Here is a 48748-nt window from a genome sequence, read left to right as displayed (position 1 = left end):
ATGGCCCTGCGAATAGGTCTGGACGATCACCTCCCCGCCCAGCTCTCCCCGCCCGGTCCGTCCGGCCACCTGCGTCAGCAACTGAAAGGTCCGCTCGCTGGCCCTGAAATCCGGGAGGTTGAGCGACGTGTCGGCCGAGATGACGCCCACGAGCGTCACGTTCGGGAAGTCGAACCCCTTGGCCACCATCTGCGTGCCGAGCAGGATGTCCGCCTCGCGGTTCAGCACGCGGTGGAAGATGTCCTGGTGGGAACCTTTCCGCGACGTGGTGTCCATGTCCATGCGGACGATGCGGGCGTCCGGAAACCGCTCCTTCAGTTCCTCCTCGACGCGCTGGGTGCCGACGCCCCGGTATCCGATCGACCTGGAACGGCACTTGGGGCAGACCTCCGGCGCCTGGTCCCTGTGGTCGCAGTAGTGGCACCGCATGAACAGGCTGTCGGCGTGGTAGGTCATCGTCACGCTGCAGTTGGGACAGGACACGGACAGTCCGCAGTCGTAGCACTGGACGAAGGGCGAGAATCCGCGGCGGTTCAGGAACAGTATGATCTGCTCCTTCCGTGCGAGCCGGTCCTTGATCCGGTCGGCCAGGGGAGCGGAGAAAATCGAAAAGCGCCCCAGCCTGCGTTCCTCCCGCATGTCCACGATCCGCACGCCCGGCAGGGGCCGCCGGTCCACCCGCTCGGTCAGGCGGCAGCATTCGAATTTGCCGGTCTGCGTATTGGCGTAGGTCTCCAGGGAAGGCGTCGCGCTGCCCATGACCGTCACGGCGTTCACCGTGCGCGCTCGGACGACCGCCACGTCCCGCGCATGATAAAGCGGGGGATCGTCGAACTGCTTGTAGGACGGTTCGTGTTCCTCATCGATGACGATCAGGCCGAGATTGGACAGCGGCGCGAACACGGCGGACCGGGCGCCGACGACGATGCGGTAGTCCCCGGCGCGGGTCCGCCGCCAGGAGTCGTACCGCTCTCCCGGGGACAGGCCGCTGTGCAAAACGGTCACAAGATCGCCGAAATGGGCGCGGAACTGCCGCACTGCCTGCGGGGTCAGGGCGAGTTCCGGCACGAGCACGATGGCCGACCGGCCCGCTTCCAGGGTCTTTTCTATGGATTTTACATAGACGTGCGTCTTCCCGCTGCCGGTGACGCCGTAGAGCAGCAGGGACTTGAACGCGCCCCGGCCGATGGCGCCGTGGATCGCCCGCAGCGCCTCGGCCTGCTCCGCCGTGGGATCGACCTTTACCGGTTCGGGCAGTACGGCGTCCCGGTAGGGGTCGCGTATCGTCTCCACCTCCCGGAGCGACACCAGGCCCTTTTTCTCCAGTCTCCGCACCACGGCCCGTTCGATCCGGCCCAGGTGACGGAGCTGCTCCGTGGTCAGCCGGCCACCGTGCCGCGCCAGGAGGTTGATGCAACTGGCCTGCCGGGTCGCGCGGGGGATCAGCCTGGTCACGATCCGGTCCGCCTCCTCCTTCGGCGGGATCAGTTCGACCCAGGTCTCGTACCGGATGCCCGGACCGGTGCCGGTATCTCCGATCGAAATCGTTACCAGGCCCTTCGCTTCGAGGCCGCGAAGGGCCGCGAAGGGCTGCCGGATGCGGGTCCTGCGCCGGAGGCTCGACAGGGTGACGGCGCCCTGTTCCGGAACCCGGGCAAGCAATTCGGCCTGCCGGGGCGCGGCGCGGCGGAGCCGGTCCATGCACTCGGGGGGACACGGTTCGTCCCGTCTGACGACCTGTTCGCTTTCCGACAACAGGCCCGCGGGCAGGGCGGCCTTGATCGCTTCGCCCCACGGGCAGAGATAGTACCGGCCGATCCACCGCGTGAGCTCGAGCAGCGAGGCGTCCAGGACCGGCTCGTTGTCGAGGACGTCCAACAGCGGCCTGTACCGCTGCACGGGACAGGTGTCCGAAAGCGCCGAGATGACGCCGGTCATCCTGCGGTTCGTGAAGGCGACGGACACCCTGCGTCCCGGCAGGGCCGTGTCGAGGAGATTGTCCGGAATGCTGTAGGAGAATACCTGGTCGACCGGTAGAGGGAGGGCTATTTCGGCAAACCGGACGGAAGCCGCCATAGGCTGTAACCGCCGTTTCAATAAACCCGATAGAGCTGATACCTGCCATAGCCGTCGAAGTCGACGAAGACGAAACTACGGCTTATGTTGTTGTAGTGCCATACCTGGTACGGATGGGAGTAGGACCGGTCCCAGGTGTGCCGCTCCACCTCGTCCGGCGGACCGTAGACGATATAGACCCGGCCCTGGTCGCTGCGCCAGCCTTTCCGGAGTCCGTCGTCGAAGTTTTCGTTCGCGTACGCGATCCGCCTGTAATAGGTGATCATGTGTTCGTTCCGGTCCGTTCCCGGCGTGGGGTCCCGGCGTTTCCAGAACGTCTCCAGGGCGACTTTCTGTTCTCCCGCGGGCGCGTCCCTGTACTTCTTCAGCGTATCCAACTCGTCGTTCTTGGCGATATACCTCAACTGCTCGGTGATCTCCCTGAAGTTCCTGGCCGTCGACAGGGGCAGCAGGAACTGCCAGGTGATGTGGAATTCCGATTTGGCCTTCGCCCGGTTTCGAACGGCGCGGTCATCGACTTCGATTTCGAGGGTGTACACCCCCTGGGGCAGGTCGCTGGTATCGAACCGGCCGCTGTACGCGCCGATATGGCCCTGCCGTTCCAGGGGTTCCTCCCGGTCCAGCATCACCTTGCCCGACGGCGACTTGATCTTGTATACCGCCGACAGCGGCTGTTGCGCCTCTCCGTCCGCGTCCGAGTACACCTCGTAGTAGATGTACATGTCGGTATGGTCTTCGCCGAAGGCCCGGGTCAGGTTGGGAACGATCCGGATGCCCCTGCGTTCCAGGCCGACGTTGGAGGACCCTTCCAGGACCAGTCCGGCGAACTGGATGTCGCTTACGCTCAGCCTGTCCCTGAAGTAATCGGGCACCTCGAAAGGTCTGGCCATGTCATGCTGGCTGCCGGTATCCTGGTCGTAGAGCTTGATCTCGAGATCATACTTGCCCGGGGGAAGGTAGGTGGTGTACAGTTTTGCGCGGGAATGGTCCATCACCCGCATCTCGACTTCCGAATCCACCAGGACCGAATCCCGGATGGTCTCGGCGGTAACCTGGTAATCGTCATCGTCGATCACGATCAGCGAGAGTTCGAAACGGGCGGCGTAGCGGTCCCCGGACCGGACGAAACTGAACAGTTCGTTCGAAAGGCGGTAGTAGCAGTCGACACGCGTGCTGTCCACCGTATCGCCGCGCGAGGTGACGATGTCCACCACGGCGAGGCTCGGGTTGATCCTGCCCGACTGATCCGGAACGCGGTCCGCCGGAGCCGCTGCCGGAGCGGCGAGCACGGTTACGGCCGGCACCGCGAGCAGCATCGCGAGCCCTGAAAACACCTTGATCCACCTTCCAGCGCCGAACATCGAACCTCCACTGCGCGTAAAATAGGCACGCGGCCTTGCCCGCGCGGACCTCGATCGAAAACGCCCGCCAAAGCGCCTTCCCTGGTGCCTTGATAGAGTTGTGTCGGGGTTTACCATGCAATATATTTGCATTTCGTCGACCCGCAAAAGTATTATTTGCATCCGCGCGCGTCGCGCATTCGCGTCAACGTTCCTTATAGTATTGAATACAAATGCATCGATTCAGTTCCCCGTATCGACTTGCCCTTCGGCGAAACGGGCGTGACGGTTCATCGGGAAACGAGGTCCGCGGCATGAAGAAAGGATGGCAGTGTGCCTAAAACGAAGGTCGGTTTCATCGGTGGGGGCGGTATCGCCCGCGAACACATGAAATACCTGTCCGGAATGGACGACGTGGAATTGGCGGCGGTCGCGGACATCAGCGCCGGCGCCCTGGATACCTGCCGGGAAATGTACGACATACCCCACTGCTTCGAGGACTACCGGGAACTGCTGGCAATGGACTCGATCGACGCGGTTACCGTGGGCACGCCGAACAGCACCCATTGCGAACCGACCATCGACGCGCTCCGGGCCGGCAAGGACGTCCTGGTGGAGAAACCCATGGCCATCACGGCGGAAGAGGCCGCGGAAATGGTTAAGGAGAGCCGGGACACGGGCCGCCTCCTGGTGATCGGTTTTCAGCACCGGTTCGCGCCCGAGGCCCGGATGCTCAAGCGCTTCATAGACCGGGGAGAATTCGGTAAGATCCTGTACGGACGTTGTCTGGCCCTCCGCCGCCGCGGGATACCGAACTGGGGCGTCTTCGGCCGCAAAGACCTTCAGGGCGGGGGCGCGTTGATCGATATCGGCGTGCACATGATCGAAGCGGCCCACTATCTCATGGGCTCTCCCCAGCCCGTAAGCGCCTTCGGAAGCGCCTACACTTACCTGGGAGACCGGCCCAGCGACACGGTTTCCATGTGGCCCGACTGGGATCACGAGACGTACTCGGTCGAGGACCTGGCGGTGGGGATGATCCGGTTCGACAACGGCGCCACGCTCTCCGTGGAGGCTTCCTTCGCGGCGCATATCGGAAAGGGAGAATGGACGTTCTCGCTGATGGGCGAAAAAGCCGGTGGGCAGTTCCTTCCTCCCCGGGTCTTCAAGGACCAGTCCGGCACCATGATCAACATCAAGCCGGACTACCTACCCGATATGGATGGTTTCCGCTTCAAGATGGAACATTTCATCGACTGCGTGCGGACCCGGAAACCGTCCGAGGCGCCGGGTGAGCACGGCCTCCTCGTGCAACAGATATTGAACGGCATCTACCGGTCCGCCGAAACGGGCCGTGAAGTGCCCATTGAACCCTTGATCTGAGCCGCTGGAACCTGGCGTGCCGGCGCGCCGCTTTAGCCTCGCCACGATATGCCGGGAGGATATGCGTTGTTCACCGACGATCAGTGGTCCTGCTGGGACGAAAACGGCTACGTGATCATACCCGATGCCGTACCCGCCGCTCACCTGGAAGCCACGATTTCCGCCATCGCCGCGTTCCTGGACCTGGACCCCCGCGATCCGGAGACCTGGTACGCCGATCCGCCCCGCCGTCTCGGTTTCGTCGAAATGTACCATCACCAGGCGATGTGGGACAACCGGCAGCATGAGCGGGTATACGAGGCGTTCAAGACCCTGTGGAACGAGGAGAAGCTGTGGGTGAGCATCGACCGGGCCAACATGACGCCGCCGGAACGGGAAGACCGGCCGCACGGGTTCAAAGAGTCACTGATTCACTGGGACATGGACACGTCGGCCCATTCCGAGACTTTCAAGGTCCAGGGCGTGCTGTACCTGACAGATACGGACGCGGACCAGGGCGGCTTCCAGTGCGTGCCGGGGTTCCACAAACGGTTCTTCGAATGGGTGAAGACCCAGCCTTCCGACCGCGATCCCATGCGGCCGGACATGACTGGGCTGGAACCGGTCGCCATCCCCGGCAAGGCCGGCGACCTGCTCATCTGGCACAGCCTGCTGCCCCACGGGAACAGCCGCAACACTTCCGACAGGCCCCGCTGGTGCCAGTACATTTCAATGAGCCCGAGCGTGAAGGATGATGAAAGCCACCGGCAACACCGCATCTCGCTCTGGAGGAACCGCATGAACCCGGACGCCTTCCCGGGCGATCCGCGCGGCTTCGAGCGCCGAAGCGGTCCCGCGCGCCTCACCACGCTGGGACGCCGGCTGCTGGGCCTGGACCGCTGGGGGTAAAGCCCTGGTTCGGGGACCGGAACGAGTACGCCAGGAGGCCGGGCAGGACCTAGTCCTTGTTCCCGCCGCAGGACTCCCGGACGATGAGGCGGGAGTGGAGCGTGACCTGCTCGGCCGAATCTGCTCCGCCGATCTTGCGCAGCAGCAGATTCATCGCCGTCCCCGCTATTTCCTGATAGGGGACGGCCATCGTGGTCAGCGCAGGCGAAAGGTAGGCCGATACATCAATATCTCCAAAACCCACCACGGCCACGTCTTCCGGTATACGAAGCCCCCCGTCCCGCAGGCCGCGGCAAATGCCGATCGCCGTGTAATCATCCCTGCAGAGCAAGGCGGAGAACCGATCCCGCAGGTTCAGTCCCTGGATATATCCGCCTTCGCCGCGGCTGCCCAGGGGCGGGATGATCTCATGGGGCAGGTCGTTGTCCCCCATCGCCCTGCAGTACCCTCTTCCCTTGGACGAAACCGGGCTTTCGAGGTCCAGGTTCCGGCCGATGTACCCGATCCGCCGGTGGCCCAGTTCGATCAGGTGGTTCGTCGCGTGATAGAAGTCGGCCTCGAGATCCAGCACGACACCGCTGATATGCTCCGTGGGATAGTGGTACGTCACCACGGGTATGTGGTTCCGCACCATGTCCCGTATCCGGTCCGATTCCCCCCGGTCGCCCCGCGTGTTGATCAGGAGCCCGTCCACGCCCCTTGAGATCAACTGCCGGATCTGCATGCCCTGGTCGTCCTGCGAAGACCGGGAAGTCCGGTTCACGGCCATGCCCATCAGCAGTTGATAGTGTTCTCGCTCGGCCGCCCTGAGAATCTGTTCCGTCTGGTTTCCGTACGTTTCAAGGGAGATCTGGTAGGTGAGCAAGCCCAGCGTGCCCGTCTTGCCCGTTACGAATCCCTGCGCCATCAGATTGGGCGTATACTGCATCTCGTCCGCGGTCTGCTTCACGAGCATCCGGGTCTTCTCGCTGACGAGATAGGCCGCGCTGCGGGACAAGGCCCGCGAGACCGTGGAGTGGGAGATCCCCAGTCTCTGCGCAATGTCCTTGATGGTGACCTGCTTGACTCTCATGGACCGATCCGATCTAACCGAGGGCCGATCTGTCATTGACTGCAATTCCACTGCGGAACGGACCGGCCGGAACGGGCCGTGACCGCGCAGGAATCCAGAACGGCCGAGTTAGGACGTGAACGCACGGGTTGGGATGATGAAACGCGTTTTCGAATCAGTACGCCAGCAGAGAAAGACACCACCCATAAAGATAAAATGGGGCGGTTCCGTGTCAAGGACGTTGAAATCGCGGGCGCAAGGACCGGCGGCGCAAGGACCGGCGGCGCAAGGATGGGCGGCAACCGGTAGGACGGCGGCGGCGAAACGACGGACCTTGCGCGGGTCACCACGGCATCGCGGTGGGGTCCACGGCGCCGGATCCGCAGGATTCCCTTACGATCAGATTGGACGCAAGCACGATCTGACACGCTACCTCGCGGCCCTCGAGGATCTTCACCATCAGTTCCATCGCCGCGCGCGCGATTCCCCTGGTGGGCGTCGACAGCGTCGTAAGCGCGGGGGTCACGAATGCCGATACGTCCGAATCTCCGTTGCCCACGATGGCCACGTCGTCGGGCACGCGGATCCCCGATTCACCCAGGCCGCGGTATACGCCGATGGCCGTGTAGTCGCTGCAGCACAGGAGGGCGGTGAACCGGTCCTTCACCTCCCTGGACAGCCGGTAGCCGGATTCCGTCTGCTGGCGGCCGACGGGCAGGCAAACGGGGTGGAGACCGTGTTCGGTCATGGCCTTGAAATACCCCCTGCCCCTGGCGGCGTCATGACCGGTGCCTTCCCAGTTTTCGCCAAGGTACCCGATGCGCCGGTGACCCAGCGCAATCAGATGCTCCGTTGCCCGGTGGAACCCCGCCGTGTAGTCCAGCACCACGCCGGGGAAACCCCGGGCGGGATAGTGAAAAGTCACTACGGGCACCCGGTCGTCGACCGCGGCCAGGATACGCTCCGACTCTCCCTCGTCGCCCATGGTCTGGACCAGGAGTCCGTCAATGCCGCTTGATATGAACTGCTCCATCTGCGCGGCCTGGCCGGTCTCCGGAGACGAGGAGCCCCATTCGGCGGACATGCCCACCAGGAGCCGGTAGTTCCGTTCGTCCGCGGCCCTCAGGAAACTTTCGATCTGCGTGCCGGCCTGCTCCTGGTAGCTTTCGCCGGCCAGCAGGCCCAGCGTGCCCGTCCTGCCCGTGGCAAATCCCTTGGCCAGCAGGTTGGGCCGGTAGGAAAACTCCTCGGCAACCTGTTCCACCCGCCGGCGGGTTTCCACGCTCACCATGTGCGACTTGTTCCGGGACAGGGCGCGAGAGACCGTGGTGTGGGAGACGCCCAGCGTCTTCGCGATGTCCTTGATCGTCACCCGCTTCTTTCTCATCGGCCCTTCCGCGCCGGTTTCCCGGACGTGTTACGGGCAGCCGGTTATCCGTCTGAAGTCCGGAAACGGCGCCCGTTTTGCAGATTTGAGCGGCGCATTACACACGTTTGCAAAACCGAATTTGGTCAGGCCCGGTGCGCGTGTCAATCAGTTTTTTCTGAGGTGGGGTCTTATCCCGAGCCGCAGGATTCCCGGACGGTAAGATAGGGTTCGAAGACGCTCCGCCGCGGGGCGGGGAGGCCGTGGATCTGGTGAAGGATGACCTGTATCGCCAGGGCGGCCATGTCCTCGAAGGGAATGGAAAGCGTAGTCAGGGATGGCCTGACGTAAGCCGAGACCTCGCTGTTTCCGAAACCGGTTACCGCCATGTCGTCGGGAACCCGCACGCCGGATTCGATCAGTCCCCTGCTGACGCCGAGGGCCGTGTAGTCAGAGCAACATACAATGGCCGTGTACCGGCCGCGCAGCGCCCTGCCCAGGTTGTATCCGGATCGGGCGCTTCCGGTTTCGACAGGAACGATGCGGGGTGTCAGTCCGTGCCTGCCCATCGCGCCGCGGTAGCCCTTTACATGGGACCGCGGACCGCCCGAGCCGATCGGGTCTTCACCGAGGAAGCAGATCCGTTCATGGCCGAGCCCGATGAGATGTTCGGTCACAGCCTGCATGCCCGGAGCCGGGTTCAGTAGCACGCTCGAGACATCGTCCACGGCGTATCCAAAGGCCGCTACGGGCAGTTTGCCTCCCGCTGCATGGACGATCCGGGCCGACTCGCTTACGTCACCGAGCGCCTGGACCAGGATGCCGTCTACGTCGCGGGCCTTCAGATGCATGAACTGCTCGGCCTGTGCGGACCGTTCGACACTTTCGATTTTCCCGGAAGATGCCCTCCGGCTCGAGACCGCCGCGACCAGCACCTGGTAACCTTCTCGAGCGGCGGCCCGCACCAGGTGATTGATCTGCCTACCGGTGAATTCCTGGCCGATCCGGTTGGTCACCAACCCCAGGACGCCTTCCGTTCCCTGCACGAAAGCCTGGGCCAGGAGATTGGGCGAATAGTTCATCTCCGCCGCGGCCCGCCTCACGAGCAGACGCGTCTGTTCCTTTACGAGGTGGGACGTGCGGGGAGACAGCGCCCTCGAGACCGTGGAGTACGAAATACCCAGCCGCCTGGCGATGTCCTTGATCGTGACCGGCCTGTTCCTCAAGGGGCTGGCTCCCGTGGCTGCGCGCGGCACACAACGGCGGGCTGAATCAATGTCCTGTCCATCCAGCGCACACGTGTGCTTATTTGGCTGTGACGACACACTGGTTTATGGGTACGGCATCTCGATTGCATTTTGGGTGATCCGGGTCTGCGGTGTGGGTATCCTGCAGTGGGTGTCCTTCAAAGGTAGATTCACGCCAGGACGCTTGTCAAGCGGCAAGGTGGACGCGCGCCCGGCCGCCCCTTGGCCCGCCGCGAATAAAACTGTGGCGTACCTTTCCCATCGGATGGTATCTTCTTTTCCGTGAAACCCGGTTCATCCAGTCCTTTCCAACTCGAAACCGAACTCAGACGCGATCTGGGCGTGGTATCCGCCACGACCATCATCGTCGGCGGTATTATCGGTTCCGGCATCTTCGGCGCGCCGGCGGGCATTGCCCAGCAACTCGGCAACCCCGGCCTGTTCCTCCTGGTATGGATTTTGGGCGGGGCGCTGGGTTTCGCCGGAGCCCTGTGCTTCGCCGAACTCGGTACCATGATGCCCCGGAGCGGCGGGCAGTTCGTCTACCTCAACGAGGCCTTCCCGCCCATCATCGCCTTCCTTTACGGATGGGTGGAGTTCGTGCTGCTCCAGAGTGCCGGCATGGCCGCCATCGGCGCCATATGCACCAGCTATATGGGGTATTTCATCCCGGCGATTTCGTCCCAGATCACCGTGCTGGAACTCGGTCCCCTGAACATCTCTTCCCAGCAGGTCGCCGTCTGGGCGCTGATCCTGTTCCTCTGCTATGTCAATTACGTCGGCGTCCGTTTCGGCGGACTCGTGATGAACCTGACGACCTTCGCCAAGGTAACGGCCCTGGTCGGCCTGGCGATGCTGGCCGCCTGGATCGGCGGAAACAGCGAGCACTTCGTTCCGCTGGTGCCGCCGGACATCGACTTCAGCATCCTGGCCGTGCTCGGACCGGCGATGATCGGCGGGCTCTTCGCCTACCAGGGCTGGGTCAACACCAACATGGTCGTGGGGGAAGTGAAGGACCCCCAGCGTATCCTGCCCCGGGTGATCTTCTTCGGCCTGGGCCTTTGCACGCTCGTTTACCTCGCGGTCAACTGGTCCTATCTGTACGTCCTGAGCATTGACGAAATCGCGGCCTCCGAGCGTGTGGCGGCCGACGCGGCGAGCCGGCTGATCGGCCCCGTGGGCGCGTCGCTGATCTCGGCGGCCGTCATGATCTCGACCTTCGGCACCATGAACGGCACCATGATCATCACCCCCCGGATTCCCTATGCCATGGCGAGAGCGGGCCTGTTCTTCAAGTGGTTCACCCACGTCCACCCCCGGTTCCGGACGCCGTCCCGCGCCGTCGTGGCCATGTCGATCATGGGATTCGTGTGGACCTTCCTGGGCGGCTTCCAGGCCATCATCAACGCCTTCGTCTACATCGTCTACCTGTACTACGGGCTCAACGTCCTCGCCCTCATCGTGCTCCGGCGCAAGCATCCGGACGCGCACCGTCCGTACAAAGTCCCCGGCTATCCCTACGTGCCGGTGCTGTTCCTGGTGGTGGTGGCGTGGGTCGTGGTGACGGTCGTCACCCAGAACTTCCTGCAGGCGCTGCCCGGACTGGGATGCCTGGGCCTGGGGGCCGTGGTTTACCTGGTCTGGTTCCGGAAAGCCTGACGGATTCTTTTACCCCGTCGGGCGCTTCCCCTCCCTGAATCCCGCCGCGAACAGAATCAAGACCAGAATGACAAGGGCGGCGGGCAGGATCCAGAATACCTGCCAGTCCGACAGGCTGAGGCTCCCCGTCGAACCGAGAAAGGCATTGTAGACCCGGCCGGCGATCTGGGCGCCGATCAGCATGCCCAGTCCGCTGGAAACGAGGACGAACAGCCCCTGGGCCTGCCCCCGGTTCGCGGGTGTCGCCTGCTGGTCCATGTAGACGTGGGCAGTCACGAAGAAGAAGTCGTAGCAGATGCCGTGGAGGATGATCCCCGTGACGATCAGGGTCCACAGGGCGTCTGGCGCGCCGAGGGAGAACAGCCCGTACCGGACGATCCAGGCGGCCATGGCGATCAGCAGCATCCGCTTCACGCCGAGGCGCCGGAAGAAGAAGGGCATGCACAGCATCAGGAACACCTCGGAAAACTGGCCCAGGGTCTGTGTGCCCGCGATGTTCGTGAATCCCGTCGCGCCGAGGTAGATCTGCGTGAAGTTGTAGTAGAAGGCCAGCGGGATGCAGAGGAGAAGGGCGCTCAGGATGAACAGGTAGAACGACCGGCTTCCCAGTTCCTGCAGGGCGTCCAGCCCGATCACGGACCGCAGCGACGCCTTCCTCCCCGCGGCGGCCGGCGGCGTCCGGCCGAGTGTGAAGCTGTACAGTCCCATGACCAGGCCGGCGACCCCCGTCGTGTAGAGCGGCCAGGCCGTCTCCTCAGGTATGACCCCGCCCGTGAACAGCCCCAGGACGAAGCTGATGAAGAGTCCCGCCGCGATCCAGCCTACCGTGCCGAACACGCGGATCAGCGGATACTGCGCTTCCCGGTCCTCGACCCGGTGAAAGGTGATGGCGTTCACCAGGCCCAGGGTCGGCATGTAGCAGATGTTGTAGGCCAGCAGGAGGAGGATGAAGAGGAACGGCGAATCCACGGCCCGGGGAACGAGCAGCATGACACCGCCCGCGAGAATGTGCAGCCAGCCGAGGATCCGTTCCGGCGCGAAATAGCGGTCCGCCACCAGGCCCAGGAAGAAGGGGGAGATGATCGCGGCCACCGGGTTCACCGTGTAGGGCCAGTGGGTCAGGTCTCCCATCCCGTGGGCGCTCATGTAGACGGCGATCGTCGTGAACCAGGCCCCCCAGATGAAGAACTGGAGGAACATCATGAGACAGAGGGATGGGGACATGGAATCCTGGTTCTATGGGCCGGCGGCGGACACCAAGACTACCTGACCTTGTAGCCGTAGCCTACGGCGATCCACGCCTTGACCGGATGCTGCCTCAGGGTGGCGGGATGATATCTGGAAGCGTAGATCTTTTGGAGCAGCAGATCGTCGATCTCGGCGTACCCGGTCGATTCGATCATGGTGGCGTCCACGACCTCCCCTTGTTCATCGATCAGCAGCTCGAACCGGACGATGCTGTCCTTAACGTGGCGCAGATTACGCGGGATTTCCCTCCGGGAGATGCTCATGTTGAGGCGGCGAGGTATAGGCGGCGTGTCGTATTTCCAGGTTCCGTCGCCCCCTTCGCCGAGTCCGCCCGTACCGCCGCTCCCGCTTCCCCCTTCGACGCCTCCCGCGACGCCCGATCCTGCCATCCCCGTCTCGTCGCCGGGGTCGCTTTCGGTATCCATGGCGACAGCCACGGCCCTTTCCATCTCCTCCTGTGAAGCGATTTCGTGCTCCTCGGCGATCAGGCTGTCGTCGATCGGTTCGGGTATCCCCACGACCACGGGAACGGGCACGCCCTGGCTCATGATGTCATCACCGGGATCCTCCGGCGGCTCGAGCCGTCCGGGCCGGCCGCCGCCCTGCTCCGACGTGAGCAGCCTGGCCGGATCGATGAGGTCGATCAGGTGATCTGGATAGGGCAGGATCTCAAGCTCCACCATGGGCTCGAAGTCGATCTGACTGTATACATAGATGCCACCTGCGGCGAAGAAATGCAGGAAGGCGGCAAACCAGACCCCGGCGCCGAGAAACCGGCGCGAAAACCGCTTCAGCGGGTGGGGAACCAGATCTTCGAACTCGTACCGTTCGAGGTACTGTCCGATCCGGTGTGCGTACTGTACGGGCCATGCGGACCGCGCGAACCATGCAAACCATGCGGTCTGTTCGGACCGTGCAAATCGCCTGTTCATGGGAGGTCATCTCGGGGGCCGGCCGCGAAGGCCCGACAGGAGAAAACTGACGGCTCGGGTTATGCTCATAAGTTCCACCGCGCCTGTCGCACTGTCAAGGTTTTTGCCCGTGTCGAAAGGGCGCCGTAACCCCGCTGGCCGCAACCATAAAACGCTTGACAGGGACCCACCCCGGTTTCATCATGCCTTACGTTTTCAGGTTCGTCCCGCATTGCCGGGGGAACCGGTATCCGCTGCTGTTTCCACGTAATCACGACGGTGTTCATCCCACGGTCATCCGGACCGGGCGTCACGGGTGGCCGTGATGCCGTTTACCGGACGGGGATCATGCTCATGAGAAATCCGGCGACTAATACAAAACACCTCCTGACCGGCCTGCTGCTTCGCGGTCTCCTCGGTGTACCGGCCGGCCTGCTGCTCTGCGGTCTCTTCGGCGGAACGGGCGGACTGGCCGGATTGGCCAAACCGGGAGGACTGGCCGGATTGGCTGGACTGGCCGGTCCTGCCCTCCCGGGCGGCCAGGTCCACGCCCAGGAAGAAGAAATTACTCTGGAGATGACCACGGAAGCGGGGACCATCGAAATCGTCCTCGACCCGGTCCGCGCACCGGTTACCGTGGCGAATTTCATGCGGTACGTGGATGCCGGACAGTACAACGGCGGGGTGTTCCACCGGACGGTGACCATGGACAACCAGCCGAACAACGACGTGAAGATCGAGGTGATACAGGGCGCCGTAAACCCCGATTACCGGGACGACAGCTATCCGCCCAACAGCGGAATCGATCCGATTCCCCTCGAACGGACTTCCGCGACCGGACTGAAGCACGTCGACGGGGCCATCTCCATGGCGCGCATGGGTCCGGACACGGCAACCTCCGGGTTCTTCTTCTGCATCGGCGACCAGCCCGAACTGGATTTCGGCGGCAAGCGCAACCCGGACGGACAGGGATTCGCCGCATTCGGCCGGGTGACCCGGGGCATGGACGTGATCCGAAAGATCCAGGTGTCCCCCCGCGAAAACCAGCGTCTCACGCCGCCGGTCGTGATCACCAAAGTGGAAAGAAAGACCAGGTAGGCAGCACGGTCAGGATAACCACGGACAGGACAACCACGGACAGGACAACCACGGACAGGAGCGTTTCATGGCCGACCGCGTTGAGCGACCGGAATCCTTCTTCGGCTTCCGGCTCGGCGACGACCGCAAGATGGCCCGCTGGGACCGCATCGCGGAGTATTTCTACCTGCTGAACCAGCAGAGCGAGGACATCCGCGTGGTCAACCTGGGTCCCACGACGGAGGGCAACCCCTTCCTGCTGGCCATCATCACCTCCGCGGAGAACCAGGCCAGGCTGGAGGAGCTCCGGGAAGTCAACGGGCGAATCGCCGATCCGAGGGGCCTTTCCGATGCCGAAATCGACGGCCTGGTGCAGGACGGCAAGGTCATCGTCTGCCAGTCCATGAGCCTCCACGCCAATGAGATTGCCGCGACGCAGATGGCGCCCCAACTCGCCTACGACCTGGTGACGGGCGAAGACGAGGCCACGAAGCACATCCTGGAAAACGTCATCTTCCTGATGGTGCCCTGCTTCAATCCGGACGGCCAGCTCATGGTGACCGACTGGTACAACGAGCACCTGGGCACGGAATACGAGGGATGCGACCTGCCCTGGCTGTATCACCGGTACTGCGGACACGACAACAACCGGGACGCCTTCATGCTGAACCTGGTGGAATCGAAGTACATGGCCCGGATCATGTTCCAGGACTGGCATCCCCACGTCTTCCAGGACCATCACGAGATGGGCGGCTATCAGCCCCGCCTTTTCGTCTGCCCCTACTGCGAACCCATTCATCCCCACGCCGACCCGCTCGTATGGCGCGAGATCAACTGGTACGGGGCCCACATGGTCTACAAGCTGGAGGAAGCGGGCCACAAGGGTGTCATCAGCGGCGCCATGTTCCCGGCCTGGTACCACATGGGGTTTCACTGGCTCGGCAACTACCACAACATCGCGAGCCTGCTTTCCGAAACGGCCCAGGCCAAACTGGCCAGTCCCCTCTACGTGCATCCCCATCAGCTCAGGGGCGAGGACGGGAACACCCTGCACACGCTGCCCCATTACAAGCCGCAGACCAATTTCCCGAATCCGTGGCCGGGGGGATGGTGGCGGCTGCGCGACATGGTGGACCAGCAACTCGTCGCAGCCAGGGGAATCATGGACATCGCGGCCCGGTGCCGGGAAACGGTGCTGCGGAACGCCGCGCAGAAGGCCCTGCATCAGACCCGGAGGGGCCGGGAGGACGATTCGGCGGGTTTCTTCATCCGCCCGGACCAGCACGATCCGGCGGTCGTGACCCACCTGGTGAACGCCCTGCTTCGCCAGGGCATCGACGTGCGGCGCACGCGGACCCGGGCGACGGTGGGAAGCCGGGTCTATCCCGCGGGTACCTGGTTCATATCCAACGCCCAGCCCAAGCGCGGCGTGATCAAGACGCTGCTGGAGCAGACCTTCTGGCCGGACGACGCCTGGGCGCGCAAGGCCGACGGCTCGCCCACCAGGATCTTCGACACAACGACGGACACGCTGGCGGAGATGATGGGCGTCCGCGCGGAACCGGCGGAAGTGCCCCACGCCGCCCTGGACGAGGATGCCCTGAACCTGGACGCCGTGACCGAACCGGCGCCGGCGAACGGTGCGGTGACCGGCGACGGCGCGCACGGCATGGCCATCGACCCTCGTTTTAACGCCGCCTTCGCCGCGGTCAACGCGGCCCTCGATGCGGGTGCGGAAGTCTGCCGTGCCACCGGTTCCCTTTCCGTGGGTGGCCAAGGCATGCCGGCCATGCCGCCCATGTCGGCCATGCCGGCTATGCCGCCCGGCGCCTTTATCGTCAGCGGGATCGACCAGGCGAGGTCCGAGGAAATCGTCCGGGCTGCCGGCGCCGCCGGCTACCGCCTCGAAGCACCGGTGGAAGGCGATCCCGTTGGGCCGCCGCGTATCGCCATGTACCAGCGGTACTGGGGCGGCAACATGCCCGAAGGCTGGACCCGCATGACGCTGGAACAGTCGGGTTTTTCCTATTGCTCCGTACGGGACGCCGATATCCAAGGCGATCTAAGCGACCTCTGCGACGCGTTCATCCTGCCCGACGACACGATGGACATGATGGCCGGCACGGAACAGGAGATCGAAAGACGCCTGAAGACCGTGCCCCAGCCCGAAAAGTACCGCAGCGCCCTGGGTGAATCGGAAATCGAGGCCATCGGCACCTTCGTGGAGAAAGGCGGTACGCTCGTGGCCGTCGGCCGCGCGTGCCGGCTTCCCATCGAGAAGTTCGGCCTCCATATCACCGACGTAACGGCCGGACTGCCGGAAAGCGCGTTCTTCTGCCCCGGTTCCATGCTGCGGATCCGGGTCGACAACACCCACCGGCTGGGATACGGAATGCCGGAGCGGGCCCTGGCCATGCACCGCGGCAGTCCCGTGTATTCGATCAACCCTTCCCATTTCAACGACCTGTACGAGGTGGTCGCCGCCTATCCCGAAAAAGACGTGCTCGAGAGCGGGTGGCTGATCGGAGAGGAACACATCGCCGGCAAGCCCGCCATGATCAGCGTACGCCACGGCGAAGGCCGCATCGTACTCTACGGATTCCAGGTTAATTTCCGCAACCAGACCCACGGCACCTTCAAGCTGCTCTTCAACGCGATGTACGGGAGCTGACACGCAATCGAGCGGAGAGGACACGCCCACCCCATGCCCATCGTCGATTTTCACAACCACGTCTATCCGCCCCGGTACGTCGAGGAGATCCGGAAGGGTCCCAGCGCGTACACGGTGACCGACGACGAAGACGGCAACCCGGTCCTGCACTCTCCCGGCGACTACAACATCCTGGTGCCCGGCCACCGGCTCATGGACGTGCGCGTGGAGGTCATGGACGAGGCCGGCGTCGACACCCACGTCATCACATTCACGGCGCCCGGCACGCTCATCGAGACGCCGGACCGGTCCGCCGAACTCAGCAGCAAGGTCAACGATCTTTTCGCCGAGATACAACAGGCGCATCCGGACCGTCTGCCGGCCCTGGCTACCCTTCCGCTGAACAAGCCGGAGGCCTGCGCCGCCGAGCTGGAACGGGCCGTCGGTTCGCTGGGTCTCAAAGGGGCGTGCGTGTACAGCAACGCCAACGGCGTGGCGCTCAGCGATCCTTGCTTCTGGTCCATGTACGAGATCGCGGACGATCGTGAAATGGCCGTCTTCATCCATCCCACCTTCCCCCTGGGCGTGGAGGCCATGAAGGACTACATGCTCATGCCCGCGGTGGGCTTTCTCATGGATACGACCCTGGCCACGGCCAGCCTGCTCTTCAGCGGCGTGGTGGAGCGCTTTCCGAACATTCGCTGGGTGCTGGGCCACCTGGGCGGCGCCGTGCCCTACCTCGCCGAGCGCTTCGACCGGTGCTACGAGGCCTTTCCGCAGTGCCGCGCCAACCTGGAGCACCATCCCACGGTCTACCTGAAGAACCAGTTCTACTACGACACGGTCAATTTCGACGTGGACGCGCTGCATTTCGCCCTGGGCTTCGCCGGGGTCGACCGTATCCTGGCCGGGAGCGACTATCCCCACCAGATCGGCAGCATGCCGAAGATGATCGAGAGCATCAACGCGATGGACCTTACCGAAGAAGACCGCGCCGCTATTCTGGGAGGGAATGCCGTTCGCCTGCTGGGGTTGTGACCGAATCGGCGGTGACCGGGCCGAACGATCCTCCTCGGCTGGCCGAACGAACCACCGCCGACCGGACCGAGGGCGGCGGCAACTCGATCAGTCGGAAACGGAAGTCATGGACCTGAAACTCCGTGGGAAAAGAGCGATCGTCACCGGCGGCAGCCGGGGCATCGGGCGTTGCTGCGCACTGGCCCTGGCCCGGGAGGGCGCCCGCGTGTGCGTCACGGCCCGGAACCGGGACCCGCTGGACGAGGTGGTCCGGGAAATCGAAGCGGCGGGCGGCGAGGGACACGCGGTCACGGGCGACCTGACCTCGCTGGACGACTGCCGCAAGGTGATCCGGGAGGCCGCAGACACCTTCGGCGGTATCGACATCCTCGTCAACTGCGCCGGAGCGGCCCGGGGAGGCGACATCCTGGAGCTACCCACGGAACAGATCGACGAGGGGCTGGCGCTCAAGGCCCACGGATACCTGCGGATGTCCCAATTGGTGATCCCGTACATGCAGAAGAACCGGTGGGGACGCATCGTCCACATCGCCGGCAGCGCGGGAACGAGCCCCGGTCGCGGCAACATCCCGCTGAGTGTCGCCAACATCGCCGTACTCAATTGCACGCGAGCCCTGACGGACGCGGTATCGGGAGACGGCATCCTGGTCAACGCCATTTGTCCCGGCATGACGAACACCAAGCGGGCCCGGGATCTGCAGCAGGCGGAGGCCGACCGGCAGGGCCGCGACGTCGAGGACCTGCTTCGCGAAGCCGGTGAGCGGCTTCCCGCCGGCCGCATTGCGGAACCGGAAGAGGTCGCAACCGTGGCGACTTTTCTCGCGTCCGAACCCTGTTCGTATGTCTTCGGCACCGCGGTCTACATGGATGGCGGGGAGCGCCGGGGCACGCCCTGATGCCGGCACACGCCTCAATGCCGTTCGGGCGGGCGCCCCGTAGCCGGGGCACGCCCTGATGCCGTTTGGGCCAGACCCTCTGCATCCGTCGTTCGCCACTGTAACGCTGTCGTTCGTCTATGATACGCTGTCACCCGCCTTTGTGACTCTATCGTCGGCATCTGTCGTTTCCAACCAAAAAGGAGCACCATCATGGCTGAGAACACGTCCAAGTCCTTCGCGGCGCATGCGGACGGCGCGGACTGGGAAAAGGGGCTGCGGCCCTATTTCGTGTACCGCGACCTGGGCATGAAGTCCGCCACCGAAGGCCGGGTGATGGCCCACGTCATCCGGGCCGCCCAGTCCTGCGACGGCCCCATGGGCTATCATTCCCACGAACTCGAGTTCCAGATGAACTACCTGCTCAAGGGCTGGGCGCGCATCGATCTGGCGGACGTGGGCGAGATCGAGGTGACCGCGGGCGACGCGTGGTACCAGGCGCCCGGCGTCGCCCATGAACTCATGGAGTACTCCGACGATTTCGAAGTCATCGAGATCACCATACCGGGTGACTTCCCGACCATCGACGAAACGCGTTAGGGCCGGCCATGAACGTGGGATTCATCGGGCTGGGCAACATGGGCAATCCCATGGCCGCCAGCCTCCTGCGCGCCGGACACGCCCTGCGCGTCCACGACTTGGACGAGGAAAAGGCCGCTAACCTGCTGGAGGCCGGGGCCGAATGGGCTTCGTCCCCCCGCGAGACGGCCTCGGGCGCCGACGCGGTCCTTACCTCGCTCCCCGGTCCCGCCGTGGTGGAAACGGTCGTCCTGGGCGAGAACGGCGTGTTCGAAGGGCTCGCTCGCGGTACGGTCTTCATCGACACGAGCACCGGCGAACCGGAACTCGTCCGGCGCATCGCCCGGGAAGGCGCGGCACGGGGCATCGACGTGCTCGACGCGCCGATCAGCGGCGGCGTTTTCGGCGCCAGGGACGCCACCCTGACCGTGTTCGTCGGCGGTCCTCAGGAGGTGTTCGACCGGTACGAACCCCTCTTGCGCGGCGTGGGCGAAACGGTCGTCCGTATGGGGGAAACCGGCAGCGGCGTCGCGACCAAGCTGGTGAACAATCTCATGATGTTCATCAATTTCATCGGCGCCTGCGAAGGGATGGCCATCGGCGCACGGGCGGGGATCGATCCGCGTGAGTTGATCGATGCCATCCGGCCGAGCATGGGCCAGAGCCGGATGATGGAGCGGTGCCTGACCCGCTTCCTGGACGACCAGTCACTGTATTCCGCCGTCGACCTGGGGGTGAAGGACATGCACCTGGGCGTGGAGCTCGGCAGGTCGCTCGACGTCCCGTTGGAAATCGCCCCGATGGTCGAGGACCTCCTGAGGCGTTACCAGGACCGGGGGAACGCACAGGCCGACCTCCTCGAATACATCGGAGATTACCTGAAGCGGGCGGGCGTCGACCCGGCCGGATAACCGTGAGGTAAACCATGCGCTGGAAAATACCTGTTGTCCTGACCTTGTTCCTGGTACCGGGCGCCATCATGATGGGTGCCACCGTTCCAGAGGCGGTCGTTCCGGGAGCCGCCGCGAGTACGATCGACGCCGCGGCCGGTATTCCGCATTCGACGGGCCCGAGCACAGACGCAACGTCCGCGGCCGTCAGCCCGCAGTCCGCGACCGGGTCGCTCGATATCCGGGGCGCCTGGAAACCGGAATCGTACCGGCTCAAATCCGGACCGGTCCACGAGGTGACCGGCCTGATCAGCTTCACCGAAAAGGACTGGTCGGTTCTCTTCTTCATCGTGACCGACGAGGGCCCCCGGAGAGGTTCCGGCGAGGGCGGCACCTACACACTGGACGGGGACAAGCTGACCTTCCGCCACCTGTACAACCTCTCCGGCGGCCACGCCGTCGACGGTTTCGAGGCCAGCGAGCTTTCGATGAGGGTGAGGCCGGCAGACGCCGAAGACGCGCCCGCCGAGCCCTGCACCATCACGATAGAAGAAGATCTCCTGACTATCTTCTTCCCCAGCGGAAACCAGATGACCTTCCGCCGCAGTTCCCGTTAAAGTGCGGGCCTTCTCACGACATACCGGCCCATCCCTTTCAGCCATCCGTGCACACTTTCAGATTCATGCGCTTTCAGGAACCGGAATCAGTTGACTTGAACGGGTGATCCGGCTTATCTTTGGACGCTGTCAAATAGCCGGATCGAGACCCGGAAACCAGTACATGCCATCCGAAGACCTGACCCGAGACATGAAGAAAACGGTTGGCGTCGAGGCCGCCCTTATGGTCGGCCAGGGCGACGTGGTCGGACTGGGCACCGGATCGACGGCGGAGTTCATGATCGAGGAACTGGGGCGCCGCGTGCGGGAGGAGCAACTGGACATCATCGGCATCCCCACGTCCTTCGACGCGTCGGTGCTGGCCCGCGGGAACGGCATCCCGGCGGGCACGCTGGACGACGTGGACCGAGTCGACATCGCCGTGGACGGCGCGGACGAGGTAGATCCCGCGATGAACCTGATCAAGGGCCGGGGCGCCGCCCACCTGCGCGAGAAGATCGTGGACGGCATGGCCGAACGGTTCATCGTCATCGTGGACGAATCGAAACTGGTCCAGCGGCTGGGCACGAAAAGCCCCGTGCCGCTGGAAGTCCTGCCCATGGCCGTCCGTCCCGTCATGCGGGCGGTGGAAGCCCTGGGCGGAGAACCCGTGCTGCGGATGGCGGTACACAAGGACGGACCGGTCATCACGGACCAGGGGAACATGGTGGTGGACGCCCGTTTCGACGGGATCGACGACCCCGGTGAGATGGAGCGCACGCTCAACAACATACCCGGCATCCTGGAAAACGGCCTCTTCGTCGGACTGGCGACCGAGGTCCTCGTCGGGAGGATAACCGGTGAGGGCCGGATCGAGGTGGAAAGAAGAACCTGATACCGCGCGAACCCATCTGAGTGAATAAATGAACGATATCGGATACTTCAGCCTCCTGCTCGCTTTCATGGCAGCGGCCTACGGCGGCGTGACCAGCGTGGTCGGCGCCCGGGCGCGGAACCCGCAGATGATCGCCAGCGGGGCCCACGGCGTCCTCGCCACCTTCGGCCTGCTGACCCTGTCGTCCATCGTGCTGATATACCACCTGTACACGGGCAACTTCCAGGTGGAGTACGTCGCCTCCTACACCAGCAGCACCCTGCCCGAGTTCTACCGCGTCACCGCTATGTGGGCCGGGCAGAAGGGCTCCCTGCTCCTGTGGGTATGGACCCTGGCCCTGTTCGCGCTGGTGGTGCACCTGACGAACCGGGACCGGAACCAGACGCTGATCCCCTACGTCCATGCGGTGATGATGTCGGTGGTCCTGTTCTTCATCGCCCTGCTCATCTTCATGGCCGATCCCTTCGAGCTGCTTCCCTTCGTGCCCGCCGAGGGCCGCGGCCTGAACCCGGTGCTGCAGATGCCGCTCATGATCATCCACCCGCCCATCCTCTACCAGGGCTACGTGGGGACCGTGGTCCCCTTCGCCTTCGCCATAGCCGCGTTGATCACGGGGGAACTGGGCGACACGTGGATCCGGACGATCCGCAGATGGACCCTCTACGCCTGGTTCTTCCTCGGTTTCGGCCTGATGCTGGGCGGCCGGTGGGCCTACGTCGAGCTGGGGTGGGGCGGTTACTGGGCCTGGGACCCGGTGGAGAACGCGGCGCTCATGCCCTGGCTGACCATCACGGCCTTTCTCCATTCCGTGATGATCCAGGAGAAGAAGGGCATGCTGAAGATCTGGAACTTCATCCTGATCATCCTGACCTTTGGCCTGGTCTACTTCGGCACCTTTCTTACGCGGAGCGGGGTCGTCTCATCGGTCCATTCCTTCACCACTTCGGGCATCGGCCCCATGTTCCTGGGTTTCGTCATCGTCTCGATGGTGTTGTCCTTCGGACTCCTGATCAGCCGCCGCAACGCCCTGAAGGCCCGCAGCGAACTCGACTCCTTCGTTTCGCGGGAAAGCAGCTTCCTGCTGAACAACCTGGCCCTCGTCGGCGTGTGCTTCGCCATCCTGTGGGGCACCATATTCCCCGTGCTTTCCGAGGCGGTCAGCGGGGAGAAGATCACGGTAAGCGCGCCGTACTTCAACCAGATCAACGTGCCCCTGGGCATTTTCCTGCTCTTCCTCACGGGCGCGGGTCCGCTCTTCGCCTGGCGAAAGACGTCCGTGCAGAGCCTGAAGCGGCATTTCTCCATACCCATAGCCTGCTTCCTCGCCGCGGCCGCCATCCTGCTCGCCTTCGGCATCCGGCACGTCTACGCCGTGCTTTCCTTCAGCATGTGCGCCTTCGTGGTCGGCGCCATCGGCCTGGAATTCTACCGCGGTGCCCGCGCGCGCCGGTCGACGAACGAAGAATCCTGGCCCGCGGCGTTCTACCGCCTGGTCATGAGCTATAAACGCCGGTACGGCGGTTACGTCGTCCACATCGCCATCGTGCTCCTCTTCGTGGGCTTCACGGGAAAGGCGTTCGACCGGGAGGAGAATTTCGCCGTCCGGGAGGGCGAGTCCTTCCAGATCAAGAACTACACGCTGGACTTCGATTCCCTCACCGAGACCAACATGGGCGAGTACGTGTCCTACGCCGGCATGCTACGCCTTTCCGTGGACGGCGAGCCCGTCGTGATGATGGCTCCGGAGAAGCGTCTCTACCCCATACAGGACCAGGTGACTTCGGAAGTTTCCATCTGGTCGACGGTGAATGAGGACCTGTACGTGGTCCTGGCGGAACTGAACGAAACGCTTGACGTAGCTACATTTAAGGTCTACATTAATCCATTGGTAAACTGGGTATGGATCGGTACGGCGCTGCTCATGCTGGGGACGATCATCCTGTTCCTGCCGGATCGATTCGGAAGAAAACCAGGCACACGCGAGCGGCCCGCATAGCCGCGTCGCAGATTGAAGCACGACTATCCGGATGATGCACCGGTAGCTACTTATTGTAAGACCAGATTGGGTAATTCGATAAGCAGGATGGGGGCGCTCGGGAGGAAGAACGGGCGCATCGGAACACGGATTTCACAAGCAAAACGCATGACCGACACCGTTCCTGGCGAACAGGTGGAATCAGAATCAGTTCAACTTCGGATTTTACTTTGCTGAATTATGCACGCACTTTCCCGGCGCCGGAAGGCGAAGGAACTTTCTTAAGCGGAAATCATTGCAAACGCTTGACGATAGATCGTCGGGAATACGCGCATAATCGCCCCTTCGGCGGAACGGTTCCAAAGATACGGGTGCCATCCCTTCCTCACCCGTAAGCAAAACGCCCCTGCCGGCGAAAGCCGATCCGGTCACCACCCGGTCCGGCGGCCAGCTTATCGACATTAATCCCGGGCTCGACGCCACGGCTCGACGCCACCGCGCTCGACGCTACTGCGCTCGATGCCGCTAAAGGGATAAGCTGCTCTATCGCAGGGGGTGTTGTATGGAATTCCCATTGGAAAACCTGAACGGGTTATTGCTGCCCCTGGCCGCGCTGACCGTGTTTTCCGGTCTCGTCGGGCTGGTCATCGGCATGCTCTGGCGGCGCAGCAAAGCCGGCGAAATGGAGGAGAAGGCCCAGAAGCGCGCCCAGCGCCTTTTCAAGGAAATGGAAGTGCAGCGCCGTGCGGAGATGCTGGAGGAGAAACGAAAATGGCACGACGCGCGGGAAGCCCAGGAGGAGGAAATCAACAGAAGGCAGTCCGCCCTCGTGAGCCAGGAGCAGGATATGATGGACCGGGAGAAGGAGTGCGAGCAGCGGTATGACAACCTGAAGGACCGCGAAGATCAGACCGGCCTGAGGGAAGACGAACTGGAGAAGACGGAAGAGAGGCTGAACGCGCAGGAAGTCCGCCTGAAGGAATCGGCTTCGGAATACCGCAACCGGCTGGAGTCCCTGGCCCGGCTGACCTCAGAGGAAGCCAAGCAGCAGCTCCACGGCGAACTCATCCGCGACGTGAAGCAGGAAGCCGAGCACCAGGTGCGGGACATTCTCAAAACCGCCCAGACCAATGCAAACCGGGAAGCGAGAAAGATCGTTACGCTGGCGATCAGCCGGTGCGCGGTGGATCAGTCCACGCAGACCAGCGTCGCGGTGGTCCCCCTGCCCAACGATCAGATAAAAGCCCGTATCATCGGAAAGGACGGCCGAAATATCCGAACTTTCGAGGCGGCCAGCGAAGTCAAGGTGATGGTGGACGACACACCCGAAGCCGTGGTCATCTCCTGTTTCGATCCCATTCGCCGGGAAATCGCCCGGACGGCCATGGCGGATCTCGTATCCAACGGGAAGATCACCCAGAGCCGCATCGAGGAGATTATCGGGCGGGCGCGGGAACAGATCGACAACCGCCTGCTTTCGGAAGGCCAGCAGGCCGTCAACGAGCTCAAACTGAAATCGATGCACCCCGAGATGATGAAACTGGTCGGCCGGCTGCGGTTCCGTTCCAGTTACGGGCAGAACGCCCTGGATCACTCGAAGGAGGTGGCGTTCCTCACCGGCATGATGGCCACCGAGATCGGCCTGGACGAACTGCTCGCCCGGCGCTGCGGGCTCCTGCACGACGTCGGCAAGGCCCTGGACCACGAGATGGAGGGATCCCACCCGGAAATCGGCCTGGCCTTCGCGGAAAAGTACGGCGAACCCGAGGAAGTCAAGAACGCCATCATCGCCCATCACAACGACGAGAACGAGGAAATCACCTCGCCGATCACCTTTCTGGTCGCCGCGGCGGACGCCATTTCCGGCGCCCGGCCCGGCGCCCGCCGGAACGATCCCGAAGACTATGTCCGCAGGGTGGTGGAACTGGAAGAACTCGCCCGGTCCTTCGACGGGGTGGCCGACGCCTACGCCATCAACGCCGGCCGCGAGATCCGGGTCATGGTCCGTCCGGACCAGGTGGACGACGACCGGACGCACACGCTGGCTTCCGAGATCTCCCAGAAGATCCGCAACGACCTGACCTATCCCGGGCACATCAAGGTGACCGTCATCCGGGAGAAGATCGCCCACAGGATGACGAACAAGCGGGACGACCAGCAGCACGGCGGACGTCGAAGGTCGTACGGACGAAACCGGAACCGGCGTAATGCTCCGGCGTCCAGCGGACAGGCGGCGGGATAACCACGCCGCGCAGCGGATTCCCGTGTCTCTTACCGAAGAAATCAAGGCGCATGCCGCGTCACTCGGATTCGATCTTGCCGGCATAACGACGGCCGATCCACCCCGCCACGGGGATTACTACGCCGAATGGGTCGCGCAGGGCATGGCCGGCGAGATGGCCTACCTGGACCGCCAGGTCGAGAAACGCCAGGATCCGCGTAATATCCTGCCGAACGCCCGGTCCCTCGTCGTGGTCGCCATGAACTACCGTTGTCCGGACCCGGATCCCGTCTCCGGCATGCAGGCCGCCCCGCCCCGCGGCAAAATCGCCCGGTACGCCCGGGGCGACGATTACCATGACGTGATGAAAGAGAAGCTGCTGGCGCTGCTTCGATTCGTACAGGAGAGGGCCGGCCGTCCCGTGGAAGGGAAGGTATACGTGGACACGGGGCCCGTGCTGGAACGCGAGTTCGCCGTCCGCGCCGGCCTGGGGTGGTTCGGGAAGCACACCAACCTCATCCACAAGCGCGTCGGTTCGTGGCTGTTGATCGGGGAGATCCTCCTCGACATCGAACTGGACCCGGACGGGCCCACGGCCGATCACTGCGGCACGTGCACCCTGTGCCTCGAAGCCTGTCCCACGGACGCCATCGTCGAACCCTACGTGGTCGATTCGCGCCGCTGCATTTCCTACCACACCATTGAATTGAAGGGTGCCATTCCCCTGGAGTACCGCGCGGCGATGGGAGACCGCGTGTTCGGGTGCGACGACTGCCAGGATGTCTGTCCCTGGAACCGCAGCGCACCCGAAACCGGCCTTCCGGCCTTTGCTGCGCGTCCCTGGAACGAAATGCCGGACCTCATCGAAATGCTGGGGTTGACGCCGGAGGCGTTCAGGAACCGGTTCAAGGGCAGTCCCGTAAAACGGACGAAGCGGCGCGGCCTGCTGCGGAACGCCGCCGTAGCCCTGGGCAACACGAAGGACCCCGGGGCGGTTCCCGCCCTCGCCGATTCGCTGGGCGACGACGAACCGCTGGTCCGGGGCCATGCGGCCTGGGCGCTGGGAAACGTCGGCGGCGCCGGGGCGCTGGCGGAACTGGAGAAAGCGCGGAAGACCGAAGAAGATCCGTGGGTGGTCGAGGAAATAGACCGGGCGCTTGCCGAATGCGCGAAGTCATCACGCGTCAAGAACGCGTCCTGACGAAACACTCTTTTTTCAAAAGCCCTTGCCTACCCGGAGGTTGGCCATATATTTCAGATGGCTTTGGAGGCAATTGCCGGGGTGGTGGATCGAGGTCCGGCAGCGATATCGGTATCTGAATCGATGAAACGGATATGATTAGACACCTCCCGCTCATAGGCCTTGTACTGGCCGTCGGTTGCGCGGCCCCCCGGACCCTTGAACCGGGCGCGCGCACCACGCCCCCGACCGGGACGGCGGATACCGCCGGGAATACCGTCGCAGTGGAGGAACCGTCCGACCCGGATCTTACCCTCGATCATGTCGCCCCGGCCGATTCCCTGGCAATGCGGGACCCGGCCAGCCTGCTCGCCGACGCCAGGCTGCGCTATGACGCGGCCCTCTCGGCGCTGGAACGATCCGATACCACGGCCGCGCGCGCCGCGGTCGACGAAGTGCTTGGGCTGCTCGTCCTGCTGAGCGACGACCAGAAGCACGCGGCCACCCCCGCGCAGGCCGACCTCCTCAGGAAGCTCGGGCCGCTGGTGGATCGTATCCAGGCCAGGGGCCGCGCCGCCGCCGAAGTCCGGGGTTCGATCCCCAGGGTACTCAACCGCCGCGTCACGCAACAGATCAATCTGTTTCTCAAAGGCAGAAGCCTGGACATACTCAAGGCCTCGTACCAGCGGTCCGGGCGCTACACCCCGATGATCCGCGAAGAACTGGCCGCCCGGGGCCTGCCAGCTGAGCTTCAGTGGCTGCCCATCGTCGAAAGCGGTTTCAAACCCAGGGCGTTCTCGTGGGCGTCCGCGGCGGGCATGTGGCAGTTCATCTACGACACGGGAAAGCGGTACGGACTCCAGCGGTCCGGCTGGGTAGACGACCGCTTCGATCCCATCAAGGCCACCCCGGCCGCCCTCGCCTACCTGGGGGACCTGTACACCATGTTCGACGACTGGTTTCTCGCCATGGCGGCGTACAACTGCGGAGAGTACCGGGTGCTCCGCGAGATCAACCGGACGGGGAACCGGGATTACTGGAAAATGCGGCTGCCCAGGGAAACCCGGAACTATGTACCTAAGTTCCTCGCGGTGCTGCATATCATCGAGAACCCCGAGAAATACGGCGTCGAGTGGCCGGAGACCCACGATCCCCACCTCTTCGAAGAGGTGCGCATCGACAAGTCGGTCGCGCTGCAGCACGTCGCCGACCTGCTCGCCATGCCGCAGGACGATCTCAAGGCGCTGAACACCGACATCCGGTACGGCGTGACGCCGCCCACCGGATTCTCGTTGCGCGTACCCCTGGGCGCGGGTACGACCCTGCTCGGCAGTCTCGACGAGCTTCCGGAGTCGAATTTCAAGCCCCCTCCCGAGGTACGCAGGTACCGCGTGCGGCGGGGTGATACCCTGGGCCACATCGCCCGCAGATTCCGGACTTCGGTCAGCAGGCTCCGGAGCATGAACCGGATCCGGGGCAGCCTGATCCGCGTCGGCCAGCTCCTCCGCGTACCCGGAAGGAACTACAGTGGACAGTTATGGGCCGGTCAGACGGCTTCTTACGGTACGCCGAAGGATGCCGCTACACACACCGTGCGGCGCGGCGATTCACTGACCCGCATCGCCCGGTACTACGGGACATCCGTCGTGGCGCTGAAACTGGCCAACGGGTTGCGGGGAGACATCATCCACCCCGGCCAGGTGCTTCGCCTGTCGGGAAACGGAAGCGGAAGGGCAACAAGCGGTGCGGTGACCTACAACATCCGGTCCGGGGATACGCTGGCGCGGATCGCCAGGGTCTTCAGGGTGACCGTCGCGGCCCTAATGCGGGCGAACCCCGACGTGCAGGCCAGGCGGCTGCAAATCGGTCAGCGGATCATCATTCCCGGCTGACGGCGCGTGTCGGCGGCCGAACGAATCCGGGACCCGGATCACGCGGAATCGAAAGAGGAGCATGCGCACATGGGATACGTCAAGGCGGCGGAGCTGGATGAGCTGAGTCCGGGCCAGATGAAGATGGTCTCGATCAGCGGGAAGGAGATCGTCCTCTGCAACGTGGACGGGAAGTACTATGCCGCCGACAATTTCTGCCCCCACATGGGCGCGCCCCTGAGCGAAGGGGAACTGGACGGCACCGACCTCTGGTGTCCGTTCCACGGCGCGTCTTTCGATGTGACCACGGGCGACGTCCTGTCACCTCCGGCCTACGAAAACCTCACCTGCTTCCCGGTCCGGGTGACCGAAGAAGCCGTGGAAATAGAAATCTAGCCGCTAGCCGCTGCCGTCAGCCGCTGACTTCAACCACTGAAATGTTCGTACCCCTTCGGGCGCAGGGGCCGGGATCCGGTGTGATCCGTAATGGTGTATCTCCGGGCGGCGGTCACGCATTCGCCAATGGGGGTCAGCGGCGTTCCGGTACGCTCCGCGAGTTCGGCCGCCAGGCGCTCCACCCCCTCCGGCGCTACGGCGCACAGCAGCTCGAATTCCTCACCGCTTTCCAGGGCGGTCCCGACGGGATCGAGCCGAAGCTCCTCCATGGCCCGCCTGGTTTCCTCCGCGATGGGCAGGGCGTTCCCATCCAGGTTCAACCCTACCCCGCTGTCGCGACCCACGTGCAGGACGTCTGAACTGAGCCCGTCGCTCACGTCGATCATGGCACGGACCCACCCACTGTTCGCCAACAGAACGCCTTCGCGGACCCGTGGAACGGGGGTGCGGTGGCGGCGCAGCACGCCTTCGAACCGGTCCGTTGGTTGATTCGACGCCGGCTGTACCGTCCGCCCTTGCGCCGCCGTCTCCTCCATTGCCGGATTTTCCGCGGCCGGTTGCTCTCGTGCCGCACGAAGCAGGCGGAGGCCGGTCTCGCTCGCGCCCAGGAGTCCGGTCACGCACAGGATGTCACCCGCCCGGGCGCCGCTGCGCCGCGTGATGTGTTCCTCCGCGGCTTCACCGCTCACCGTGATGGAGATGACGGTCGGCCCGTCCGTCGAACTCAGATCGCCTCCGACGATGGACACGGGATGGCCAACGTGCCCGGCCAGGTCGCGAAACCCCAGGTACAGCGCTTCCACGTCTTCCATGGCGCGATGGGCCGGAAGGCAGAGCGTCGTCAGCGCGTGCCTGGGCACGCCGCCCATGGCCGCGATATCGCTGAAATTGGCGGCCATGCACTTCCATCCGATCTGCCGCCAGGACGAGAAGGCCACGTCGAAATCCACGCCTTCAACGAAGGTGTCGGTCGTCAGCAGGGTCGTCATGCCGGGCGCGGGCGCCACGGCCGCGGCGTCATCGCCGACCCCCAAAAGGACACTCGGGTCCGTATCGGGCAGCGCGTGCCCGATACGCCGGATCACCTCGAATTCGCCTGGAAGACCCGTGCCTTCCTTACGATGGTCCACGGTTCATCCCCTTGCCGAACCGCCCTTCGACACGCTCCCTCGAGCGCGTGAAGATCTCGATGCCGGCCGTAACGCCCCCACCGAAGAGCAGCCCCTCCAGCGCGCCCAGGGCGACCTGGGTGGTGCGGCCGAACTCTCCTTCCCCGAAGATCGTCGCGATGGTTTCAAGCCGAATCTGCGACGCATCGAAGGACTGCCGCAGGGTCTCCAGGCTGGCCGTGAACATATTGCCGCCCATCACGGTCAGGACGATACTGGCGATCATGCCGCCCAGCGCGCCGAAGACGATGTAGAGCAGGCTTCGCCACTGCCCGGGCCGCCTGGCCAGGTAATACGTGACGACCGGTCCGAGGGCCACGCCCGCGCCGATGAAAGCGCCCTCGAGACCGCCGGTAAGACCCGCGGGCTGCCGGCCGAACAGGGTCTGAAGGGTATCGGCACTGTACAGGTTGAACGCGGTGCCCACCATGCCGCCGCCCAGCGCGCCGCCCAGTACGCCGAGCCACCGGCTGTATCTCCCGGATACGCGCCGCAGCGCGACCATGCCGAAGGACACGCCCGCGCCGCCGAACGCGCCGCCGAACACCCCCAGGCCCGCCAGGACGAATATGGGCGTAAGCGCCTCCGGCGAAAGCCCGGAACTGGCGGCGGCCAGGGCGGTTCCGAGAAGCAGCCCGCCGAACAGGCCGGACACGGCGCCGCCGAAGGTACCGCCGATGCCTTGCTGCATGATGTCGATCCCGCCCTGTTGCAGGCGCATCAATACGAAACCGACCATCACCATGACCCGGTACAGCCGGGAGAGCTTGACCGACCGGTTCTGTTCCCGCAGAAAAGCCAGGCTTACCGCCCGCTGGAGGCGGCTGACGGACTCGTTGCCCGTGGGTCGGGTCAGTATCGATTCCACGGCCGAACCGAACCAGTCCGCCAGCTCGATACTTGCCGCCCGGCGCACACTCAACATGGGATCCCGCAACGCGAGGTTCCGGAGCCGGTTGTTCAGCGCCGCGCAACGCACGGGCCGGGATGACTCCACCGCCCGCTTGCGGACTTCCCGGCGATCGTTGTACATGGCCTCCAGAATCACGTTCACCGCATCCGGCACCTTTTCAACCAGCCAGGACGGCACGGGCCGGTCCCGGTTGAGCAGACTGATGCAGAGCAGGTACGCTTCATCGCCGGAGACGCCGATTTCTTCCAAATAGGGTGCGAGCAGGTCCAGGGTTTCGCGGTCCATGATGAGCTGGTAGGTCCGGTAGTTCTCCACCGACCGTTCGAGCAGGCTGCGCGCCTGCTTCGCTTCGTAAACGCTGCCGGTCAGCCAGCGGGACACCTCCGGAATCATGCATTCGTGGGCGAGTTCCAGCCACCCTTCCCCTTCCTGGTTCCTGCGCCGGACGATACGGGCGTCGACCAGTTCCCCGAGCAGCGTTCCGAGGGCGTCGGCGTCGTACCGGTCGCCGGCCTGGATCCGCGTAGCCAGTTCGGCCTCCCGCACGACGATGAGCCGCTCCTCTGCAGAAATGAGCGCCAGGAGCACCTGCTGCACCACGGACAGGTCGGCCGCCGAAAACCGGCGAAGGACCCTGGCGAGATAGTCGGCCAGGATCTGCGAAGCGCCGCCAAGCTGGTCGTAAGCCGATTCCGTGATGAGGTTTCTCGTATTGCGCTGATCGTACAGCGTATCGCACACGATCTGCAGGTGGGGCGGATCGACCGAGTCCTCATCGGAGAGATCCTCCAGCAGGCGGTCGACGAGCGCGTCTTCAAACCGGCAGCCGACCCGCCAGGCCGGACCCGTGATGGCCTGCGCGGCCTGTTCGGAGGTCAATCGGCCGAGCCGGTATTCATGGTGGAAGATCTCCGGGACCGCCGGTTTGAGCCGGCTCATCTCCGCGAGCATATCCTCCCGCATCACGAATACGAACTGCAGGGGCAGCCCATCGTCTTCCATGATCACGCCGAGTTCATCGACGAACGCCTCCCGGCCCTGCTCATCGAGCAGGAGAAAGAACTCTTCGAACTGGTCCAGCATGACGACGATGCGGGACGCGGAGCCGGACCAGTTCCGTCGCAGCAGTTCCTGCAGGGAAGCACCGTCCGGATCGAAGCCGCCCGCTCCGTTGCCCGTTACGAGCCGCCGGACCATCCGCTGCATGTGCTGCAGTGGATCGGTGAAACTCCGGATGATACACGTCAGGTGGCCCTGGTCCTGCAACCGGGGGATGACGCCGGCCCGGAGGATCGAACTCTTGCCGACGCCGGAACGGCCGTAGAGGAGAAACGAGCGCCGGGCGAGGATGCGGGAGCAGATGTTCTCGATTTCCTCCTCGCGGCCGAAGAACAGGCCCTGGTCGTTTTCGGTGTAGTAATCGAGGAACTTGTACGGACGGGTCGGCTCGTCTTTAGCGGCCTGCCGGGACGGTTCGTCCACGATCTCCACCGCTTCGCCGATGAAGACGTACCCATGCTTCGGCACCGTCTTGACGTAACGGGGATTCGACGCGTCATCCTCCAACTGTTTCCGGATCGACTTGATACACTGGGTCAGCGCCGTATCGCTGACGATCACGTCTTCCCAGACTTCGTCGAAGATGCGGTTCTTCTCCACAAGCTGCCCCGCGTTGGATACCAGCAGCACCAGTACGTCGAAATACCTGGAACTCAAAGGCAGCACGGCGTGTTTCCGGCGGACCTGGCGGTTCTGGATGTCCAGCACGAAGTCGTCGAAGCGGAAGCCTTTGGCGGCGGTCTGTTGCGTCATTCGGGGCTCATTTGGCGGATTTCGAAGGAAAAATCGGGTGATTCATACGTTCCTCACAGAATACTCACGGGGACCTCATGCATTTCATAATTGGTATGAATATAATCCCCATATGAGCATATGTCTAACTTTCCACCAAGACACGGCGAAAGGCGCGATTTTCCTGAGAACCCAATCACTTGCGAATCCGATTGTGAGACCGCGCCGCTCGTGTTTAATTACACCTTAGAATAGGGGGTAAGCGAAATGTTATCCCATTTCTGCACCATACCAGAGGCCGTGGAAGAAGTGAGGGCAGGACGGGTGCTGATCGTCATCGATGACGAGAACCGCGAGAACGAAGGCGACTTCATGGTGGCCGCCGAAAAGGTCACGCCCGAAATCATCAACTTCATGTCGATGCACGGACGGGGGCTGATCTGTCTGCCCACCACGAAACAGCGGCTTGCAGAGCTGGACATACCCATCATGGTCGATGGGAAGACATCGACCGCGGACACGCCCTTCACGGTATCCGTGGATGCCGTAAACGGCGTGACGTCCGGCATATCCGCCCATGACCGGGCAAGAAGCGCCCGTTTGTTCGTGGATCCGGATACGGCGCCGGAGGACTTCGAACGGCCGGGACACCTCTTCCCGTTGCAGGCACGCGACGGCGGCGTGCTGGAACGAGACGGGCACACCGAGGCCACGGTCGACCTGATGCGACTGGCCGGTCTCTACCCGGCGGGGGTCCTGTGCGAGGTGCTGGACGAGGACGGCTCCATGGCCCGTCTTCCCCGGCTGGTCGAAATCGCCGACGAGCATCATCTGAAAATCGCAACCATCAAGGACCTCATCGAGTACCGCCTCGAAGAGGAACTCGTACTGGAATTCGCCTGCAGCGGTGGGTAAGGCGGCGGAACCCGGCAGAAACACGGCCGGAGCGAGGAGTACACGTACCGGCATCCTGCCGCCGGCCGCCTGCGGTCAAGCCCGACGCCTGGCCGGACAGACCACCCCGCATTCAACCGGGGGAAATCAGGCCAGGCGGACCGCGCGGGTCAGGCGATCCTGGCGCTCCAGGCGGGCCCGGAGACGGTCTTTCCGCGTCTTATTCATGTCCCAGTTACCCGACTATCTGCCGGAAGCCGTACTTCGGTTCAATGATCTCGCGCTCGACGCGCTGCCCGGCGCCGGGGACGCTTCCCTGGAGTCCGCCCACAGGTACTGCAGACGCCTCGCGCGGCGGCACTACGAGAATTTCATCGTCGTTTCCCCCTTTCTGCCCACCGCGCTCCGGCGGCACTTCTACCATGTCTACGCCTACTGCCGGTGGTCCGACGACCTCGCCGACGAAACCGGAGACACCGGCCTGTCCCTCGAACTGCTCGACTGGTGGGACGGCGAATTGCAGGCCTGTTACGAAAACGAATTCCGTCATCCGGTATTCATCGCACTCCGGGAAACGATCGACCGGTTCGATATACCGATTGCCCCGTTCCGTGACCTGCTGACCGCGTTCCGGCAGGACCAGGTCGTGACGCGTTACAGGACCTACGAGGACGTGCTCGAATACTGTCGCTACTCCGCCAATCCCGTGGGCCGTCTCGTGCTCTACCTGTGCGGCTACCGGGACAGGGAACGCCAGTTGCTGTCCGACGCCACGTGCACCGCGCTCCAACTGGCCAATTTCTGGCAGGACGTGCGGGTAGACCTGAAAAAGGGCCGGATCTACCTGCCCTTGGAGGATCTGGACCGGTACCAATACACCGAAGAGGACCTCGAAGCCGGGGTCGTCGACGAGCGATTCAGGGGACTGATGTCGTACCAGGTGAACCGGACGCGCAAGCTGTTCGACGAGGGACTCGGGCTGTGCGGGATGGTGGACGCGAGGGCCGGGCTGGACATCGAACTGTTCAACCGGTGCGGTTCCGCCCTGCTGGATCAGATCGAAAGACGGCGTTTCGACGTGCTGTCCCGCCGCCCCACCCTGTCATCCGCCCGGAAGGCCGGCCTTTTTCTGAAATACGCACTGAAACGACTATGGATTCGCTAGAACGTTCCTATGATTTCTGCCGCGCGGTCGCGAAGTCGAGGGCGAAGAACTTCTACTATTCCTTCCTCGTCCTGCCGGCCGAAAGAAGACGGGCCATTTGCGCGGTCTACGCCTTCATGCGCTACTGTGACGATATCGTCGACGAGGAGGCCGGGGAGGCCGGGACGGCGGACCGGCAATCCCGGCTTATGGCCTGCCGCGAGATCCTGGATAGCGCCTATGGCGAAGACGGCGCCTGTGACGGAGACGGCGCTTATGGCGGCACGCCAGCCGGAGACGGCGGCACGCCGGCCGGAGACGGCGAAACACCGGCTGACAGCGGCATGTTGCCGGCGTTCATCGATACGGTGCGGCGATTCGATATCCCCAGGGCGTACTTCGACGCCATTATCGACGGCGCGGAAATGGACCTTATCGTGACCCGTTACGCCACCTTCGAGGACCTGTACCAGTACTGCTACCGCGTGGCTTCCGCCGTGGGACTGGTGTGCATACGCATCTTCGGATACGAGGGCGAAGAGGCCGAGCGGTACGCCGAGTCCTGCGGCATCGCCTTCCAGCTGACCAATATACTCCGAGACATCCGGGAAGACGCCGGGATGGGGCGCGTCTACCTGCCGCAGGAGGACCTCGACGCCTTCGGGTACCCGGAAGAGAACCTGCGGGACGGACTTTTCAACGACCCGTTCCGGCGGCTGATGGGTTTCCAGGTCGAACGCGCCAGAAGCTATTACGATGCGGCACTGCCGCTCCTGCCGCTCGTTCAACCCTCGAGCCGGGCGTGCCTGGCGACGATGATCGGCATCTACAGGGCGTGTCTCGAAGAAATCCCCCGCCGCCAGTACGACGTCTATAGCCAGCGCATCGGCCTGTCCCCGTGGAAGAAACTCTCCATCACGGCCCGAGCGCTGATCCGAAAGCGCGTATGAGCCAGGTCATCGTCATCGGAGGAGGGCTGGCCGGACTGGCCGGCGCGGTCGCACTGGCCGATGCCGGCTTCCAGGTCGAGTTGTACGAGAGACGTCCGATCCTCGGAGGCCGCGCCACCTCCTTCATACATCCGTCGAGCGGCGAACGGGTAGACAACTGCCAGCACGTGCTCCTGGGATGCTGCGTCAACCTGCTCGACTTCTACGCGCGCCTCGGTGTCGCGAAACATATCGAATTCCACGAGGACATCCCGTTCATCGACGAGTCCAGCCGGGTCTCGGTCATCCGGCCCTCGGCGCTTCCCCCGCCCCTTCACCTGTTTCCATCGTTCCTGCGGCTGAAAACCATGGGCATCCGGGACAAGCTGTCGATCGTCCGAACCGTGGCCGGCATGATACGCCACGTTGCCAGACTACGAAGGAGCGGCGAACCATCAGAGGCGACCGCCTCGGCAGCGGCGTCCGTTTCGGCAGCGCCCGCTTCGGCAACGTCACGCGGTACCGAGCCTTCACCGGATTCCATGGCCGCCTGGCTCGAGGCCCACGGGGCAACGGATCGCGCCGTCGAGGCTTTTTGGAAACCCTTCCTGATCAGCGCGCTCAACGATGAACTGGTCGACATCGATGCCGACTACGGAATTGGTACGGCCGTCCGGGCCATGCTGCTCAATCGCAGCGGATACGAGGTGGGACTGCCCGCCGTTCCGCTGGGAGATCTTTACGCGCCTTGCATAGACTACATCGAGCAGCGGGGCGGCCGCGTCGTGTTCAACCGGGGCGTCACCGGCATTTCCGTACACGGCGGCAAGGTGGCTTCCATCTCGCTGCAGGACGGTTCGTCCGTCGAAGCCGGGGCCTACCTTTCGGCCCTGCCATTCGACGTCCTGCGCAAGCTGCTGCCACAGGGCCATGCCTCGGATCCCTACTTCGCGATACTGGACGGGCTGTCTGTCTCGCCCATCACGGCCGTGCACGTCTGGTTCGACCGGCCCGTGACGGAAATGGGCTACGCCGCGGTGATCGGCCGGAGGATACAGTGGATATTCAACCAGTCCAGCCGGCACGCCGGTGCCTTCTCCGCGGATAACGGCGGCGCCTATCTCGGCCTAGTGGTCAGCGCATCCGACGACTGGATGAAAACACCCCGGCAGGTCATCATCGATCAGGCCATGGAAGATCTCGAATCCCTCCTGCCCGCCGTGCGCCGGGCCAAACTGCTCAAGGCCATCGTCGTCAAGGAGGGCCGGGCCACGTTCGCACCCAGGCCCGGCTGCGACGCGCTGCGCCCCGGTCCATCCAGCCCATTTCCCAATTTCTCCATCGCCGGAGACTGGGTGCAGACCGGCTGGCCGGCGACCATGGAAAGCGCCGTGCGCAGCGGTTACCAGGCCGCCGAGGTCCTGCTGCGGACCCGGGGCGTACGGACGCCCATCCTGAAACCTGACCTGCCCGCGGAGGGGCTGATGAAGTGGGTTGCAGGCCTGCGGGGCTTCTGACCGCTTAGGGCGTCATTAACCGCCGATAAACAAAAAGCTCAGGTTATAGGGTAAGTGCTTGAAAACCCCGTGCCGTGGGTCGTTCGCAAGTTGCACAGGGACGCTCTTGAGTCCGCGGGGTGCGGGTCCGCCCAGGGACGTGGAATCGTACTGATTCAGTTCAAACTCGGCGTGCACCAGGCGTCTAGGGTCAAATCGTAACGGTATAGTGATTCACCACAACGGGATCTGTTGCCCGGTCACCATCCCGATGATGCTCTTCGAGATACAGCCTGATCGCGTCGGCCACCAGTTCATGAACCTCATCTTCGGTCTTCCCGGCAACCCCTATGCCCGGAAGCTCAGGTACGTAGGCGCTGTACGCTCCGGTGCCGAATTTCTCTACAATGATCAGGTACTCAGTCCGAGCCATCTTCAACTACGACAATGCCTCGTTTTGTAGGGTGCCGCATTACTCGATGACTCCCGCGACGACGGACCTCGATCCATCCGTCCGCACGCAGTCGTCTCATAAACTCCCGAACTTTCATTAAATCCAGATCTCTATGGACAGGAACCATTCACGGTCTCGATGTTGATATGTAGCACAAAACAACCATTAATCGCTTGCGAGGCTACAATTCTGTCCGCCTGCTGCCGGCCAACACGAACTTTACAGAGCGTCTGCCCCTGAGAATTCGGCATGTACGCTGTCTCCTGCAAGCATTACGACAGTCTGTTCGTTTTACGTGCCTGCCGCGACGTCATTATCCATGACGCCGACGATTGCGTTGTACCTCACGCTACGACACCTTGACCCTCCTTTTTACTTCCGTTATATTTCGAACAGTATTCATTCCGGTATCTGTCCGCTCCGTTTCCCATTAGTAAGGATCAATCCGAAAGAAGGATCCATATGCCCGCCAACCTGCTTGCGTGCCGAACGGCAAGCTACGGTAAGTACAGCGAATCCGCCTATGCCCATCTGCCCGCGATCGGCGTTCATCACGTGGAAATCGACGCACCCGCGCCGGACCAGGTCGCCGGGGTCAAGTCCAGGCTCGCAGATCACGGCCTTTCGGCCAGCAGCCTGCAGTGCCCGGTGGAGATCCAGTACGACGACGTGGACGCGCGGCTGACCCCGCACCTGGACGCCGCCGCGGCCCTGGGCGCTGGCGTGCTTTTCGTAAGCGTACAGGCCGGGGACCTGGAGAAGCGCGTGGTCTACGAGCGATTGCACCGTTGTGGCGCAAAGGCCGCCGGATACGGGATCACCATCGGCATGGAAACCCATCCCGACCTGATCACCAACGCGGCCGTCGCCATGGAGACCATGCGCGGCGTCGACCATCCCAACGTCCGCGTGAACTACGACACGGCCAACATCCACTACTACAACCGGGAGGTGGACCACGTCGACGAAATGGAAAAGGTCATCGACTACATCGGCAGCATGCATCTCAAGGATACCGACGGCCAATACAAGACCTGGTGCTTTCCCACTTTCGGCGAGGGCATCGTCGATTTCAAGACGGTATTCGACCGGTTGAACGCCCACGGGTTCCACGGACCGTTCACCATGGAGATCGAGGGCGTGGAAGGGGAATCGCTCAACGAAGAGGAGACCTGCCGGCGCGTTGCGGACTCGGTGGCGCACCTGCGGAGCGTCGGATGTGACGTGTAGGAAGCGGGGCGTCCATGCCTGAACAACAGCTCCGGATGATGCGCCCCGACCTGGAAGACCTGCCGGAAATCAGCGTGCCGGACGGGTATGCGCTGAGGACCTACCGGCCCGGCGACGAAGCCGCCTGGTGCGAGATCATGAACACGGGCATCGGGACGGACTGGACGGCGGAGAAATGCCGCAAAGAGTTGACGGATACGGAACCGTTCATGGCGGACGGGTGTTTCTTCGCAATGCGGACGGGGGAAGCCGGGGAAGCCGTGGCCACGGCCTGCGCCTATGACGTCCAGCCCGAGGGCATAAGCGCCGCGCAGGTTCACGCCGCGCAGGTACACATGGTATGCGCGAAACCGGCTCACCGCGGACGGGGACTGGGCCGCCTCGTTACCCTGGCCGTGCTCCATTACATGCGGGAGCGTGGCTACGCCGCCGCTTTTCTGGGTACGGACGATTTCCGCGTGCCGGCCGTCAGGACCTATCTCGGACTGGGGTTCATTCCCGACTATATCGAGGACAGCCACCGTTTGCGCTGGTCCTCCGTGTTCGCGGAAATCGGGGAACAACCGTCCTGAACCACGACGGGCTCTATCGTCCCGTGCCCGTGGCCGATCAGCATGACGCGAACGATCGCGAGTAAACCAAAACCTTCGACACGGACTTTTTCTATGCAGCGTATATCCAGCCGTATATCAAGCCGTATATTCAGCCGCACATTAAGCCGCGCAACGTACCTTGCGCATGTTTCGGCCTTGGCCGTCCTGGCCGTCCTGTTCAGCCTGGCGCGGCCGGCCCCGGCCAACGCGCAGGACGAGGAGGCTGTGGACGTGCCTCCCGTCGTCATCACCGGATTCGGCATCCTCGGCGGTTTCCCGTCGGGCGAGTTCGGTGAAAACGTCAAGAACCCGGGTATCGGCATATCGGGATACGTGGGCTACATGATCCCCCGGACGCCCGCCGTGGTCGGCCTGGACCTGGGCTATATGATCTACGGCCACGAGCGGCGCACCGAGCAGTTCAGCCTGACGATACCCGATGTCCTCGTCGGTGTGGTTACCGAGAACAACATCTTCTCGATGAACGCCTTTCTCCGTCTGCAGACCTATCCCGCCCCGCTGCGTTTCTACGTGGAAGGCGTCGTGGGTTTCCACTACCTTTTCACCAGCACGACGATCGAGGACCTCCCCCGGTTCAGCGGCGAGGATATCGCCAGTTCCACGAACCTCGATGACTTCGCCTTTACCAAGGGCGTGGGCGGCGGAGTCCTGATCGAAGTATGGAGCGGCGGCGAAGACCGGACGCCGCGGAACCGCTCCCTGCGGTCCGTTTCCCTGGAACTCAGGATGCGCTACCATGACGGTTCCGAAGCCGATTACCTGAAGCGGGGCGATATCGTCCGCAGGGCGGGTTCGGCCGAACTCAACATCACCAAGTCGACCACCGATCTCATTACGGCCCATTTCGGAGTCGCGATCGACTTCTAGCACAGGTCAAAACCACACTTCCGGAGGTTGAGGATGATCCAGGACGATTACGCAATCGAGAGCATACCGGAATCGGCGTGGCAGGTGTCCCGCCGATCATTCATGAAACGGCTGGCCGGCGGGATCGCCGCGGGCGGCGCCCTGGTTTACGGTACCTCCGCCTCCGCATCACCGAAGGTTGACGCGCCCCAGGATCTGGAGACGGCGGCCTCCGGCACGGATCCCGGCGGCGAGCGTTACTGGCACGCGGTCCGGAGCCAGTTCCTCCTCCGGGACAACCTGGCGCTGATGAACGCCGCGAATCTCTGCCCCTCGCCCTACCCGGTGATGGAATCGGTCTTCAAGTACACCCGTGACCTGGATTACGACGCGTCGTTTCACAATCGGACCAAGTACCGGCAGATCAGAGAAGACGCGCGCGGGAAGATGGCGCGTCTCCTGGGCGCCCACCCCGACGAGATCGCGCTCGTGCGGAACACGAGCGAGGCCAACAACGCCATCAGCACCGGTTACCATCTCGGGGCGGGCGACGAGGTGATGCTTTCCGACCTGAACCATCCCTCGAACAACCAGGCGTGGCAGGTCAAGGCCAGGCGGTTCGGCTTCAAGATCAACTACGTGTCGGTCCCCGTGATTCCCGGCGGCGAAGACGAAATCATCGATGCCTTTAATCGGGCGTACACCCCGGCGACGAAGGTCATGTCCTTCACGCACGTCTCCAACACCACCGGGCTGACCATGCCGGCCAAAGAACTATGCGCGGCGGCGCGGTCCCGCGGCGTGTTCTCCCTGGTCGACGGCGCCCAGAGTTTCGGCGCCCTGGAGATCGACCTCGCCGACATGGGCTGCGACGCCTACTCCGGCAGCGCGCACAAGTGGTTCATGGGCCCCAAAGAGGTCGGCGTGCTCTACGTTCGCAAGGACAGCCAGGACGCCGTGTGGCCGGCCATCGTGAGCGCGGGCTGGCGGGATGAAGTGGAGGAAAGCGCGCGCAAGTACGAGGTCCTCGGGCAGCGGGACGACGCGGCGCTGACGGCCACGGGACGGGGCGTCGAGTTCCACGAGAAGATCGGGCCCGCCCGGGTGGAGGCCCGCATGCGCCAGGTGGCCACGGCCATCAAGGAAGGGCTGTCCGGCCTGCCGGGCATCGAGCTTAGAACGTCCATGGAACCCGCGCTTTCGGCCGGCGTCGTCATCTTCAAGCCGGGCGAACTCGATCCGCGCAAGGTCTTCGACAAGCTCTATACGACGTACCATATCGCCGGTGCGGGCATGGGACCCAACGTCCGGCTTTCTCCCCACATTTACAATACCCTCGACGAGGCGGACCGCGCCGTTACCGCGGTCGCGGAGATGCTGAGGGACGGGGTCTGAGCCTACCCGCCGGTGCAGGCCCACCGCCTGACGGGCCCATGTCAAAACGAAGCGCCGCCGTCATACTCTATGCCGCGCTGCTCATCGCGAGCGTGCTGCAGGTCTTCCAGTCGATCGTCATCGCCCATTTCTTCGACCCGGAATACCTGGCGCCCTACCGCTACGGCATTCTGGCGGCCGGAATCGCCTACCTGTTCGCCGCCGGACTGATCGAGAGCGTCTTCTTCTTCATATCGGGCAAATACGGCCCGGACGCCCGCAGGTACGTGGGGAACACCCTGGCCAGTTGCTCGCTGATCTTCCTGGTTCTCATCCTGCTCTTCGAAGGCGTGATCGACCCCTATGTGCTCATCCACACGGAACTGGGTCCCTATCTCCGGGAGATCGGCGCCTATCTCCTGATCGCCCTGTTCCTCTTCGTCAACATGACCGCCCACAACGCCCTGGTCGGAAGCGGTCACACGGCCGCCGCCAGCGGCCTGCGCGTGTTTCAGTACCTCCTGCGCATCCTGGCCATCGCCGGTGCGCTGTTCTCGGGCCTGATCGCGGCCATCTACCCGCTCATCCTGCTGATCGTCGTCCTGGAAGGGATCCAGTCCCTGCTATACGGAATCGTCCTGCACAACAGGAAGCTGCTGTCCTTCCGGCTGCGGGGCATCGAGACCCGGGCCCAGTACCGCTACGCCTTCGGGCTGGGCGTCGCGGGATTCATCCCCTTCATCAACGGGAGCCTGGACAAAATCATGATCAGCGCTTTCCTGGGCGCCTCCAGCTTCGCGATCTACAGCGTTTCGGCCATCGAACTGCCCATTGCCGGCATCCTGATGAGCGTGTTCGGTTCGGTGTTCTTTTCCACCTACGTGGGTTACGCCGAAAACGGTGATCATCCGTCCATGGCCGCCCTATGGCGCAAGTGCTCCAGGTACGGCATGATCGCCATCGTCCCCGCGGGGATCTTCGTCTTTCTCTTCTCCGACGTGCTGTACCGGCTCATCCTCCCGGACGCCTACTTCGAGGGCCACCGGGTCCTGGGCATCTACGCCCTGCTCCTCCTGCTCCGCTTCAACAGCCCGGACGTGCTCGCCCGGGCCCTCGACCGGAACGCGATCATCGTCCAGGCCGCGGCCGCCATGCTGATCGTCAACGTCGCGGGCAACCTGGTGTTCATCAAAGCCTTCGGCCTGTGGGGCGCGGCCCTGGCCACCCTGTGCGGGACCGCCGCCGGATGGATCTACTACCTGGCCCGCTACGCCCGGCTGCTGAAGCAACCCGTAAGCGCGCTCCTCCCCTGGAAACCGTATGTCATGCTCATCGTCCTTTCGTCGGTCTTCTTCGGCGCGGCGCGTTGGACCCTCGATCGGGTCGAGGTCGGCGGCGCCCTGGTCACACTGGGCGGCGCCCTGGTCATCCTGGGCGCCGCCGCCTATCTCTTCTACGCGTTTTCCCTGCTGGAGAAACCGGAGAAGGCGTACGTTCGGGGCCTGGTGAGGAAGATGGGCGTTCCGCTCCGATCAACGGAATGAACCTTAAATATGAATCCTTCCGAACCCCACGTCACCATCGTCATACTCAACTGGAACCGGGAAGCGGATACCCTGGAGTGCCTGGATTCCCTGGCGCGAATGAACTACCCTTCCTTCTCGATCGTGGTCGTGGATAATGGTTCGACCGACGGCTCGCCCGAGGCCATCGAGCGGTGGGGACGTGAACACCTGCCTTTGACGCTGATCCGCAACGCGGAAAACAGGGGATTCGTCCGCGGCAGCAACCAGGGGATGCGCCATGCTCTATCAACAGACACCGACTACGTGTTCCTGTTGAACAACGACACGGTCGTGGAACCCGACGCGCTTTCGTTGCTTGTCGCAACCGCGGAACGCTCCGGCGAACGCTCCGGCGAACGCTCCGGCGATACCGGCATGGCCGGGCCGAAGATTCTCCAGTACGGAAAGGACGGTGTTCTCGACTCGGCCGGTACCCGCACCATCCCGTGGCTGGCCCAGGGATTCCTGATCGGACATGGCGAAGAGGACCGTGGCCAGTACGATCATCGCGGCGAAATGCCCTATGTTACGGGAACGGCGCTTCTCGTAAAACGCGCCGTCCTGGAAGAGGTCGGACTGATGGACGAGGACTATTTCTGTTATTTCGAAGACTTCGACTGGGGACTGAAGGCGCGGAAAGCCGGTTACAGGCTGCTTTTGGTGTCAGAGGCCGTTGTCCACCACAAGGGGTCGCAAACGGCCGGTTTCAATAGTCCGTTCTATATGCATCATATGGTACGAAGCCGGATACTCTTCGCGAGAAAAAACGTGCCGCTTCTGCTGTATCTGTTTGCGTTCCTGCCCTATCTTTTTCTGTATCGCTATCTTCGGCCGGCCCTTCCCCTGCTCGTGCATCGGAAATGGTCCCGTCTTCAATCGCTTCATCGTGGAATACATGAAGGATTCAAGATCCCGGTCAACTGAAGGATGAAAACCTGCTTTATGAATGATTACACACAGAAAACCCGGGACTGGCTCGACGTTAGATTCAGGCAGACCGATAGTCAGGGCGTCTATTTTGCCCATCAGCCAATCTATGGCTTCCGCATGGGGCATTGTGAAAAAAGCCTGCTGCATCGATATATAATTACATATCACATTATGCATATGCTGTCTCACTTTACCTTCGAAAGCCTCATTGATGTGGGCGGCGCGGAAGGCTATAAAGGCGCGATGGTACGACATCTTTTTGGCGCAGGCGTAAAAAGTTGCGATTTGTCTCAAGAAGCATGCGATCGAGCGGATGAGATATACAATGTAGATTCTCAAGCCATAGACGTTCAGGACCTGCCTTTTGAGACAGATTCCTTTGACATCGTGTTGTGTAGTGAAGTGCTGGAACACGTTCAGGATTTCGAAACGGCCGTGGAGCAATTGGTTCGTGTAAGTAGAAAAGCGGTGATCATTACGCTCCCTCATGAGTCCCAAAAACATGTAGAGAAACATCGCACCCAACCACATGCCCATTTACGATCATTTAGCTTAAGTTCACTTGATTACCTTGAGTCTCGCGGGTTTGATATTACCCGAACAAAAATGAACAACCCGTTTTTAAAGCCTTTGGGGTTAATTGTAGAAGCGATGCCACGTAACCATAGTCGTTTCAAGCCTTTGTGGAATCTTTACAACCGCTCATTGCCTTTGTTACGAGTCCTGTTTGGGCAACGTTCGATGGAGTTCCTGATCCACCTGGATAGCTTTGCCAGTCGCGTTATGTCCTACAATAGTATGATGTTTGTAATCTTTAAGGACACGACCGCATACTCCACACGACCACTAAAGCAAATAAGAAGCAGGCACATAGTAGACTTTGCGGTGCCGTACCATTACCTTCGTAACCATTCGTAACACATATACCACCGATAGAGCATCGTGATGGCGAAACGCAAATCCACTGCTACAACTTCAGGGCAGCGTAGAACGAGCGTGACCACCGGTCGGCCAGGAAGCCCGAAAGCCCGAAAGCTCCAACCTTATCTAGGGAATCTCCTGCTGTGCCTGATCATCGCGGCGCTTGCCGTCTTCGTGTATCGCGGCTACATCCTCGAGGGGAAGGTGGACATCCGGCCCGATTTCATCGGACAGGCCATACCATTTGACCGTTTCGCGCAGGATTTCGAAGAAGCGTTCGACGAAACGCCGCTCTGGTACCCCCACATCTTCGGCGGCATGCCCTTCCAGGCCAGCGGCACATATCACCATCTGCAGTACAGTTTCGAAGCCCTGGTCAACGCCGTCCTGCCGGACCGGCTCATCGACGCGCTGCACGGACGATTCTTCTTCCACCTGCTTCTCGGCGCAGTGTCCATGTTCTTTCTTGCGCGCGCTTTGTCGCTCTCCGGGCCGGCATCTTTCGTCGCGGCGACGGCCTTCGTCTTTTCCACCCACATGATGGCCACTGAACATGCCAACCGGTTCATCTGCTTCATGCACGTACCGCTGGTATTCCTGGCCGCGTACCGCGTCTTTGACCGCGGACGGCCCTTCGACATGTTGTTGCTCGGTGCGGCCCTGGGCTCTCAGCTGAGTTCCTTCCATCCGCAGATTGCCTTCTACACGGCCATGTTAATCGGCCTGTACGCCGTTTACGCGGTGGTGAACGACCTGCGAGACAAAACGTCCGCAGGCCGTATAGTCAGGAAATCCGCGCTGTTTGCCGGCGGCGTCGTACTGGCCGTTGCCGTCGCGGCCGTGCTGGTCTTGCCCATGCAGGAATACGCGCAGCACTCCGCCCGCGGCCTTTCCGTGGGGGGCAGCGATGTGAACGTGCCCTTCGCCACGAGCTGGTCGTTCCCGCCGGTTGAAATCCTGACCTTCATCATCCCATCCTTTGCCGGTTTCGGCGGTCCCCTTTACTGGGGCGACATGCCGTTTACCGATTTCCCGAACTACCTGGGCATCGTCGTCGTGGTCCTGGCCGTGGCGGGCATCGTGCTGAACAGATCGCGCATGACCCTGTTCCTGGTCATCGCGGCGGTCCTGGCCCTCCTGGTGTCCTTTGGACGGCACCTGCCGCCCGTATCCTACGTCATGCTCCATTTCGTACCCTTCTTCGGCAAGTTCCGCGCGCCCGTCATGATCCTTGTCCTGTCGCAGTTCGCCGTAGCGCTCCTCGCCGGTTACGGCGTGCATGCACTGCTCGAGCGTATGCGGGCAGGCAAAGACACGCTTGGGAGTTTCGCGAAAAGGCTGTGTGTCGTCGCGGGTGGGGCACTGCTGCTCGTCCTGGCGCTGACCGTGTTCGAATCCTCCTTCCAGTCCTTCATGACTGGCGTCTACACAGAGGCCGACGCAGCGCACGGGGCACGCAGCGCCATGGTGACCAACGCCGATTACCATGCCGGAGTCAATGCAATGCGTTTCTATCGGCTCATGGGCGACTTGTGGATCATGGTGCTTTTGCTTTGCGCGGCGTCCGCATTGATCTATGCCACCCGCAAGACGAGTCCCAGGCTGTTGGCCGCGGGGTTGGGCGCCCTGGTCGTCGTCGATCTTTTGCTCGTAGCCTCTCGGGTCGTGAACCCCGAGGATGATCCCGCGCGGATCGAAGCCTACTATGCCGCACGGGAAACCGAAGTCGTGAAGGCACTGAAAGACGATCCCGGCCCCTATCGCATCCTGCCGCTCTCCGAATTCTCTTCGAATGAGTTCGGCTACTTCGGCATCTCCAGCATCGGAGGCTACCACGCGGCGAAACTGGGGGTCTACCAGGAACTCATGGACGAGGTCGGGTTCAGTTCTTTTCCGGTGCTGAACATGCTGAATACCAGGTACCTGGTTTCCCGGCAACCCCTTCAGGCCGAAGGACTTACTTCCTTGGTCGAGTCCGAAGGCAGTTACCTCTACCGGAACGAGACCGCACTGCCGAGGGCCTTCCTGGTGGACAGCGTGCGCGTCATCGCCGAGAAGGACGCCATCTTCGAAGCGATGAGAGATCCCGGGTTCCGTCCCGGCGAATACGCGATACTGGAAAATGCCGTCGGGGACCAACTCGGTCCGCTGGGTAATTCATCGGTGGAGATCACGCTTCACACGCCGCACCGCATCGAGATGACCGTGGATGCGGCCGCGCGTTGTCTGCTGGTATTGAGCGAGATCTACTATCCAGCCGGGTGGCGGGCCACAATGGACGGTCATCCTGCCGAAATACTCCAAACCAACTACGTGCTTCGCTCCGTGGCCGTCCCGGAGGGGCGCCACGAGGTGGTCATGACGTTCGAACCGGCGAGCTTCACGGCGGGCCACCTGGTGAGCCGGATCGCCAGCGCGCTGGTGCTGGCCGGGTTGATCGCCGCGGGTGCCATGCGCATCAGAAAAAACCTGAAGAACCGGGCCTGAAACCGACCGGAAACCATGAAATCCCTGATCATCGTCCCCACCTACAACGAACTCGAGAACATGCGGCGGCTTCTGCCCGAATTGATGGCACTGGATCCGGATGTCCGGGTGCTCGTGGTGGATGACAACTCGCCGGACGGGACGGGAAAGCTGGCCGATAGAATGGCCGCGGAGAACGAGAGAATCAGCGTCTTGCATCGACCCGAGAAGCTGGGGTTGGGCTCCGCCTACGTGGCGGGTTTCAAGCACGCCATCCAGCAGGACGTGGACTGCGTATTCGAGATGGATGCGGACTTCTCCCACGACCCCGCCACGATCCCCGAGTTCATCGAGGAGATCGCGTCCTGCGACGTGGTGATCGGTTCCCGGTACATCAGCGGCATCAACGTGGTGAACTGGCCCATGTCCCGGCTATTGCTCAGCTATATCGCCAACATCTATACCCGCGTGATCACGGGCATGACCATCCGGGACACCACGTCGGGATTCAAGTGCTTCCGGCGGGAAGTACTCGAACATATCGACCTGGACAGCGTTCGGTCCGACGGGTACGCCTTCCAGATCGAGATGAACTTCCGGT

At 63.0% G+C, this 48748-nt stretch carries 41 protein-coding genes (1 of these 41 running past the window's edge); 30 read left to right on the top strand and 11 right to left on the bottom strand.

Annotation, left to right across the window (positions count from 1 at the left end; genetic code table 11):
* Window positions 1-2076: primosomal protein N' (gene priA, locus F4Y38_13465; protein ID MXY50291.1), on the bottom strand; the 2076-nt coding region annotated here is incomplete at its 3' end.
* A gap of 17 nt (window positions 2077-2093) precedes the next feature.
* Window positions 2094-2702, bottom strand: coding sequence for a GWxTD domain-containing protein (locus tag F4Y38_13460; protein MXY50290.1), 609 nt, complete (start codon window positions 2700-2702; stop codon window positions 2094-2096).
* A 1047-nt stretch (window positions 2703-3749) separates the two neighbouring features.
* On the opposite strand from F4Y38_13460, the gene F4Y38_13455 reads away from it, so the two are divergent.
* Both F4Y38_13455 and F4Y38_13450 read left to right on the top strand, forming a co-directional pair.
* Window positions 3750-4799: a Gfo/Idh/MocA family oxidoreductase gene (locus F4Y38_13455; protein MXY50289.1), complete on the top strand. Its 1050-nt coding sequence runs from the start codon at window positions 3750-3752 to the stop codon at window positions 4797-4799.
* Between the two features lie 48 nt (window positions 4800-4847).
* Window positions 4848-5687 carry a phytanoyl-CoA dioxygenase family protein gene (locus F4Y38_13450; protein MXY50288.1) on the top strand — a complete coding sequence of 280 codons (840 nt, stop codon included), beginning with the start codon at window positions 4848-4850 and terminating at the stop codon, window positions 5685-5687.
* Window positions 5688-5736: 49 nt separating this feature from the next.
* On the opposite strand, the gene F4Y38_13445 is transcribed toward F4Y38_13450, so the two are convergent.
* Window positions 5737-6795 (bottom strand): LacI family transcriptional regulator, encoded by a 1059-nt coding sequence (locus tag F4Y38_13445; GenBank protein MXY50287.1) that lies wholly within the window; start codon window positions 6793-6795, stop codon window positions 5737-5739.
* Between the two features lie 42 nt (window positions 6796-6837).
* Here F4Y38_13445 and F4Y38_13440 point away from each other — a divergent pair, with 42 nt between their 5' ends.
* Window positions 6838-7047, top strand: coding sequence for a hypothetical protein (locus F4Y38_13440; GenBank protein MXY50286.1), 210 nt, complete (start codon window positions 6838-6840; stop codon window positions 7045-7047).
* A 34-nt stretch (window positions 7048-7081) separates the two neighbouring features.
* Here F4Y38_13440 and F4Y38_13435 read toward each other — a convergent pair whose 3' ends face one another.
* Window positions 7082-8125: a LacI family transcriptional regulator gene (locus F4Y38_13435; GenBank protein ID MXY50285.1), complete on the bottom strand. Its 1044-nt coding sequence runs from the start codon at window positions 8123-8125 to the stop codon at window positions 7082-7084.
* 170 nt (window positions 8126-8295) lie between these two features.
* On the bottom strand, window positions 8296-9429 hold the full coding sequence (locus tag F4Y38_13430) for a LacI family DNA-binding transcriptional regulator (protein ID MXY50284.1): 1134 nt from the start codon (window positions 9427-9429) through the stop codon (window positions 8296-8298).
* 192 nt (window positions 9430-9621) lie between these two features.
* Between F4Y38_13430 and F4Y38_13425 the strand changes: the two genes are divergently transcribed.
* Window positions 9622-11010 (top strand): amino acid permease, encoded by a 1389-nt coding sequence (locus F4Y38_13425; GenBank protein ID MXY50283.1) that lies wholly within the window; start codon window positions 9622-9624, stop codon window positions 11008-11010.
* 9 nt (window positions 11011-11019) lie between these two features.
* Here the strand turns inward: F4Y38_13425 and F4Y38_13420 are convergent, their stop codons facing one another.
* Complete coding sequence (locus tag F4Y38_13420; protein MXY50282.1) at window positions 11020-12234, bottom strand: nucleoside permease; 1215 nt, start codon at window positions 12232-12234, stop codon at window positions 11020-11022.
* Window positions 12235-12272: 38 nt separating this feature from the next.
* A complete protein-coding gene (locus tag F4Y38_13415; protein MXY50281.1) occupies window positions 12273-13190 on the bottom strand; it encodes a hypothetical protein in 918 nt (305 codons plus the stop codon).
* Window positions 13191-13523: 333 nt separating this feature from the next.
* Here F4Y38_13415 and F4Y38_13410 point away from each other — a divergent pair, with 333 nt between their 5' ends.
* The 13 genes from F4Y38_13410 to F4Y38_13350 all read left to right on the top strand — a co-directional run bounded on the left by F4Y38_13410 (window position 13524) and on the right by F4Y38_13350 (window position 29411).
* The gene (locus tag F4Y38_13410; GenBank protein MXY50280.1) at window positions 13524-14267 is read left to right on the top strand and encodes a peptidylprolyl isomerase; all 744 of its coding nucleotides are present in this window, start codon (window positions 13524-13526) and stop codon (window positions 14265-14267) included.
* 67 nt (window positions 14268-14334) lie between these two features.
* Window positions 14335-16917: a peptidase M14 family protein gene (locus F4Y38_13405; protein ID MXY50279.1), complete on the top strand. Its 2583-nt coding sequence runs from the start codon at window positions 14335-14337 to the stop codon at window positions 16915-16917.
* Window positions 16918-16950: 33 nt separating this feature from the next.
* Window positions 16951-17934, top strand: a complete 984-nt coding sequence (locus F4Y38_13400; protein ID MXY50278.1) for an amidohydrolase — start codon at window positions 16951-16953, stop codon at window positions 17932-17934.
* On the top strand, window positions 17909-18829 hold the full coding sequence (locus tag F4Y38_13395) for an SDR family oxidoreductase (protein MXY50277.1): 921 nt from the start codon (window positions 17909-17911) through the stop codon (window positions 18827-18829). Before F4Y38_13400 ends, F4Y38_13395 begins: the two co-directional genes overlap by 26 nt.
* A gap of 192 nt (window positions 18830-19021) precedes the next feature.
* Window positions 19022-19408 (top strand): cupin, encoded by a 387-nt coding sequence (locus F4Y38_13390; GenBank protein MXY50276.1) that lies wholly within the window; start codon window positions 19022-19024, stop codon window positions 19406-19408.
* A gap of 8 nt (window positions 19409-19416) precedes the next feature.
* Window positions 19417-20298: an NAD(P)-dependent oxidoreductase gene (locus tag F4Y38_13385; protein ID MXY50275.1), complete on the top strand. Its 882-nt coding sequence runs from the start codon at window positions 19417-19419 to the stop codon at window positions 20296-20298.
* 14 nt (window positions 20299-20312) lie between these two features.
* Window positions 20313-20894 (top strand): hypothetical protein, encoded by a 582-nt coding sequence (locus tag F4Y38_13380; protein MXY50274.1) that lies wholly within the window; start codon window positions 20313-20315, stop codon window positions 20892-20894.
* Window positions 20895-21057: 163 nt separating this feature from the next.
* The gene (gene rpiA / locus F4Y38_13375; protein ID MXY50273.1) at window positions 21058-21768 is read left to right on the top strand and encodes a ribose-5-phosphate isomerase RpiA; all 711 of its coding nucleotides are present in this window, start codon (window positions 21058-21060) and stop codon (window positions 21766-21768) included.
* Between the two features lie 28 nt (window positions 21769-21796).
* The gene (locus F4Y38_13370; protein MXY50272.1) at window positions 21797-23764 is read left to right on the top strand and encodes a heme lyase CcmF/NrfE family subunit; all 1968 of its coding nucleotides are present in this window, start codon (window positions 21797-21799) and stop codon (window positions 23762-23764) included.
* A gap of 541 nt (window positions 23765-24305) precedes the next feature.
* Window positions 24306-25985, top strand: a complete 1680-nt coding sequence (gene rny / locus F4Y38_13365) for a ribonuclease Y (GenBank protein MXY50271.1) — start codon at window positions 24306-24308, stop codon at window positions 25983-25985.
* Entirely contained in the window at window positions 25951-27165 is a 1215-nt protein-coding gene (gene queG, locus F4Y38_13360) for a tRNA epoxyqueuosine(34) reductase QueG (GenBank protein MXY50270.1), read from the top strand. The genes rny and queG overlap by 35 nt, the downstream gene beginning before the upstream one ends.
* A 134-nt stretch (window positions 27166-27299) precedes the next feature.
* On the top strand, window positions 27300-29036 hold the full coding sequence (locus F4Y38_13355; protein MXY50269.1) for a LysM peptidoglycan-binding domain-containing protein: 1737 nt from the start codon (window positions 27300-27302) through the stop codon (window positions 29034-29036).
* 69 nt (window positions 29037-29105) lie between these two features.
* The gene (locus F4Y38_13350; GenBank protein ID MXY50268.1) at window positions 29106-29411 is read left to right on the top strand and encodes a non-heme iron oxygenase ferredoxin subunit; all 306 of its coding nucleotides are present in this window, start codon (window positions 29106-29108) and stop codon (window positions 29409-29411) included.
* Between the two features lie 29 nt (window positions 29412-29440).
* On the opposite strand, the gene thiL is transcribed toward F4Y38_13350, so the two are convergent.
* Both thiL and F4Y38_13340 read right to left on the bottom strand, forming a co-directional pair.
* Window positions 29441-30541 carry a thiamine-phosphate kinase gene (gene thiL, locus F4Y38_13345; protein ID MXY50267.1) on the bottom strand — a complete coding sequence of 367 codons (1101 nt, stop codon included), beginning with the start codon at window positions 30539-30541 and terminating at the stop codon, window positions 29441-29443.
* Window positions 30528-33305: a hypothetical protein gene (locus tag F4Y38_13340; protein ID MXY50266.1), complete on the bottom strand. Its 2778-nt coding sequence runs from the start codon at window positions 33303-33305 to the stop codon at window positions 30528-30530. Before F4Y38_13340 ends, thiL begins: the two co-directional genes overlap by 14 nt.
* Window positions 33306-33551: 246 nt before the next feature.
* Between F4Y38_13340 and ribB the strand changes: the two genes are divergently transcribed.
* The 4 genes from ribB to F4Y38_13320 all read left to right on the top strand — a co-directional run bounded on the left by ribB (window position 33552) and on the right by F4Y38_13320 (window position 37768).
* Complete coding sequence (gene ribB / locus F4Y38_13335) at window positions 33552-34199, top strand: 3,4-dihydroxy-2-butanone-4-phosphate synthase (protein MXY50265.1); 648 nt, start codon at window positions 33552-33554, stop codon at window positions 34197-34199.
* Between the two features lie 205 nt (window positions 34200-34404).
* Window positions 34405-35343, top strand: coding sequence for a squalene synthase HpnC (hpnC, locus tag F4Y38_13330; protein MXY50264.1), 939 nt, complete (start codon window positions 34405-34407; stop codon window positions 35341-35343).
* Window positions 35331-36272, top strand: coding sequence for a phytoene/squalene synthase family protein (locus tag F4Y38_13325; protein MXY50263.1), 942 nt, complete (start codon window positions 35331-35333; stop codon window positions 36270-36272). Before hpnC ends, F4Y38_13325 begins: the two co-directional genes overlap by 13 nt.
* Window positions 36269-37768, top strand: coding sequence for an FAD-dependent oxidoreductase (locus F4Y38_13320; protein MXY50262.1), 1500 nt, complete (start codon window positions 36269-36271; stop codon window positions 37766-37768). Before F4Y38_13325 ends, F4Y38_13320 begins: the two co-directional genes overlap by 4 nt.
* A 190-nt stretch (window positions 37769-37958) precedes the next feature.
* Here F4Y38_13320 and F4Y38_13315 read toward each other — a convergent pair whose 3' ends face one another.
* Window positions 37959-38156 carry a type II toxin-antitoxin system HicB family antitoxin gene (locus F4Y38_13315; GenBank protein MXY50261.1) on the bottom strand — a complete coding sequence of 66 codons (198 nt, stop codon included), beginning with the start codon at window positions 38154-38156 and terminating at the stop codon, window positions 37959-37961.
* A gap of 10 nt (window positions 38157-38166) precedes the next feature.
* On the bottom strand, window positions 38167-38298 hold the full coding sequence (locus tag F4Y38_13310) for a type II toxin-antitoxin system HicA family toxin (protein MXY50260.1): 132 nt from the start codon (window positions 38296-38298) through the stop codon (window positions 38167-38169).
* Between the two features lie 365 nt (window positions 38299-38663).
* Between F4Y38_13310 and F4Y38_13305 the strand changes: the two genes are divergently transcribed.
* From F4Y38_13305 to F4Y38_13265, 9 genes are all read left to right on the top strand, one after another.
* Window positions 38664-39431: a sugar phosphate isomerase/epimerase gene (locus F4Y38_13305; GenBank protein MXY50259.1), complete on the top strand. Its 768-nt coding sequence runs from the start codon at window positions 38664-38666 to the stop codon at window positions 39429-39431.
* 14 nt (window positions 39432-39445) lie between these two features.
* Window positions 39446-40003: a GNAT family N-acetyltransferase gene (locus F4Y38_13300; GenBank protein MXY50258.1), complete on the top strand. Its 558-nt coding sequence runs from the start codon at window positions 39446-39448 to the stop codon at window positions 40001-40003.
* Window positions 40004-40180: 177 nt separating this feature from the next.
* The gene (locus tag F4Y38_13295) at window positions 40181-40912 is read left to right on the top strand and encodes a hypothetical protein (protein ID MXY50257.1); all 732 of its coding nucleotides are present in this window, start codon (window positions 40181-40183) and stop codon (window positions 40910-40912) included.
* Window positions 40913-40945: 33 nt separating this feature from the next.
* Window positions 40946-42286 (top strand): aminotransferase class V-fold PLP-dependent enzyme, encoded by a 1341-nt coding sequence (locus tag F4Y38_13290; GenBank protein ID MXY50256.1) that lies wholly within the window; start codon window positions 40946-40948, stop codon window positions 42284-42286.
* Between the two features lie 38 nt (window positions 42287-42324).
* Window positions 42325-43809 (top strand): polysaccharide biosynthesis protein, encoded by a 1485-nt coding sequence (locus F4Y38_13285; GenBank protein ID MXY50255.1) that lies wholly within the window; start codon window positions 42325-42327, stop codon window positions 43807-43809.
* Between the two features lie 9 nt (window positions 43810-43818).
* On the top strand, window positions 43819-44754 hold the full coding sequence (locus F4Y38_13280) for a glycosyltransferase family 2 protein (protein ID MXY50254.1): 936 nt from the start codon (window positions 43819-43821) through the stop codon (window positions 44752-44754).
* A gap of 3 nt (window positions 44755-44757) precedes the next feature.
* Window positions 44758-45678, top strand: a complete 921-nt coding sequence (locus F4Y38_13275; protein ID MXY50253.1) for a class I SAM-dependent methyltransferase — start codon at window positions 44758-44760, stop codon at window positions 45676-45678.
* 27 nt (window positions 45679-45705) lie between these two features.
* The gene (locus F4Y38_13270) at window positions 45706-48168 is read left to right on the top strand and encodes a YfhO family protein (GenBank protein MXY50252.1); all 2463 of its coding nucleotides are present in this window, start codon (window positions 45706-45708) and stop codon (window positions 48166-48168) included.
* 15 nt (window positions 48169-48183) lie between these two features.
* Window positions 48184-48748 carry the 5' portion of a polyprenol monophosphomannose synthase gene (locus F4Y38_13265; GenBank protein MXY50251.1) on the top strand. 149 nt of this gene lie beyond the right edge of the window, so the window shows 565 of its 714 coding nt (coding positions 1-565); its start codon is at window positions 48184-48186; its stop codon lies beyond the right edge, outside the window.

Source organism: Gemmatimonadota bacterium (genome assembly GCA_009838645.1).
In the GTDB taxonomy this organism is placed as follows: Bacteria; JAAXHH01; JAAXHH01; order JAAXHH01; family JAAXHH01; genus JAAXHH01.
Note: the sequence above shows the minus strand (reverse complement) of the source record. Positions and strands in the feature narration are given on the sequence as shown.

What these genes read in the sequence shown, in the direction of transcription:
- F4Y38_13460 (MXY50290.1), bottom strand. Translation starts at nt 2,702, where the DNA reads ATGCTGGACCGGGAGGAACCCCTGGAACGGCAGGGCCATATCGGCGCG.
- F4Y38_13450 (MXY50288.1), top strand. Translation starts at nt 4,848, where the DNA reads ATGCCGGGAGGATATGCGTTGTTCACCGACGATCAGTGGTCCTGCTGG.
- F4Y38_13445 (MXY50287.1), bottom strand. Translation starts at nt 6,795, where the DNA reads ATGACAGATCGGCCCTCGGTTAGATCGGATCGGTCCATGAGAGTCAAG.
- F4Y38_13435 (MXY50285.1), bottom strand. Translation starts at nt 8,125, where the DNA reads ATGAGAAAGAAGCGGGTGACGATCAAGGACATCGCGAAGACGCTGGGC.
- F4Y38_13420 (MXY50282.1), bottom strand. Translation starts at nt 12,234, where the DNA reads ATGTCCCCATCCCTCTGTCTCATGATGTTCCTCCAGTTCTTCATCTGG.
- F4Y38_13415 (MXY50281.1), bottom strand. Translation starts at nt 13,190, where the DNA reads ATGAACAGGCGATTTGCACGGTCCGAACAGACCGCATGGTTTGCATGG.
- F4Y38_13410 (MXY50280.1), top strand. Translation starts at nt 13,524, where the DNA reads ATGAGAAATCCGGCGACTAATACAAAACACCTCCTGACCGGCCTGCTG.
- F4Y38_13405 (MXY50279.1), top strand. Translation starts at nt 14,335, where the DNA reads ATGGCCGACCGCGTTGAGCGACCGGAATCCTTCTTCGGCTTCCGGCTC.
- F4Y38_13400 (MXY50278.1), top strand. Translation starts at nt 16,951, where the DNA reads ATGCCCATCGTCGATTTTCACAACCACGTCTATCCGCCCCGGTACGTC.
- F4Y38_13395 (MXY50277.1), top strand. Translation starts at nt 17,909, where the DNA reads ATGCCGTTCGCCTGCTGGGGTTGTGACCGAATCGGCGGTGACCGGGCC.
- F4Y38_13390 (MXY50276.1), top strand. Translation starts at nt 19,022, where the DNA reads ATGGCTGAGAACACGTCCAAGTCCTTCGCGGCGCATGCGGACGGCGCG.
- F4Y38_13385 (MXY50275.1), top strand. Translation starts at nt 19,417, where the DNA reads ATGAACGTGGGATTCATCGGGCTGGGCAACATGGGCAATCCCATGGCC.
- F4Y38_13380 (MXY50274.1), top strand. Translation starts at nt 20,313, where the DNA reads ATGCGCTGGAAAATACCTGTTGTCCTGACCTTGTTCCTGGTACCGGGC.
- rpiA (MXY50273.1), top strand. Translation starts at nt 21,058, where the DNA reads ATGCCATCCGAAGACCTGACCCGAGACATGAAGAAAACGGTTGGCGTC.
- F4Y38_13370 (MXY50272.1), top strand. Translation starts at nt 21,797, where the DNA reads ATGAACGATATCGGATACTTCAGCCTCCTGCTCGCTTTCATGGCAGCG.
- rny (MXY50271.1), top strand. Translation starts at nt 24,306, where the DNA reads ATGGAATTCCCATTGGAAAACCTGAACGGGTTATTGCTGCCCCTGGCC.
- queG (MXY50270.1), top strand. Translation starts at nt 25,951, where the DNA reads ATGCTCCGGCGTCCAGCGGACAGGCGGCGGGATAACCACGCCGCGCAG.
- F4Y38_13355 (MXY50269.1), top strand. Translation starts at nt 27,300, where the DNA reads ATGATTAGACACCTCCCGCTCATAGGCCTTGTACTGGCCGTCGGTTGC.
- F4Y38_13350 (MXY50268.1), top strand. Translation starts at nt 29,106, where the DNA reads ATGGGATACGTCAAGGCGGCGGAGCTGGATGAGCTGAGTCCGGGCCAG.
- F4Y38_13340 (MXY50266.1), bottom strand. Translation starts at nt 33,305, where the DNA reads ATGACGCAACAGACCGCCGCCAAAGGCTTCCGCTTCGACGACTTCGTG.
- ribB (MXY50265.1), top strand. Translation starts at nt 33,552, where the DNA reads ATGTTATCCCATTTCTGCACCATACCAGAGGCCGTGGAAGAAGTGAGG.
- hpnC (MXY50264.1), top strand. Translation starts at nt 34,405, where the DNA reads ATGTCCCAGTTACCCGACTATCTGCCGGAAGCCGTACTTCGGTTCAAT.
- F4Y38_13325 (MXY50263.1), top strand. Translation starts at nt 35,331, where the DNA reads ATGGATTCGCTAGAACGTTCCTATGATTTCTGCCGCGCGGTCGCGAAG.
- F4Y38_13320 (MXY50262.1), top strand. Translation starts at nt 36,269, where the DNA reads ATGAGCCAGGTCATCGTCATCGGAGGAGGGCTGGCCGGACTGGCCGGC.
- F4Y38_13310 (MXY50260.1), bottom strand. Translation starts at nt 38,298, where the DNA reads ATGAAAGTTCGGGAGTTTATGAGACGACTGCGTGCGGACGGATGGATC.
- F4Y38_13305 (MXY50259.1), top strand. Translation starts at nt 38,664, where the DNA reads ATGCCCGCCAACCTGCTTGCGTGCCGAACGGCAAGCTACGGTAAGTAC.
- F4Y38_13300 (MXY50258.1), top strand. Translation starts at nt 39,446, where the DNA reads ATGCCTGAACAACAGCTCCGGATGATGCGCCCCGACCTGGAAGACCTG.
- F4Y38_13290 (MXY50256.1), top strand. Translation starts at nt 40,946, where the DNA reads ATGATCCAGGACGATTACGCAATCGAGAGCATACCGGAATCGGCGTGG.
- F4Y38_13285 (MXY50255.1), top strand. Translation starts at nt 42,325, where the DNA reads ATGTCAAAACGAAGCGCCGCCGTCATACTCTATGCCGCGCTGCTCATC.
- F4Y38_13280 (MXY50254.1), top strand. Translation starts at nt 43,819, where the DNA reads ATGAATCCTTCCGAACCCCACGTCACCATCGTCATACTCAACTGGAAC.
- F4Y38_13275 (MXY50253.1), top strand. Translation starts at nt 44,758, where the DNA reads ATGAAAACCTGCTTTATGAATGATTACACACAGAAAACCCGGGACTGG.
- F4Y38_13270 (MXY50252.1), top strand. Translation starts at nt 45,706, where the DNA reads ATGGCGAAACGCAAATCCACTGCTACAACTTCAGGGCAGCGTAGAACG.